This window comes from Paracoccus sphaerophysae, assembly GCF_000763805.1.
Taxonomy (GTDB): domain Bacteria; phylum Pseudomonadota; class Alphaproteobacteria; order Rhodobacterales; family Rhodobacteraceae; genus Paracoccus; species Paracoccus sphaerophysae.
The window spans coordinates 1-53,579 of record NZ_JRKS01000016.1 but is presented as its reverse complement, the minus strand read 5'-3'; the positions used below and the strand labels follow the sequence as shown (position 1 = coordinate 53,579).

At 69.8% G+C, this 53,579-nt stretch carries 58 protein-coding genes, 1 tRNA gene and 1 other RNA gene (1 of these 60 running past the window's edge); 22 read left to right on the top strand and 38 right to left on the bottom strand.

Features of this window, described 5'->3' with window-relative positions:
* Nucleotides 1-351, bottom strand: partial view of an MmcB family DNA repair protein gene (locus IC63_RS07085; RefSeq protein ID WP_036718465.1) — the 5' portion only. Its footprint begins 117 nt before the window's first position; 351 of the gene's 468 nt are visible here — the first part of the coding sequence; the start codon lies at nucleotides 349-351; its stop codon lies off the left edge, out of view.
* A gap of 140 nt (nucleotides 352-491) precedes the next feature.
* Between IC63_RS07085 and ssrS the strand changes: the two genes are divergently transcribed.
* Nucleotides 492-650: non-coding RNA, 6S RNA (gene ssrS, locus IC63_RS19295), on the top strand.
* A 109-nt stretch (nucleotides 651-759) separates the two neighbouring features.
* On the opposite strand, the gene IC63_RS07080 is transcribed toward ssrS, so the two are convergent.
* From IC63_RS07080 to IC63_RS07050, 7 genes are all read right to left on the bottom strand, one after another.
* Nucleotides 760-1,701, bottom strand: a complete 942-nt coding sequence (locus IC63_RS07080; protein ID WP_036718425.1) for a DUF481 domain-containing protein — start codon at nucleotides 1,699-1,701, stop codon at nucleotides 760-762.
* A gap of 440 nt (nucleotides 1,702-2,141) precedes the next feature.
* Nucleotides 2,142-2,453, bottom strand: a complete 312-nt coding sequence (locus tag IC63_RS07075; protein WP_036718424.1) for a hypothetical protein — start codon at nucleotides 2,451-2,453, stop codon at nucleotides 2,142-2,144.
* A gap of 70 nt (nucleotides 2,454-2,523) precedes the next feature.
* A complete protein-coding gene (nusB, locus tag IC63_RS07070; RefSeq protein ID WP_036718422.1) occupies nucleotides 2,524-2,991 on the bottom strand; it encodes a transcription antitermination factor NusB in 468 nt (155 codons plus the stop codon).
* Complete coding sequence (locus tag IC63_RS07065; protein WP_036718419.1) at nucleotides 2,988-3,560, bottom strand: 6,7-dimethyl-8-ribityllumazine synthase; 573 nt, start codon at nucleotides 3,558-3,560, stop codon at nucleotides 2,988-2,990. The genes nusB and IC63_RS07065 overlap by 4 nt, the downstream gene beginning before the upstream one ends.
* 7 nt (nucleotides 3,561-3,567) lie before the next feature.
* A complete protein-coding gene (gene ribB / locus IC63_RS07060; RefSeq protein WP_036718417.1) occupies nucleotides 3,568-4,683 on the bottom strand; it encodes a 3,4-dihydroxy-2-butanone-4-phosphate synthase in 1,116 nt (371 codons plus the stop codon).
* Nucleotides 4,673-5,257 carry a hypothetical protein gene (locus IC63_RS07055; RefSeq protein WP_036718415.1) on the bottom strand — a complete coding sequence of 195 codons (585 nt, stop codon included), beginning with the start codon at nucleotides 5,255-5,257 and terminating at the stop codon, nucleotides 4,673-4,675. Before IC63_RS07055 ends, ribB begins: the two co-directional genes overlap by 11 nt.
* A gap of 174 nt (nucleotides 5,258-5,431) precedes the next feature.
* Complete coding sequence (locus IC63_RS07050) at nucleotides 5,432-6,025, bottom strand: riboflavin synthase (protein ID WP_036718412.1); 594 nt, start codon at nucleotides 6,023-6,025, stop codon at nucleotides 5,432-5,434.
* A gap of 203 nt (nucleotides 6,026-6,228) precedes the next feature.
* Between IC63_RS07050 and IC63_RS07045 the strand changes: the two genes are divergently transcribed.
* The 3 genes from IC63_RS07045 to IC63_RS07035 all read left to right on the top strand — a co-directional run bounded on the left by IC63_RS07045 (nucleotide 6,229) and on the right by IC63_RS07035 (nucleotide 10,829).
* Nucleotides 6,229-7,578: a capsule biosynthesis protein gene (locus tag IC63_RS07045; RefSeq protein ID WP_084115597.1), complete on the top strand. Its 1,350-nt coding sequence runs from the start codon at nucleotides 6,229-6,231 to the stop codon at nucleotides 7,576-7,578.
* 83 nt (nucleotides 7,579-7,661) lie between these two features.
* Nucleotides 7,662-8,816, top strand: a complete 1,155-nt coding sequence (locus IC63_RS07040) for a polysaccharide biosynthesis/export family protein (protein ID WP_052041937.1) — start codon at nucleotides 7,662-7,664, stop codon at nucleotides 8,814-8,816.
* A 12-nt stretch (nucleotides 8,817-8,828) separates the two neighbouring features.
* A complete protein-coding gene (locus IC63_RS07035; RefSeq protein ID WP_036718408.1) occupies nucleotides 8,829-10,829 on the top strand; it encodes a capsular polysaccharide biosynthesis protein in 2,001 nt (666 codons plus the stop codon).
* A 56-nt stretch (nucleotides 10,830-10,885) separates the two neighbouring features.
* On the opposite strand, the gene ribD is transcribed toward IC63_RS07035, so the two are convergent.
* The 4 genes from ribD to rmuC all read right to left on the bottom strand — a co-directional run bounded on the left by ribD (nucleotide 10,886) and on the right by rmuC (nucleotide 14,293).
* Nucleotides 10,886-11,866 (bottom strand): bifunctional diaminohydroxyphosphoribosylaminopyrimidine deaminase/5-amino-6-(5-phosphoribosylamino)uracil reductase RibD, encoded by a 981-nt coding sequence (gene ribD / locus IC63_RS07030; protein ID WP_036718461.1) that lies wholly within the window; start codon nucleotides 11,864-11,866, stop codon nucleotides 10,886-10,888.
* Nucleotides 11,867-11,879: 13 nt separating this feature from the next.
* The gene (gene nrdR / locus IC63_RS07025) at nucleotides 11,880-12,344 is read right to left on the bottom strand and encodes a transcriptional regulator NrdR (RefSeq protein ID WP_036718406.1); all 465 of its coding nucleotides are present in this window, start codon (nucleotides 12,342-12,344) and stop codon (nucleotides 11,880-11,882) included.
* A gap of 110 nt (nucleotides 12,345-12,454) precedes the next feature.
* Nucleotides 12,455-12,877: a secondary thiamine-phosphate synthase enzyme YjbQ gene (locus IC63_RS07020; RefSeq protein ID WP_036718405.1), complete on the bottom strand. Its 423-nt coding sequence runs from the start codon at nucleotides 12,875-12,877 to the stop codon at nucleotides 12,455-12,457.
* A complete protein-coding gene (gene rmuC, locus IC63_RS07015; protein ID WP_084115595.1) occupies nucleotides 12,878-14,293 on the bottom strand; it encodes a DNA recombination protein RmuC in 1,416 nt (471 codons plus the stop codon).
* Between the two features lie 75 nt (nucleotides 14,294-14,368).
* Here rmuC and IC63_RS07010 point away from each other — a divergent pair, with 75 nt between their 5' ends.
* On the top strand, nucleotides 14,369-14,941 hold the full coding sequence (locus IC63_RS07010) for an NADPH-dependent FMN reductase (RefSeq protein ID WP_036718404.1): 573 nt from the start codon (nucleotides 14,369-14,371) through the stop codon (nucleotides 14,939-14,941).
* 9 nt (nucleotides 14,942-14,950) lie between these two features.
* Here IC63_RS07010 and IC63_RS16945 read toward each other — a convergent pair whose 3' ends face one another.
* The 4 genes from IC63_RS16945 to IC63_RS06990 all read right to left on the bottom strand — a co-directional run bounded on the left by IC63_RS16945 (nucleotide 14,951) and on the right by IC63_RS06990 (nucleotide 20,166).
* Nucleotides 14,951-15,370, bottom strand: a complete 420-nt coding sequence (locus IC63_RS16945; protein ID WP_052041936.1) for a BLUF domain-containing protein — start codon at nucleotides 15,368-15,370, stop codon at nucleotides 14,951-14,953.
* Nucleotides 15,371-15,529: 159 nt separating this feature from the next.
* Nucleotides 15,530-17,521 carry an RNA polymerase sigma factor RpoD gene (gene rpoD / locus IC63_RS07000; protein WP_036718401.1) on the bottom strand — a complete coding sequence of 664 codons (1,992 nt, stop codon included), beginning with the start codon at nucleotides 17,519-17,521 and terminating at the stop codon, nucleotides 15,530-15,532.
* A 139-nt stretch (nucleotides 17,522-17,660) separates the two neighbouring features.
* On the bottom strand, nucleotides 17,661-19,574 hold the full coding sequence (dnaG, locus tag IC63_RS06995; RefSeq protein WP_052041935.1) for a DNA primase: 1,914 nt from the start codon (nucleotides 19,572-19,574) through the stop codon (nucleotides 17,661-17,663).
* Between the two features lie 7 nt (nucleotides 19,575-19,581).
* Nucleotides 19,582-20,166, bottom strand: coding sequence for a TetR/AcrR family transcriptional regulator (locus tag IC63_RS06990; RefSeq protein WP_036718399.1), 585 nt, complete (start codon nucleotides 20,164-20,166; stop codon nucleotides 19,582-19,584).
* A 107-nt stretch (nucleotides 20,167-20,273) separates the two neighbouring features.
* Between IC63_RS06990 and IC63_RS16940 the strand changes: the two genes are divergently transcribed.
* The gene (locus IC63_RS16940) at nucleotides 20,274-20,810 is read left to right on the top strand and encodes a hypothetical protein (protein ID WP_156965396.1); all 537 of its coding nucleotides are present in this window, start codon (nucleotides 20,274-20,276) and stop codon (nucleotides 20,808-20,810) included.
* Between the two features lie 12 nt (nucleotides 20,811-20,822).
* A complete protein-coding gene (locus tag IC63_RS06980; protein WP_036718397.1) occupies nucleotides 20,823-21,986 on the top strand; it encodes an alpha-hydroxy acid oxidase in 1,164 nt (387 codons plus the stop codon).
* A 10-nt stretch (nucleotides 21,987-21,996) separates the two neighbouring features.
* Here IC63_RS06980 and IC63_RS06975 read toward each other — a convergent pair whose 3' ends face one another.
* Complete coding sequence (locus tag IC63_RS06975) at nucleotides 21,997-22,821, bottom strand: alpha/beta fold hydrolase (protein ID WP_036718393.1); 825 nt, start codon at nucleotides 22,819-22,821, stop codon at nucleotides 21,997-21,999.
* 167 nt (nucleotides 22,822-22,988) lie between these two features.
* On the opposite strand from IC63_RS06975, the gene IC63_RS06970 reads away from it, so the two are divergent.
* The 3 genes from IC63_RS06970 (at nucleotide 22,989) to gluQRS (ending at nucleotide 25,926) form a co-directional block, all read left to right on the top strand.
* A complete protein-coding gene (locus IC63_RS06970; RefSeq protein WP_036718391.1) occupies nucleotides 22,989-23,657 on the top strand; it encodes a 50S ribosomal protein L25/general stress protein Ctc in 669 nt (222 codons plus the stop codon).
* Between the two features lie 80 nt (nucleotides 23,658-23,737).
* Nucleotides 23,738-25,072: a methylenetetrahydrofolate--tRNA-(uracil(54)-C(5))-methyltransferase (FADH(2)-oxidizing) TrmFO gene (trmFO, locus tag IC63_RS06965; RefSeq protein ID WP_036718390.1), complete on the top strand. Its 1,335-nt coding sequence runs from the start codon at nucleotides 23,738-23,740 to the stop codon at nucleotides 25,070-25,072.
* On the top strand, nucleotides 25,057-25,926 hold the full coding sequence (gluQRS, locus tag IC63_RS06960; protein ID WP_036718388.1) for a tRNA glutamyl-Q(34) synthetase GluQRS: 870 nt from the start codon (nucleotides 25,057-25,059) through the stop codon (nucleotides 25,924-25,926). The genes trmFO and gluQRS overlap by 16 nt, the downstream gene beginning before the upstream one ends.
* Here the strand turns inward: gluQRS and hisI are convergent.
* Entirely contained in the window at nucleotides 25,908-26,264 is a 357-nt protein-coding gene (gene hisI, locus IC63_RS06955) for a phosphoribosyl-AMP cyclohydrolase (protein WP_036718385.1), read from the bottom strand. The genes gluQRS and hisI overlap by 19 nt on opposite strands.
* Before the next feature lie 60 nt (nucleotides 26,265-26,324).
* Here hisI and IC63_RS06950 point away from each other — a divergent pair, with 60 nt between their 5' ends.
* Complete coding sequence (locus IC63_RS06950) at nucleotides 26,325-26,753, top strand: iron-sulfur cluster assembly scaffold protein (protein ID WP_036718384.1); 429 nt, start codon at nucleotides 26,325-26,327, stop codon at nucleotides 26,751-26,753.
* Nucleotides 26,754-27,078: 325 nt separating this feature from the next.
* Here the strand turns inward: IC63_RS06950 and recG are convergent, their stop codons facing one another.
* The 3 genes from recG to IC63_RS06935 form a co-directional block, all read right to left on the bottom strand.
* A complete protein-coding gene (recG, locus tag IC63_RS06945) occupies nucleotides 27,079-29,190 on the bottom strand; it encodes an ATP-dependent DNA helicase RecG (RefSeq protein ID WP_052041933.1) in 2,112 nt (703 codons plus the stop codon).
* 10 nt (nucleotides 29,191-29,200) lie between these two features.
* Nucleotides 29,201-31,429: an NAD-dependent DNA ligase LigA gene (gene ligA, locus IC63_RS06940; RefSeq protein ID WP_036718382.1), complete on the bottom strand. Its 2,229-nt coding sequence runs from the start codon at nucleotides 31,427-31,429 to the stop codon at nucleotides 29,201-29,203.
* A 123-nt stretch (nucleotides 31,430-31,552) separates the two neighbouring features.
* Nucleotides 31,553-32,554, bottom strand: coding sequence for a Fe(3+) ABC transporter substrate-binding protein (locus IC63_RS06935; RefSeq protein ID WP_036718381.1), 1,002 nt, complete (start codon nucleotides 32,552-32,554; stop codon nucleotides 31,553-31,555).
* A 194-nt stretch (nucleotides 32,555-32,748) separates the two neighbouring features.
* On the opposite strand from IC63_RS06935, the gene IC63_RS06930 reads away from it, so the two are divergent.
* From IC63_RS06930 to IC63_RS06910, 5 genes are all read left to right on the top strand, one after another.
* Nucleotides 32,749-34,566, top strand: coding sequence for an ABC-F family ATP-binding cassette domain-containing protein (locus IC63_RS06930; RefSeq protein ID WP_036718377.1), 1,818 nt, complete (start codon nucleotides 32,749-32,751; stop codon nucleotides 34,564-34,566).
* A gap of 64 nt (nucleotides 34,567-34,630) precedes the next feature.
* Nucleotides 34,631-35,311, top strand: coding sequence for a ZinT/AdcA family metal-binding protein (locus IC63_RS06925; RefSeq protein WP_036718376.1), 681 nt, complete (start codon nucleotides 34,631-34,633; stop codon nucleotides 35,309-35,311).
* Between the two features lie 271 nt (nucleotides 35,312-35,582).
* A complete protein-coding gene (gene rplU, locus IC63_RS06920) occupies nucleotides 35,583-36,317 on the top strand; it encodes a 50S ribosomal protein L21 (protein WP_036718374.1) in 735 nt (244 codons plus the stop codon).
* A gap of 3 nt (nucleotides 36,318-36,320) precedes the next feature.
* Nucleotides 36,321-36,590, top strand: coding sequence for a 50S ribosomal protein L27 (rpmA, locus tag IC63_RS06915; protein ID WP_036718372.1), 270 nt, complete (start codon nucleotides 36,321-36,323; stop codon nucleotides 36,588-36,590).
* A 121-nt stretch (nucleotides 36,591-36,711) separates the two neighbouring features.
* Nucleotides 36,712-37,257, top strand: coding sequence for a GNAT family N-acetyltransferase (locus IC63_RS06910; protein WP_156965395.1), 546 nt, complete (start codon nucleotides 36,712-36,714; stop codon nucleotides 37,255-37,257).
* A gap of 22 nt (nucleotides 37,258-37,279) precedes the next feature.
* Here IC63_RS06910 and IC63_RS06905 read toward each other — a convergent pair whose 3' ends face one another.
* Nucleotides 37,280-37,780 (bottom strand): hypothetical protein, encoded by a 501-nt coding sequence (locus tag IC63_RS06905; RefSeq protein WP_052041932.1) that lies wholly within the window; start codon nucleotides 37,778-37,780, stop codon nucleotides 37,280-37,282.
* A gap of 121 nt (nucleotides 37,781-37,901) precedes the next feature.
* On the opposite strand from IC63_RS06905, the gene IC63_RS06900 reads away from it, so the two are divergent.
* Complete coding sequence (locus tag IC63_RS06900) at nucleotides 37,902-38,309, top strand: SufE family protein (protein WP_036718371.1); 408 nt, start codon at nucleotides 37,902-37,904, stop codon at nucleotides 38,307-38,309.
* 13 nt (nucleotides 38,310-38,322) lie between these two features.
* On the opposite strand, the gene gatB is transcribed toward IC63_RS06900, so the two are convergent.
* Nucleotides 38,323-39,837, bottom strand: coding sequence for an Asp-tRNA(Asn)/Glu-tRNA(Gln) amidotransferase subunit GatB (gatB, locus tag IC63_RS06895; RefSeq protein ID WP_036718369.1), 1,515 nt, complete (start codon nucleotides 39,835-39,837; stop codon nucleotides 38,323-38,325).
* A gap of 153 nt (nucleotides 39,838-39,990) precedes the next feature.
* Here gatB and IC63_RS06890 point away from each other — a divergent pair, with 153 nt between their 5' ends.
* Both IC63_RS06890 and IC63_RS06885 read left to right on the top strand, forming a co-directional pair.
* On the top strand, nucleotides 39,991-41,196 hold the full coding sequence (locus tag IC63_RS06890) for a hypothetical protein (RefSeq protein WP_036718368.1): 1,206 nt from the start codon (nucleotides 39,991-39,993) through the stop codon (nucleotides 41,194-41,196).
* 114 nt (nucleotides 41,197-41,310) lie between these two features.
* Nucleotides 41,311-42,669, top strand: a complete 1,359-nt coding sequence (locus IC63_RS06885; protein WP_036718367.1) for a cytochrome P450 — start codon at nucleotides 41,311-41,313, stop codon at nucleotides 42,667-42,669.
* A 12-nt stretch (nucleotides 42,670-42,681) separates the two neighbouring features.
* Here the strand turns inward: IC63_RS06885 and IC63_RS06880 are convergent, their stop codons facing one another.
* The 3 genes from IC63_RS06880 to IC63_RS19225 form a co-directional block, all read right to left on the bottom strand.
* Nucleotides 42,682-42,909, bottom strand: coding sequence for a hypothetical protein (locus tag IC63_RS06880; protein WP_036718366.1), 228 nt, complete (start codon nucleotides 42,907-42,909; stop codon nucleotides 42,682-42,684).
* Nucleotides 42,910-42,998: 89 nt separating this feature from the next.
* Nucleotides 42,999-43,634, bottom strand: coding sequence for a hypothetical protein (locus tag IC63_RS18015; RefSeq protein WP_156965394.1), 636 nt, complete (start codon nucleotides 43,632-43,634; stop codon nucleotides 42,999-43,001).
* Between the two features lie 45 nt (nucleotides 43,635-43,679).
* Complete coding sequence (locus IC63_RS19225) at nucleotides 43,680-44,294, bottom strand: group III truncated hemoglobin (RefSeq protein WP_408633547.1); 615 nt, start codon at nucleotides 44,292-44,294, stop codon at nucleotides 43,680-43,682.
* Nucleotides 44,295-44,731: 437 nt separating this feature from the next.
* Here IC63_RS19225 and IC63_RS06865 point away from each other — a divergent pair.
* Nucleotides 44,732-44,806, top strand: a tRNA-Thr gene (locus IC63_RS06865).
* Nucleotides 44,807-44,853: 47 nt separating this feature from the next.
* Here IC63_RS06865 and IC63_RS06860 read toward each other — a convergent pair.
* The 6 genes from IC63_RS06860 to IC63_RS06840 form a co-directional block, all read right to left on the bottom strand.
* Complete coding sequence (locus tag IC63_RS06860; protein WP_052041931.1) at nucleotides 44,854-45,723, bottom strand: tyrosine-type recombinase/integrase; 870 nt, start codon at nucleotides 45,721-45,723, stop codon at nucleotides 44,854-44,856.
* A 2-nt stretch (nucleotides 45,724-45,725) separates the two neighbouring features.
* Nucleotides 45,726-46,112, bottom strand: coding sequence for a hypothetical protein (locus IC63_RS18445; RefSeq protein WP_036718362.1), 387 nt, complete (start codon nucleotides 46,110-46,112; stop codon nucleotides 45,726-45,728).
* Between the two features lie 3 nt (nucleotides 46,113-46,115).
* Entirely contained in the window at nucleotides 46,116-46,580 is a 465-nt protein-coding gene (locus IC63_RS06850; protein WP_156965393.1) for a hypothetical protein, read from the bottom strand.
* Nucleotides 46,581-46,652: 72 nt separating this feature from the next.
* On the bottom strand, nucleotides 46,653-46,877 hold the full coding sequence (locus IC63_RS06845) for a hypothetical protein (protein WP_156965392.1): 225 nt from the start codon (nucleotides 46,875-46,877) through the stop codon (nucleotides 46,653-46,655).
* A gap of 8 nt (nucleotides 46,878-46,885) precedes the next feature.
* Nucleotides 46,886-47,134 (bottom strand): hypothetical protein, encoded by a 249-nt coding sequence (locus IC63_RS18010; RefSeq protein ID WP_156965391.1) that lies wholly within the window; start codon nucleotides 47,132-47,134, stop codon nucleotides 46,886-46,888.
* A gap of 14 nt (nucleotides 47,135-47,148) precedes the next feature.
* Nucleotides 47,149-47,301: a hypothetical protein gene (locus tag IC63_RS06840; RefSeq protein ID WP_036718357.1), complete on the bottom strand. Its 153-nt coding sequence runs from the start codon at nucleotides 47,299-47,301 to the stop codon at nucleotides 47,149-47,151.
* Between the two features lie 90 nt (nucleotides 47,302-47,391).
* On the opposite strand from IC63_RS06840, the gene IC63_RS06835 reads away from it, so the two are divergent.
* Together IC63_RS06835 and IC63_RS17395 are read left to right on the top strand one after the other, a co-directional pair.
* Complete coding sequence (locus tag IC63_RS06835) at nucleotides 47,392-47,700, top strand: Arc family DNA-binding protein (protein WP_052041930.1); 309 nt, start codon at nucleotides 47,392-47,394, stop codon at nucleotides 47,698-47,700.
* On the top strand, nucleotides 47,700-47,906 hold the full coding sequence (locus IC63_RS17395; RefSeq protein ID WP_036718355.1) for a YodC family protein: 207 nt from the start codon (nucleotides 47,700-47,702) through the stop codon (nucleotides 47,904-47,906). The genes IC63_RS06835 and IC63_RS17395 overlap by 1 nt, the downstream gene beginning before the upstream one ends.
* Nucleotides 47,907-48,166: 260 nt before the next feature.
* On the opposite strand, the gene IC63_RS06825 is transcribed toward IC63_RS17395, so the two are convergent.
* The 6 genes from IC63_RS06825 to IC63_RS16935 are packed head-to-tail and all read right to left on the bottom strand — an operon-like array spanning nucleotide 48,167 to nucleotide 53,480.
* Nucleotides 48,167-49,243, bottom strand: coding sequence for a phage portal protein (locus IC63_RS06825; protein ID WP_036718353.1), 1,077 nt, complete (start codon nucleotides 49,241-49,243; stop codon nucleotides 48,167-48,169).
* Entirely contained in the window at nucleotides 49,243-49,791 is a 549-nt protein-coding gene (locus IC63_RS06820; protein WP_036718349.1) for an HK97 family phage prohead protease, read from the bottom strand. Before IC63_RS06820 ends, IC63_RS06825 begins: the two co-directional genes overlap by 1 nt.
* Nucleotides 49,791-51,035 carry a phage major capsid protein gene (locus IC63_RS06815; protein ID WP_036718347.1) on the bottom strand — a complete coding sequence of 415 codons (1,245 nt, stop codon included), beginning with the start codon at nucleotides 51,033-51,035 and terminating at the stop codon, nucleotides 49,791-49,793. The genes IC63_RS06820 and IC63_RS06815 overlap by 1 nt, the downstream gene beginning before the upstream one ends.
* Complete coding sequence (locus tag IC63_RS06810; protein ID WP_036718345.1) at nucleotides 51,020-51,364, bottom strand: HNH endonuclease; 345 nt, start codon at nucleotides 51,362-51,364, stop codon at nucleotides 51,020-51,022. The genes IC63_RS06815 and IC63_RS06810 overlap by 16 nt, the downstream gene beginning before the upstream one ends.
* A complete protein-coding gene (locus IC63_RS06805) occupies nucleotides 51,355-52,971 on the bottom strand; it encodes a terminase large subunit domain-containing protein (protein ID WP_156965390.1) in 1,617 nt (538 codons plus the stop codon). The genes IC63_RS06810 and IC63_RS06805 overlap by 10 nt, the downstream gene beginning before the upstream one ends.
* Entirely contained in the window at nucleotides 52,968-53,480 is a 513-nt protein-coding gene (locus IC63_RS16935; RefSeq protein ID WP_052041929.1) for a head-tail connector protein, read from the bottom strand. Before IC63_RS16935 ends, IC63_RS06805 begins: the two co-directional genes overlap by 4 nt.
* Nucleotides 53,481-53,579: the final 99 nt, after the last annotated feature.

The following is a 53,579-nucleotide window of genomic DNA, read 5'->3' as shown; positions in this document are numbered from 1 at the left end:
CGCCATGCGGGACAGCTCGGCGCCGTAGGCATCGGCGACGATCAGGCCCGATCCCTCGGGCAGCAGCTCGACCGGGAAATCGCAGTCGGTGGCCCAGAAGAAGCGGTCGCACCAGTCGAGATAGCCCTGCCACTTGCGGTCGCCGGTGAAATCGGCCCGGCAGCTCTTGCATTCGACGATCCAGATTTCCCCCGACGGCGCGACCGAGATCACGTCGACCCGCAGCCCGCCAGAGGGGACGAATTCGCACAGCGGGGCGTGGCCCATGCCGATCAGCATCCGCGCGACGCCACGGGCGAGCCGGAAGCCCGGCTGCGCCGGCATCATCTCGTGAGGCTGTGCGTCATCCATGCCCGCCACCATGAACGAACGGGAAACATCCCGCAAGGGGCGGCGGGGCTGGACAGGGGCTTTCCCCTTGCATGCCGTGGCGCACACCCGACCGCGCCGCCTTGAAACCCCGCCCGTCGCACCCTAGCTTGGGCTCCGGCGGGTTTCTGCTCTTCCCGTGATCGGCCATCTTTTCCACTGGCCTATAATTTCTCGATGGGGGCTGGCTCTGTCGTGGCCCTGGTCACGTTACCCGGCGCCCACCTGGTACTCCAGGCTTTCGGGAAAACCTGCGCCGGCACGGTCGCTGCGGTTCCCGCCACATGGACAAGGCCGCCCCTCCCGGGCGGCCTTTCTTCGTGCCCGCAAAGCGAAAAGGGCGGCCCGAGGACCGCCCTTCCCAGAGAGACATCTGACCGAGGGAAGCGATCAGAAGCCGTAAACCAGCGACACGCCTAGCGTGTTGTCAGTGCGGATCTCGCGGTCCGAAACGTATTCGGTCTTGTAGGACACGCGGGTCGCGAAGGCGTCCGACATCTTGAAGTTCAGACCCAGTTCGTTCGTCGCCACGTCGTTGGCATCCGACGTCAGATAGTCGGTGTCGTTGGTCAGGAAGAACTGGTCGTTGAACTTGTGGTAGAAGCGCGACGACACGATGTAGCCGGTCGAAGTATCCGACACGGTCTGGTCTTCGCTAACCAGGACCGGGGTGGCCACGCCGTTCACGTCGTCCCAAGTGTTGACGGTCTTGGTGTAACGGATACCAACACCGGCTTGCACGCGCCACGCGGTGGTGTCGTTGTTGATGATCCGGTAGCCGGGACCAAAGCCAAGGAACGCATCGCGCATCACGCGGCCGTCACGCTCCAGGAATTCTTCGTTGGTCAGGCCGTCGAAGTCGTCAGCGATACCGTCGGTCGCCAGGCGGCCCAGGGCGAACGCATAGAAGCGGTCGTTGAAGTAGTAGTTGCCGTCATAGATGACCGAGGTCTTTTCGGTATCGGTGTCGCCGTCGTCATCTTCGCCGTACTCGAGCAGGATGCCGACCGACTGCTGGAACTGGCCGACATTGTGCGACAGGCGACCGGCCAGGCTGAAGTCCTGGTTCTCGGTATTGCCGGTGCGGCCGGTATAGGTCAGCGCGACCGAACCGAAGGTGCCGGTGCGGCGGTCCGCCGGGCCGAAGCGCGCAGCGTCCTCGGAGCGGGCGAAATCGTCCTCGACGGCGTCCTGCACGTCGTCCAGACGCTCGTTGACGCCCGACACGCCGGTGACGTTGGCGCCGGTCGCGATTTCGGTCTGCGCGAAGGCAGGGGCGCCCAGCAGGACGGCCAGAGCGGACGCGCTGGTCAGAAGAGCAAACTTGTTCATCGTGATCCTCTCGATCCAAATTTCAGGGCCGGTTGGGTCTCGGCCGCTTACGAGACGGATTTAGGCCGCCCCCTGGTCAGGGTGAAGGGTTGGGAGGGCCAAGGGTACGGGTCACGGGTTCGTTACAGTTCGTGAGGGAACCAAGCGGAAACGATCCGGCGAAAACGCCGCGCGTCGCGTGAGCCATGCAAAAATCGCGCGAAACCACGCACTTGCGACGGGTTCTGCGGCCGCCGGATTTCGCCCTGTCAGGTCGCAGACTTACACAATCGCGACGCATGTGCGCCGAACGTGTTGCAAAACTCGCACAATCCGGACGCAATTCCGGCGCTTGCCCCTTCCCGTCCCGTCCGCTCACCGCGGGGGACACAAGGGTCGACTCGGACCAGGGGCCGGGCTGTCGTTGCCCGGCCCCCTGGCCCTCGATCCGAAGTGACGGTTCAGCGGCGGCGCGACGCGGCGCCTGCCTTGACGGTGACGGCCTCGCCCGTCACCACCGGGGCGCGATAGCCCCCGCGCGGCCGGTCCTCGGGTTCGGCCAGCCGCATCACGGCGATGGCGAACTGCACCCCGGCAAAGACGATGGTGTTGAAGACCACGAGCATAAGGATCGCGAGCCAGCCGCCGGTGGTTTCCAGCGTCAGGTGCCGCAGGTTGGCGACGTCGAAGCCGATCAGCAGCGCGGTGAAGCAGACCGCCAGCAGCAGCCCCAGCAGCACGTTGCGAATATACAGTCTGACCAGCTCGGGCATGGCACCATCCTTGTGGCGATAACCCCAATCTAGGGAACTGAAGGGCGTCTGTCACCGGTCTTGTGGCGCGTCAGAACGACTCGGGGTGGGCCTCGCGCGCCATGTGGTCCAGCACGGCGTTGACGAAGCGGGTCTCGCGCCCGTCGGGAAAGAAGGCGTCCGCGACGCCCACATATTCCGAGATCACCACCCGCGGCGGGGTCGTCCCCGCGACCAGCTCTGCCCCCGCGGCGCGGAAGACCGCGCGCAGCACCGGGTCGATCCGGGCGATCGGCCATTTCGCCACCAGCGCCCGGTCGGTCATCTGGTCGATCCGGGCCTGCCGGTCGACCACGCCGTCGAGGATGCCGGCGAACAGCGCCGCGTCGGCCTCGGGCGTGGTGCCCTCCTCGTAGTCGACGCCGATGCGCCAGTCCTGGAACTCGCGCGCGACGCGGTCGGCAGACTGGTCGGCGGCCTCCATCTGGAACAGCGCCTGCACGGCATAGATGCGGGCGGCCCCGCTGAGCGCGCGGCGATCGGGTTTCGCGGCGCTCATGCGGTGCGGTCCCCGCAGGAGCTGATCCCGTCCAGCTCGCCGGCCAGCCGGATCACGTCGCGCGGCTCGTCGCGGCCGAAGCCGACCGGGCGGCGGGCGCCGGCCCAGCGGCGGTGCAGCGCCACCAGGTGCAGCGCCGCCGCGGCCGCGCCGCCGCCCTTGTCCTGGCCGTTCGGATCGGCGCGGACCTCGGCCTGGTCCATGTTCTCGACCGTCAGGATGCCGTTGCCGATGCACAGCCCCTGCAGCCCCAGCAGGGTCAGCCCGCGCGAGCTGTCGTTGCACACCGTCTCGTAATGCGTCGTCTCGCCGCGGATCACGCAGCCGAGCGCGACATAGGCATCGTAATTCGCCAGCCGCCCGGCCATGCCGATGGCGGTGGGGATTTCCAGCGCGCCCGGCACCTCGACCAGATCGACCGCGGCGCCCGCGGCCTCGGCCGTGGCCCGCGCGCCGGCGATCAGCCCGTCGGCGATGGCGCGGTAATAGGGCGCCACCACGATCAGCAGCCGCACCGGCGCGTCGAAGGCCGGCAGCGGCAGGATGGTATGTTCGGTCAGCGCGGCCATCGTCGTCCTAGTCCTGCGGGATCGGTCGGGTGGAATGGATGGAAAGCCCGTAGGCGTCAAGCCCCACCACCTTGACCGGGGCCGAGTTGGTCAGCAGCACCAGCTCGCGCAGCCCCAGCGCCGACAGGATCTGCGCGCCAAGGCCGTATTGCCGCAGCGTGTGCGGCGAGGCCTCGCCCGCGCGCGGCAGCAGCGGTGACAGGTCGCGCAGCAGCACGACGACGCCGCGGCCCTCGTCGGCGATCATCCGCATCGCGGTGGGCAGGTCTCCGGCGCGCTCGCGGCTGACGCCGAGCACATCATGCAGCGGGTCCAGCGCGTGCATCCGCACCATGACCGGACCGGGCGCGGTCAGGTCGCCTTGGGTCAGCACGATATGCTCGGCGCCCTGGGTCTCGTCGGCAAAGACTCGCATCGTCCATTCGCCGCCATGCGCGGTAACGGTGCGCTGGTCGCGTTCGGCGATCAAGTTGTCGTGGCGGCGGCGATAGGCGATCAGGTCGCTGATGGTGCCGATCTTGAGCCCGTGCTTCTGCGCGAAGGCCACCAGGTCGGGCAGCCGCGCCATGCTGCCATCCTCGTTCATGATCTCGCAGATCACCCCGGCCGGGTTCAGCCCGGCCAGCCGGGCGATGTCCACAGCGGCCTCGGTATGGCCGGCGCGCACCAGCACGCCGCCGTCGCGGGCGCGCAGCGGAAAGACGTGGCCCGGCGTCGCGATGTCGGCGGCGCCCTTGGTCGGGTCGATCGCGACCGAAATGGTCCGCGCCCGGTCATGGGCGGAAATCCCGGTCGTCACCCCCTCGCGCGCCTCGATCGACAGGGTGAAGGCGGTTTCGTGCCGGCTGGAGTTCTTCGGGCTCATCAGCGGCAGCCCAAGGGCGTCGATGCGCGCGGCGGGCAGCGCCAGGCAGATCAGCCCGCGCCCGTGCATCGCCATGAAGTTGATCGCATCCGGCGTTGCCATCTGCGCGGGGATCACCAGGTCGCCCTCGTTCTCGCGGTCCTCGTGATCGACCAGCACGAACATCCGGCCGTTGCGGGCGTCCTCGATGATCTCCTCGATGCCGGAGATGGCGTCCGACCAGTCGCGCTCGACGGGTCCGGGCTGTTCATACTGCATGGGTCTGTCCGTTGAAGTAGGTCTGTCCGGCAAGAAACCCGGCCAGCCCCGCGGCGGCCATGATCTCACGTTCGTGGTCGGTCTCGCCGATCATCAGCACGGCGTCGCCGGGCAGGCCCTGAGCCCGCAGCCAGCGCTTCATCCCGTCGCGCATCGCGCCCCAGCTGGCGCCGAACGCGGGCAGCGCGATGGCCGATTGCGCGGCGATGACGGCGCCCAGCGCCGCCGGGTCAAGGCCGGGCGAGGCCGCCAGATGCGGCCGGGCGGCGCTGGCGGCGATGCGTGCGACGACCGGCGCCGCGGGCGCGCGCCCGTCGCGGAACACGCCCAGCGCGTTCGAGGAATACAGGAACGCCACCAGATCGCGCCCGGTGGTCGCCCGCACCCCGGCATAGGTCTTGTAATCCAGCCCCAGCGCCCTAGCCCGCGCGACCTGCGACCGCACGACCTCGATCGGCAGCCGCGGGCCCAGCAGCTCGGCCCGCGCCACGCGCCAGCAATGCGCACGGAACCCCGCCCCGTCGCTGGACGGGCTGCGGTTATGGCCGATGCCGGGGGTGGTCTGGTTCAGCATGATCCGGGCTTAGCGCAGGAACCGGCGCTGCGAAAGAGACGCCGCGACGACACGCATTCGGGCGGTCGCAAATATCCCACGGGGGTCCGGGGGTGTGAAACCCCCGGTCCGGGGCACTGCCCTGCCCGCCTGCCTGCGCCCGCCCGCATGCCTGCGCCTGCCTGCCCCGCCGGCCTATCCCGCCTCGGCCAGCCGCGCGACATAGCGCGCCAGGGTGTCGATCTCGAGGTTCACCGCGTCGCCCTCGCGCGCCTCGCCCCAGGTCGTCACGGCCTGGGTGTGCGGGATCAGGTTGATGCCGAAGCGGTCGCCGTCGACCTCGTTCACGGTCAGCGAGGTGCCGTTCAGCGCCACCGACCCCTTGGGCGCGATGAAGCGCGCCAGATGCGCCGGCGCCTGTAGCACCAGCCGCAGGCTGTCGCCCTCGCGCACCGCCGACACGATCGGCGCCACGCCGTCGACATGGCCCGACACGATATGCCCGCCCAGTTCGTCGCCCACGCGCAGCGCCCGTTCCAGGTTGATCCGCTGGCCGACCGACCAGCCATTCGCGCCGATATTCGTCTTGCTCAGCGTCTCGGCCGAGATGTCCACGTCGAACCAGTCGGCGCCCTTGTCCACGACCGTCAGGCAGACCCCGTCGCAGGCGATCGAGGCGCCCAGCTCCACCCCCGCCATGTCGTAACTGCAGGCGATCCGGGCCCGCATGTCGCCGCGCATCTCGACCGCCGTGACGCGGCCGATATCGGTGATGATTCCGGTGAACATGCGCCTGACCCTCTCGCCGTTCCTTTTCTGCCCGCGCGAAACCATGACGGCAGCGCGGCGAACACGCAAGCACCGCGCCGCGGCGGCACATCGTCATGCGGGACTCGCCCGGATGGCCGCATTCGCGTATGCGCATATGGGAACTGAACGATTCGCGGGCAGCCGGCCCCCCGGACCCCGCACGACCGACGGACCCTTGGCGCATGAACGCTCGCGACCCACGACCCGACGCAGCGCCCCTGTCGCCGGTCCCGCCCGCCGCGAGCCTCTCCGCGGATCGCCGCGTGTTCCTGCTGCTGCAGGGGCCGCACGGTCCGTTCTTCGACCGGCTGGGCCGGCTGTTGCACGATGCCGGCGCCGAGGTCTGGCGGGTCGGCTTCAACGCCGGAGATGCCTGGTTCTGGAGCCTGCCTGACCGCTTCCTGCCCCATCCCGGCCCGGCCGCGGACTGGCCCGCCCATCTCGACCGGATCATCACCGAAAAGGGCGTCACCGACATCGTGCTGTATGGCGACGTCCGCCCGATCCACGCCGCGGCGCGGGCGGCGGCCGCCGAACGCGGGCTGGTGCTGCATGTCTTCGAGGAAGGCTATCTGCGCCCCTTCTGGATCACCTATGAACGCGGCGGCTCGAACGGCTTTTCGGCGCTGATGGACATCAGCCTCGATCACATGCGCGCGGCGCAGCGGGAATTCGGCGACGAGATCAACCGGCCCCCCGCGCATTGGGGCGACATGCGCCAGCACAAGTTCTATGGGGCATTGTATCATTTCCTCGTCCTGACCTCGAACCGCCGCTATCCCGGCTTCACCTCGCATCGCGACATCACCCTGTGGCGGGAATTCAGGCTGAACCTGCGCCGCTTCCTGCTCTCGCCCCTGGATGCCGCGCGGCGCTGGCGGCAGGGGCAGCGGATCCGGTCGGCCGGGTTTCCCTATGTGCTGGTGCTGATGCAGCTGGAACACGATTCGAGCTTTCTCGCCCACTCGCCCTATCGCCGCATGTCCGAGTTCACCGCCGAGGTGCTGGACGCCTTTGCCCGGTCGGCGCCGCGCCATCACCACATCGTCTTCAAGGCCCACCCGCTGGAGGATGGGCGCGCGGCGCTGCAACAGACGATCCGCGAACAGGCCCGCGCCCGCGGGGTCGAAAAGCGCGTCCACCTGGTGCAGGGCGGCAAGCTGGCGGCGCTGCTGTCGCAGGCGCGGGCGGTCGTCACGATCAATTCCACCTCGGCCCAGCAGGCGCTGTGGCGCGGGCTGCCGGTCAAGGCGATGGGACGGTCGGTCTTTGCCAAGCCGGGGCTGGTGTCGGACCAGAGCCTGAACGAGTTTCTCGTCCGCCCGGATCCGCCCGACACCCGGCGCTATCGCGACTATCGCAACTATTTGCTGGATACCTGCCAGGTCCCGGGCGGGTTCTACGCCGCCCGGTCGCGGGCGCATGCGTTGCGGCTGGTGGTGGACATGATGCTGGACCCCGACGACCCCTATGCGGCGCTGGAAGGCGGCCGGGCAACGAATCGGCAACAGATGGAACCGGACCCGCGCTGATGCATGGAAATGACGATCCTGACCCGATAAGGTCGGGCACAATGACGAGGCAACGCAGATTCGCCCGGAGCGGACAGGAGTAAATGGACGTGGTTGATTTTTCCCTCATTCCGGCGGGCGTTTCGGCGCGGCGCAGCCTGCGGTTCGCCGCACTCGCCTCGGTCGTCCTGCTTGCCGCCTGCGCGCTGCCCCGGTCGGGGCCGAACAAGAACGAGATTTTCCAGGGCGCCGTCGAACGCGGCGGCAACACCCACATCATCTATGTGAACGACCACGTCGCCCGGGCGGCGTCGTTTGCGCCGTCCTACGGCTTCGGCTCGGACTTCACCTCGGCCGGATCGGTGGGCGCGGATGAAATCCGGCCCGGCGACGTGCTGGGGCTGACGATCTGGGAAAACGTCGATGACGGGCTGCTGGCCTCCCTGGGCCAATCGAACACCAACCTGCAGGAGCTGCAGGTGGACAGCGCCGGCTATATCTTCGTGCCCTACGCGGGTCGGGTGAAGGCGGCCGGCAATTCCCCGGACGAATTGCGCCGCCTCATCACCTCGCGCCTGTCGGCCCAGACCCCGGACCCGCAGGTAACGGTGACCCGGATCGCCGGCGACGGCGCGACCGTGTCGGTGATGGGCAAGGTCAACGGCCAGGGCGTGTTCCCGATCGAGCGGCCGACGCGCACCCTGTCGGCGATGCTGGCCAAGGCCGGCGGCGTGTCGATCGACCCCGAGGTCGCGGTGGTGACGGTCAAGCGCGGCGGCAATACCGGGCGCGTCTGGCTCAAGGACCTGTATGCGAACCCGCGCTTTGACGTGGCGCTGCGCCCCGGCGACGTAATCCTGGTGGAAGAGGACCAGCGCAGCTTCACCGCGCTGGGCGCGCTGGGCGGTCAGACCAAGGTGCCGCTGGGGTCCGAACAGATCAACGCCATCGAGGCGATCGCGATGGTCGGCGGGCTCAGTTCAAACCTCGCCGACCCGACCGGCGTGTTCGTGCTGCGCGACGAGCCGATGTCGGTCGCCCGCAACGTGCTGGGGCAGGACGTCTATGGCGACCAGCGCATGGCCTATGTGCTGGACCTGACCCGGCCGAACGGGCTGTTCCTGGCCCGCGACTTCATGATCCGCGACGGCGACACGGTCTATGTGACCGAGGCGCCCTATGTGCAGTGGCAAAAGACGCTGGGCGCGATCACCGGCGCCGCGGGCACGGCCAACGCGCTGAACAACACCGTGAACTGACGGGCCGGTCGGTTGCCTGACGACCTCGCCGCCGGGACCAGCGCCCGGCGGCTTTTCGTTCTGAATGGCGGGTTCCTGACCCGACCCCGGCTGCGCCGCATCCTGACGCTCGCCGGCTGGCGGCTGGCGGTTGGCCGGCCCGGTCCCGGCGACGCGGTGGGCATCTGGGGCGCGAGCCCGACCGCCGGGCGCGGCCGCGCCCTGGCCGCCCGTACCGGCGCGCCGGTGGTGACGGTCGAGGATGCGTTCCTCCGCTCGGTCCTGCCCGGCCGCGACCGCTCGGCCATCGGCCGGCGCGGACCGGTGGGGCTGATGATCGACCCGCTGGGGCTGCATTTCGATCCGTCGCAGCCGTCGCTGATCGAGACGCTGGCGGCCTCGCCTGAGGCCGCGGCGATGCGCGACGCAGCGCAAGCGGCGCTGGCCCGGCTGCGCGCCGCCGATCTGTCGAAATACAATGCCCATCGTCCCGATGCCGCGGCCCCGCCGCCGGGCTATGTGCTGGTCGTGGACCAGACCCGCGGCGACGCCTCGCTGCGGGGCGCGGGACGCGCGGAATTCCTGCGGATGCTGCAGGCCGCGCGGGACGAACACCCGGGCGTTCCGCTGGTCATCCGCAGCCATCCCGAAACCGCCGCCGGCCATCGCGCCGGCCATTTCACCCGCGCCGACCTGCGGCCGGGCGAGGTCTTTTGCGACACGCCCGTCTCGCCCTGGCGGCTGGTCGATAACGCCGCAGCGGTCTACGCTGTCAGCTCGCAGCTGGGCTACGAGGCGCTGCTGGCGGGGCACCGGCCGCGGCTGTTCGGCCAGCCCTTCTATGCCGGCTGGGGGCTGACCGAGGACGCAACCCCGATCCCGCGCCGCGCCGGCCGGGCCACCGTCCAGGCCCTGTTCGCCGCGTCGCACCTGATGGCGCCGGTCTGGTACGATCCCTGCCTGAACCGGCTGACGGATTTCGATGGCGCCCTGCGCCAGATCGAAGCCGAGACGCGCGCCTTCCGCGAGGACCGCGACGGGCATCTCGCGCTGGGGATGCGACTGTGGAAACGCCGCGCCATCGCCGCGACCTTCGGCAACGGCGCGGGGGTGCGGTTCACCGACCGGCCCTCGCCGCAGGTGACGCTCGCCTGGGCGAACCGCGCGGCGGACGCCTGCCAGGCGGCGCGGGTCGAGGACGGGTTCCTGCGCTCGCGCGGGCTGGGCGCGCAGCTGGTGCCGCCGCTGTCGCTGGTCGCCGACGACCTGGGCATCTACTACGACCCGACCCGCGAGAGCCGGCTGGAACGGCTGATCGCAGCGCCCCTGCCGCCCGGGGGACGGGCGCGGGCCGAGGCGCTGATCGCCCGGCTGCGCGCCGAGGCGGTGACGAAATACAACCTGGCCGGGACGCTGCCTGCCATCCCGCGTGACGGGCGGCGGGTCATCCTCGTGCCGGGGCAGGTCGAGGACGACGCCTCGATCCGCCTGGGCGCGGGGGAGGAGCGGAGCAACCTCGCACTGCTGCGCCGGGTCCGGGCCGAGAACCCCGGCGCGCTGATCGTCTGGAAGCCGCACCCCGATGTCGAGGCCGGGCTGCGTCCCGGCGCGGTCGCGGCGTCCGACCTGGCCGGTCTGGCCGATCTGACGGCGACGGCGGCGCCGGCGGCAGCGCTGATCGACGCGGTGGATGAAATCTGGACGATCACCTCGACGCTGGGCTTCGAGGCGCTGATCCGCGGCAAGCCCGTGGTGACGCTGGGCGCGCCCTTCTATGCCGGCTGGGGCCTGACCCGCGACCTTGGGCCGATCCCCGGCCGGCGCCTCGCCCGGCCCGATCTGGCGGGGCTGGTCCATGCGGCGCTGGTCGCCTATCCGCGCTATCGCGATCCGGTCAGCGGCCTGCCCTGCCCGGTCGAGACGGCGCTGGCGCGGCTGGCCGACCCGACGCTGCGGCTGGGGCCGCCGGCGCTGCGCTGGCTGGCCAAGCTGCAGGGGGCGCTGGCCGGGCAGGCCTGGATCTGGCGGCGCTGAGGCCGGGGGTTTTCCACCCCCGGACCCCCGGAGGATATTTGCAACCGCCCGAAGCGCTACGCGTGCCGGACCCAGCGGTGGAACAGATCGCCGCCGAGCGGGCGGGCTTCGGCGAGGCGAAAGCGCGGCGCATCAGAGAGGTGCTGCAGCCCCAGCGGGCCGACCGCGGCGCGGCCGTCCCCGCCCAGCAGGACGCCGGCCGTGTAGCCGACCAGCTCGTCCACCAGCCCCGCGCCCAGCAGCCCGGCCGCGAGCTGCCCGCCGCCCTCGCATAGCACGCGCGTCAGCCCGCGCCGGCCGAGTTCCGCCAGCGCCTCGGGCAGCGGGCCGGGCAGCACCCACAGCGGGCCGTGCGCGGCGTCCTCGGGCGGCAGATCGGGCATCGGGGCGTTGGCGATCACCAGCCTCACCGGCTGGCGGACCGCGCCGAAGCCGCGGATGTTCAGCGCCGGCAGGTCGGCGCGGGCGGTGCCGCCGCCGACCATCACCGCGTCGTGGGTCAGCCGCAGCGCATGCACATGGCGGCGCGCCGCCTCGCCGGTGATCCAGCGGCTTTCCCCCGAGCCGGTGGCGATCCGCCCGTCGAAGCTGGTCGCGAGCTTCAGCGTAACCATCGGTCGCCCCAAGGTGACGCGTGTCAGAAACCCGCGCTGCAGCGCCGCCGCCGCATCGGCCCGCACGCTCTCGGTCACCGCGATGCCCGCCGCGCGCAGCATCGCATGGCCGCGCCCGGTGACCCGCGGATCGGGGTCGGTCAAGGCGCTGACCACGCGGGTGACGCCGGCGGCGATCAGCGCCTCGGCGCAGGGCGGGGTGCGACCGTGATGGGCGCAGGGTTCCAGCGTGACATAGGCCGTCGCCCCTCGCGACGCCGCGCCGGCCGCGTCCAGCGCCATCCGTTCCGCATGGGGCCGGCCGCCCGGCTGGGTCCAGCCGCGGCCGACGATGCGACCCTCGCGGACCAGCACGCAGCCGACCGCAGGGTTCGGCCACACATTCCCCAGGCCGCGCCGCGCCAGCCGCAGCGCGTGGTCCATGTGCGCTGCGTCGTCAGCCGTCACTGTCGGCCGGGCGCAGTTCCGACACGAAGCGGTCAAAATCGTCTGCCGCCTGGAAGTTCTTGTAAACGCTGGCAAACCGCACATAGCCCACGGTGTCGATGCGGGCCAGCGTCTCCATCACGATCTCGCCGATGACCTTGGAGGAGATGTCGGTCTCGCCCATGCTTTCCAGCCGCCGCACGATGCCCGAGATCATCTGGTCCAGCCGCTCGGGCTCCACCGGGCGCTTCTGCATGGCGATGCGGATCGAGCGGGCCAGCTTGTCGCGGTCGAAATCCTCGCGCCGGCCGCTGGACTTGATGACCACCAGGTCGCGCAGTTGCACCCGTTCATAGGTGGTGAAGCGCCCGCCGCAGGCCGGGCAGAAGCGACGGCGGCGGATGGCGACGTTGTCTTCGGCCGGGCGCGAGTCCTTGACCTGCGTATCGACATTTCCGCAGAACGGACAGCGCATGGATTGACCCCGGATCAGCCTTGGACACCGGGACTATACATCACCCGAAGGCTTTGGGTAGCCGGCCTCACGCGCCACCAGATGCAGCGTGGCGGCCTGTGGCGCGAAAGCTATAGCGCCGCGGAGGTCAGCGCGACCTGGCGCCGGTGCGGCGCGGTGCGATGTTCCACCAGATAGACCCCCTGCCACCGTCCCAGCCGCATCCGCCCGGCCTCGACCGGGATCGTCAGGCTGACCGGCAGGATCGCCGCCTTGAGATGCGCCGGCATGTCGTCCGGCCCTTCGTCGCGATGTCGCAGATAGCCCATCGCGGGATGGTCCGCCGGCGGCGCGATCCGGTCGAGCCACGCCAGCAGGTCGTGCTGGACGTCCGGGTCGGCGTTTTCCTGCACCAGCAGACTGCACGAGGTGTGCTGGACGAACGCCATCAGCACCCCGTCGCGGGCGCCGATGTCCCGCAGCCAGGCCGCCATCTGCCCGGTGATCTCGTGACAGGCCGGGCCGTGGGTGGAAAGGGTCAGCCGGCCCTGCATCTATTCGCCCGCGTCAAGCTGCCGCGGCGCATCCTCGGCGTCGTGGTCCAGCGCCAGCCGCCGGGTGGTGCGGGCGCCGAGCGTGCGCAGCATCTCGACCTGCCGGATCACGTTGCCCTGCCCGCGGGTCAGCCGGTCCATCGCCTGGCCATGCGCCTTCTGCGCGTCGCCCAGCGCCTTGCCGACGCCCTCGATCGATTCCACGAAACCCGCAAGCTTGTCATACAGCGCCCCCGCCCGCTGGGCGATCTCGACGGCGTTCGTCTCGCGCCGCTGGACGGTCCAGATATGGTCCACCGTGCGCAGCGTCAGCATCAGCGTGGTGGGGGTGGTCAGCCCGACCCGCCGGTCCAGCGCAAAGGCGGCGAGCTCGGGATCGACGCGCATCGCCTCGGAGAACGCGCCCTCGACGGGGATGAACATCAGCACGTAATCGACTGAGGCTGCATCGACGGCGTGATAGCCCTTGCCGGACAGGGTCTGGATATGGCTGCGGATCGCGGCGACGTGGCGGCGCAGGGCCGCGTCGCGGTCGGCGGCGTCCTCGGCATTGACCGCCCGTTCATAGTCGTTCAGCGAGACCTTGCTGTCGATCACCAGCACCTTGTCCTGCGGCAGCCGCACCAGCACGTCGGGGCGCCACTGCCGCCCGTCCTCGTCGCGGAAGCTGGCCTGCACCTGGTAATGCGTGCCGCGTTCCAGCCCCGAGCCTTCCAGAACCCGTTCGAGGATCATCTCGCCCCAGGCGCCCTGGCGCTGCTTCTCGCCCTTCAGCGCCCGGGTCAGCGCGACCGCGTCGCGGCCGATTTCCTCGGACCGGCGGTGCAGCCCCTCGATCTGTTCGCGCAGCGCCGCGCGTTCCTCGTCGGTGGATTTGCTGCGCTGGGCCAGTTCGGTTTCGAACCGCTGCACCTGTTCGCGGAACGGCGTCAGCAGCGCCGCGAGCCGTTCGGAGTGGGTCTTTTCCAGATCCGCCCCCTGCCGGCGCAGGGATTCGTCGGCCATCACCCGGAACTGCCCCGTCATCTCGTCCCGCAGCTCGCGCAGCAGCGCCAGCTCACGGGCCGCCGCCTCGCGTTCCTTTTCCGCCGCGGCGTGGCTGGCGGCGAGATCGCGCCGCACTGCCTCGACCGTCTCGCGCGAGATATGCAGCGCGTCGCGCAATTCGTCGCGTTCGTCGGACATCAGCTCCAGCCGGTCGGCCTGGGCCTGGATGCGGGCGCGCGATTCCGTCTCGCGCAGGGCGGCTTCGTGGCTGTCGCGGGCAAAGGCGGCGCGGTCGCGCCTGAGGCTGCGGCCGCGCGCGATGCTTAGCGCCAGCGCGATCAGGAAGGCCAGCACCAGCAGCAGCGCCCCGGCCTGCACCGTGGCGAGATCCGCCCAGGCGGCTTGCGCTTTTCCGATCAGCGGCTGCATAGTTGTCCCTCGAATTTGGGCCAATGTTCGTGATTTGGTCTGGTTTTGCAACCGCGTTCAGGTCAGGAATCTCTCATGCCCAGCTCTTTCCCTCGCGTCGCCGTTCTCGTGGGGTCCCTGCGCGCCGGGTCGGTCAACCGCCGGCTGGCCCGGGCGCTGGCCGCGCTGGCCGCCGACCGGCTGGCGTTCGCGTTCGTCGAGATCGGGGACCTGCCGCTCTATAACGACGATCTGTGGACCGACGCGGGGGGGCCGGCGCCGGTCGAGCGGTTCAAGGCGCAGGTCGCTGCCGCCGATGCCGTGCTGCTGGTGACGCCGGAATACAACCGCGCCGTGCCCGGGCTGCTGGGCAATGCGCTGGACTGGGGCAGCCGGCCCCAGGGGAAATCCAGCTGGGCCGGCAAGGCCGCCGCCTGCATCGGCGCCTCGCCCGGGGCGATCGGCACGGCCGCGGCGCAGGTCCATCTGAAGGCGCAGATGGTGACGCTGGGAATGATCGTGATGGGCCATCCGGAGTTCTACCTGTCCTTCAAGCCCGAGGATTTCGGCCCTGACGGGACGGTGGTGAACGACCAGACGGCCGCGTTCATGAACGCCTATGCCGACGCCTTCGCCCGCCACGTGGCGCGGCTGTCGTCCGGCAAGTGAGGGTGGGGCCTACCGGCCCCGCGCGGCCTCGTTGCGACGCTGCAGGAAGGCCAGCACCGACGAGGCATAGGCGCGCTTTTCCCGCTGGGCGACCGGGTTCTGCGCCAGCCAGGTCATGATCGAATCGTCGTCGTGGGTCGAATAGCCCATCCGCCATTCCCCGAACTGCCGGTCATCGGCTGCGCCGCGCCACAGGAACGTCATGTAGCGGTGGCGCGGATCGCGCTGGATCATCATCGCGACCTCTTCCAGCGGCGCTGCCGGGCCTTCCAGCCATTGGAAGAAGAAGTTTTCCTCGTGATGGAGAAAGCCGGTCAGGTCGTTGGCGGCGTTCCGCGCCTCGGCCTCGCTGAGGATCTGGCGCGCCATCGGCGATCCCGGTGCCACGTCGGTTTCGCTTCGATAGAGGATGAAGGAGATGTCGAACATCGGCCGGGATACTGAAGGGAGACTCGCGCGCCCGGGGCGGTTTTTTCGTGGCGCGCCCTAGGTTTAGGCGCGCGCCACTGGCCCGCGCAACACATCAAAAGTTGACCGCGCGGGTTGACGCTGGGGCAAGTTGCCGGCCCTAAGGGGCCGGCCCAGTCTTTACTGATCCAGGAACGACCGCAGCTTGCGCGACCGCGACGGGTGTTTCAGCTTGCGCAGCGCCTTGGCCTCGATCTGGCGGATGCGCTCGCGGGTCACGCTGAACTGCTGGCCGACCTCTTCCAGCGTGTGGTCGGTGTTCATGCCGATGCCAAAGCGCATCCGCAGCACCCGCTCCTCGCGCGGGGTCAGGCTGGCCAGCACCCGCGTCGTGGTTTCCTTCAGGTTCTCCTGAATGGCGGAATCCAGCGGCAGGACCGCGTTCTTGTCCTCGATGAAATCGCCGAGCTGGCTGTCCTCCTCGTCCCCGATCGGGGTCTCGAGGCTGATCGGCTCCTTGGCGATCTTCATCACCTTGCGGACCTTCTCCAGCGGCATCTGCAGCTTTTCGGCCAGTTCCTCGGGCGTGGGTTCCCGGCCGATCTCGTGCAGCATCTGGCGGCCGGTGCGGACCAGCTTGTTGATCGTCTCGATCATGTGGACGGGGATGCGGATCGTGCGGGCCTGGTCGGCGATGGACCGGGTGATCGCCTGCCGGATCCACCAGGTCGCATAGGTCGAGAACTTGTAGCCGCGGCGGTATTCGAACTTGTCCACCGCCTTCATCAGGCCGATGTTCCCTTCCTGAATGAGATCAAGGAACTGCAGCCCGCGGTTGGTGTATTTCTTGGCGATCGAGATGACCAGCCGCAGGTTCGCCTCGACCATCTCCTTCTTGGCCTGGCGCGCCTCTTTCTCGCCACGCTGGACCTGGTTCACGATGCGGCGGAACTCCTCGATGTCGACGCCGACATGCTGGCCGACCATCGCCATTTCCGACCGCAGGCTGTCCACCTGGTCGCGCGAGCGTTCGAACAGTGCCTGCCAGCCGCGGCCCTTGTTCTGGCCCATGCGGTCGGTCCAGGACGGGTCCAGTTCGGCGCCGCGATAGGCGTCGATGAATTCGCGCCGGTTGATCCGCGCCGCGTCGGCCAGCTTCACCATGCCGGAATCAATCGTCACGATGCGGCGGTTGATGCCATAGATCTGGTCGACCAGCGCCTCGATGCGGTTGTTGTGCAGGTGCAGTTCGTTGACCAGCGCGACGATCTCGCTGCGCAGCTTCTGATAGGCGGCCTCGTCCTTGGCCGAAAAGCTGGCATCCTCGTTCAGGGTCGCGGACATGCGCTGGTCCTGCATGTCGGCCAGCTGTTCATAGTCGCGGGCGATGGCTTCCAGCGTTTCCAGCACCCGCGGCTTGAGGCTCGCCTCCATCGCCGCCAGCGACAGGTTCTGGCCGTCATCCTCGTCGTCGTCGCTGTCCTCGCGGCGCATCGGGTTGCCGTCGGCGTCGACCTCTTCGCCGCCGCCCCATTCCGCCGTTCGCTCAGCCGCCGCGGTCTCGCCCAGCGGCAGGTCGGCCGGCAGGTCTTCCTCGCCCTCTTCCTCCTCGCCCATCGAGCGGCCGAAGGTGGTTTCCAGGTCGATGACGTCGCGCAGCAGGATGTCTTCGTTCAGCAGTTCCTGGCGCCACATGGTGATCGCCTTGAAGGTCAGCGGGCTTTCGCACAGCCCTGCGATCATCGTGTTGCGGCCGGCCTCGATCCGCTTGGCGATGGCGATCTCGCCCTCGCGCGACAGCAGTTCGACCGAGCCCATCTCGCGCAGATACATCCGCACCGGGTCGTCGGTGCGGTCGAGCTTTTCGGTTTCGGTGGTGGCCACCGCCACCTCGCGCGAGGTCGAGGTCGGGACAACCGCCCCGCCCTGCTCGGCCTCCTCGGCCTCTTCGTCCTCGATGACGTTGATGCCCATTTCGGACAGCATCGACATGACGTCCTCGATCTGTTCCGAGGACACCTGGTCGGGTGGCAGGACCGTGTTCAGCTGGTCATAGGTGATATAACCGCGCTCGCGCGCGTCGGCGATCATGCGCTTGACGGCGGCCTGGCTCATGTCCAGCGGGTGGTCGTCATCCTTGGCTTCCGGCTTGTCGTCGTCGTCCTTGGCCATGGGCGTGTCCTTCTTGCGAGTGATTCGGTCGGGCGACTGATTCGCCCCGAATCGAGCCGGATTATCGGCGATTTCTATTAGAATCGGGCGCCCCGGTCAAAGCGACAGGGGGTTACCGATTCGTTAACTGATACGCCGCTCAGCGGCGGCGGTCACGGATCAGCGCTTCGGCCTGGGCGCGGGCGGCGGCGAACTGGTCGGCCAGCGACCGCTGATCCCCCACCACGCCGCTGTCGCCGCCCAGGTCCGGGTGGTCGGCCTGCTGGCGCGCGCGCGTCGACTGCGTCACCCGCCAGGTCAGCCCCTCGTCGGCCAGCCCCTCGATCTCGGCCTCGGCGCGGGCGACTTCCTCGCGCGCGGAACGGTGCGCCTCGATCCGGTCCAGGGCGTTCAGCAGCATCGGCTCGGCCGCGTCCCCGGCCGAGACCGGGTGGGCGATGGCCGGAGCCGAGCGGACATGGGGATCGCCCATGATCGCGTCAAGGGCGGCCCGCCCCTGGGCGCTGGAAACCCCCGCCAGCAGGTCGTGGACCAGCGCCGCGCGGCCCGGATCGGCGGGGTCGAGCCGTTCCAGCCGCGATTCCACCCGCGGGATCAGGTCGGGATGGGTGGCGCAGAGAGCGAGGATCACCGCCTCGATCAGCGCCTCGCCCGGATCGGCCGCGACCAGCGTCGAGGCGCGGGTCTGCGGCACGGGCGGCGGCGGCTCGCCGCGGCGGGCAAAGCGGCCGCGTTCGGTCCGGGCGGGGGCAAACAACGCCCAGCGCTGGCGCTTGAGTTCCGCGGCATAGTGGTCGCGGGTGGCGGTATCCGGGATGCGGGCGATGGCGTCGGCCAGCGTCTTGTCCAGCGCCGCCTTGCGTTCGGGGCTGTCAAAGCTGCGGCCCTCGGTTTCGCGCCGCCACAGCAGGTCGACCAGCGGTTGGGCCTGGTCCAGCACCGCCCGAATCGCCCCGGGGCCGCCGGCGCGGATCAGATCGTCCGGGTCCTGCCCCGGCGGCAGCAGCGCAAAGCGCAGCGCCTGCCCCGGCCCGGTCAGCGGCAGCGCCAGGTCGATCAGCCGCATCGCCGCCCGCAGGCCCGCCGCATCGCCATCCAGCGCGATGACGGGTTCGGGCGAGACCCGCCACATGAGCCGCAGCTGATCCTCGGTGATCGCGGTGCCCAGCGGCGCGACGGCGCCCTCGATCCCCGCGCGGACCAGCGCGATGACGTCCATATAGCCCTCGGCCACGATCAGGGGCTGGCCCTTGGCCACCGCCGCCCGGGCCGGCCCGAGGTTGTAGAGATTGCGCCCCTTGTCGAACAGCGCCGTTTCGGGGCCGTTGAGGTACTTGGCCCGCGCGTTCGGGTCCATCGCCCGGCCGCCGAACGAGATGCAGCGGCCGCGCCCGTCGCGGATCGGAAAGATGATCCGGCCGCGAAAGCGGTCATAGGGTGCGCCTCCATCGCGCCCCGCGCGTCCCCCGTCGGCATCCGGCTTGATCGCCAGACCGGCCTCGACCGCCATCGCCTCGGGGATGCCGGCCTCGGTCAGGTGCCGGATCAGCCCCTGCCGCAGGTCCGGGGCAAAGCCGATCTCGAAGCGGTCCAGCGCCGCGCCGTCCAGCCCGCGCCCCGCGAGATAGTCGCGGGCGGCGGCCCCCGCCCCGGTCTGCAGCTGCAGCCGGAACCAACGCACGGCGCGGTCCATCACCGCGGTCAGTTCGGTGCGGCGGTCGGTCTGCGCCTGTTCGCGCGGGCTGCGTTCCGGCATCGGCACGCCGGCTTCGGCGGCCATGACGGCGACGGCGTCCAGAAAGCCCATCCCCTCGGCCTCGCGAAGGAACCCCAGCGCGTCGCCCTTGGCGTGGCAGCCGAAGCAGTAATAGAACCCCTTTTGGTCATCGACGTGGAACGAAGCGGTCTTCTCCGAATGGAACGGACAGGGCGCCCACCAGTCGCCCTTGGCCTGGTTCGATTTCCGCAGGTCCCACGTCACCCGCCGCCCGACGATCCGGCTGATCGGGACGCGGGCGCGCAGGTCGTCGAGAAATCCGGGCGGCAGACTCATGTCCCGATCATCCCGCGCCGACCGCCCCGCGGGCAAGCGTCCAGTAATGGTCGGCCACTGCCGCGCGGTCCAGCCGCCCACCCTCGCGAAACCAGTTGGTGACGCCGGTCAGCATCGCGATCAGCGCCATCGCCGCCAGCCGCGCATCGGCGACGCGCATCACGCCCGCCTCGGCGCCGGCGCGCAGGATGTCGGCCAGCGCGGTTTCATAGCGCCCGCGCAGGGCGGCGATGGCGGCGTGGTTGTCGGGGGTGAGGTTCCGCAGTTCCATGTAGCTGAGGAACACCTCGTCGGGGTGGTCCAGCGAATAGCCGATGTGAAAGCGCACGAACCGTTCCAGCCGCGCCAGCGGATCGCCACCCTCATCCTCCCAGGCGGCGAGCAGCAGCTCCATATGGTCGCGCAGCAGATCGGCCAGCAGCGCCTGCTTGTCGGGCGTATAGGCATAGAGCGCGCCCGCCTGAACCCCGACGGCCGCCGCGATCTGGCGCATCGAAACGGCGGCATAGCCGTGGCGCGCGAACAGCCGCCGCGCGGCCTGACGGACGAGCGGGCCGGTGATCTCGGCGCGGGAACCTTGGGTGCGGGCCATCGGGCGTTTCTAGGCCAACGGCGGCCGCGGGGAAAGCGCGGCGTCAGGGCTCGCTCCCCGCCGTCGCTGCGGGTTGCCGCTGAGGCACCGGATGCTATCGTGACGCGATGTCGCGACGCCCCGCCCGTATCGCCCTGCTTGCCATGATGGCGCTGACCGCCTGCGCCCAGCCGGACGAGGCCGACTATCCGCGCCTGCTGCCGCTGTCGGAACTGAACCAGCCGCCGGCAATCCCGGACCATGCCGGCGACGCCGCCGCCGATCCCGAGGCGGTGGGCGCCGCGCTCGACGCCCGCCGCGCCGCGGCCGAGGCCCGGGCCCAGGCCGCCCGCCGTACGGTCAGCGACGCCCCCGCGCTGGGGGATCGCGCCACCGACCTGCAGCGCCGCGCCGACGCTCTCGCGCGGACCGAGCTGCCCGCGGCCCAGCCGCCGCGTACCGACACCGGCACCGCGGCCCCCTCCGCTGGCCCCACCGCTGGCCGCGCGGACACCACCGACCCCGCCACCGCCGCCCGCATCCGCGCCCTGCGCGACCGCGCCCGCGCGCTGGGGGACGAGCCGGTCGGCGCCACGATGCCCCGGCCCGACTGCCCGCCCGGCACCGCCGATCCGGCCGCCGTCCCCTGCAAACCCCAACCCTGACCGGAGCGCCCCATGCCCGTGATCACCTGCATCGACGACCTCAAGCGGATGCACAAGGCGCGCACCCCGCGCATGTTCTACGACTATGCGGAATCGGGCAGCTACACCGAACAGACCTTCCGCGAGAACACGTCGGACTTCCAGAAGGTCCGCCTGCGCCAGAAGGTTGCGGTGGACATGTCGAACCGCAACATCGCCTCGGACATGATCGGGATGCCGGTCACCATGCCGGTGGGGCTCGCCCCGGTCGGGCTGACCGGGATGCAGCGCGCCGACGGCGAGATCAAGGCCGCCCGCGCGGCCGAGAAGTTCGGCGTCCCGTTCTGCCTGTCCACCATGTCGATCTGTTCGATCGAGGACGTGGCCGCGCTCACGACCAAACCGTTCATGTTCCAGCTTTACGTGATGAAGGACCAGGAATTCCTGGAAAACATCATCGGCCGGGCCAAGGCCGCGGGCTGTTCGGCGCTGGTGCTGACGCTGGACCTGCAGATCCTGGGCCAGCGCCACAAGGACCTGAAGAACGGGCTGAGCGCGCCGCCCAAGCTGACCCCCTCGTCGATCGCCGACCTCGCCACCCGCTGGCGCTGGGGGATGGAGATGCTGCGGACCAAAAGGCGGTTCTTCGGCAACATCGTCGGTCACGCCAAGGGGGTGACGGACACCGCCAACCTCGCCAGCTGGACGGCCGAGCAGTTCGACCCGCAGCTTGACTGGCAGAAGATCGCCCGCATCCGCGACATGTGGGGCGGCAAGCTGGTCCTGAAAGGCATCCTCGACGCCGACGACGCCCGGATCGCCGCCGATTTCGGCGCCGACGCCATCGTCGTGTCGAACCACGGCGGCCGGCAGCTGGACGGGGCGCTGTCCTCGATCCGGGTGCTGCCCGAGATCGTCGAGGCGGTGGGCGACCGGATCGAGATCCACCTCGATTCGGGCATCCGCTCGGGCCAGGACGTGCTGAAGGCGCTGGCGCTGGGAGCGCACGCGACCTGGATCGGCCGCGCCTTCGTCCACGGCCTGGGCGCGATGGGCGAGGCCGGGGTGACCGCGGCGCTCGAGGTGATCCGCAAGGAGCTGGACATCTCGATGGCGCTGTGCGGCGAACGCGACATCCACAATGTCGGCCGCCACAATGTCTTCGTGCCGGCGGCGTGGCAGGACGAATACGCCTGACCTGCCGGGCCTAGCGCTGCCCCAGGAAATCAAGCAGCGCCGCGTTCACCTCGGCGGCGTGGGTTTCGAGGATGCCGTGCGGCGCGCCCGGCAGCTCCACATAGCGCGCCCGCGGCAGCATCCGCGACAGCCGCAGCCCCGTCGCCGTGTGGGGGGCAGGCCCGTCGGCGGTGCCGTGCATGATCAGCACCGGACAGCCGATCTGGGCGATGTCTGGGGTGAAGTCGGTCATCCCGAAGGCATCGACGCAAGCCGTCGTCGCCAGCGGGCTCGCCTGCAGCGCGATCCCCCAGTTCCAGTCCAGCACCGCCTGGCTCACCGGGCTGCGGAACGCGCCGACGCCGTAGAAGAGCTTGAGGAAACTTTGCAGGAAGGCGGGCCGGTCCTGGACGATGCCCTCCTTGATCTGGTCGATCATCTGCGGCGTCGCCCCGTCGGGGTTGTCCTCGCATTGCAAGAGCCCCGGCACGACCGAGGACAGGAACGCCACCCGCTCCACCCCCTTGCCGGCGTGGCGGGACATGCAGCGGGCGATCTCTCCGCCGCCCATCGAAAAGCCGACCAGCGCGGCGCCGTCCAGTTCCAGCGCGTCCATGACCGCGGAAAGGTCGTCGGCCAGCGTGTCATAGTCATAACCGCCCAGCGGCTGGTCCGACCGGCCAAAGCCGCGCCGGTCATAGCTCACCACCCGATAGCCCGCCTGGACCAGCGCGCGGGCCTGATGTTGCCACGAATCCGCCGACAGCGGCCAGCCGTGGATCAGGACGACGGGCCTGCCCTCGCCCCAGTCCTTGGTGTAAACCCCCACGCCGTCGTCGGTTTCGATCCAGGACATGGGATGCTCCGTTCTGCCTGCGATTGCAGGTCCCGAACGTGACGGCAACCACAGCGGTTCCCCGGCCGGAATGGCGCTTTCCATCCCGGCGCGGCTGCGCTATAGGCGCGGCTTCCGGCCAAGACACCCTTGGAGGCGGCCGGATGAAACCTGAAAGGAACATAGCAATGGCCAAAGAGATCCCTGATCTGGTGGCCGAGGCACGCACGGGGACAGGCAAGGGGGCCGCCCGTCAAGCTCGCCGCAATGGCAAGGTGCCCGGTATCGTTTACGGCAACGGCAAGGACCCGACGCCGATCCAGCTCGACTTCAACCCCCTGCTGACCAAGCTGCGCGCGGGACGCTTCATGTCCACGCTGTGGAACCTCAAGGTCGAGGGCCAGGACGACGTCCGCGTCATCTGCCGCGGCGTCCAGCGCGACGTGGTCAAGGACCTGCCGACCCATATCGACCTGATGCGCCTGCACCGGAACACGCGGGTGAACCTGTTCATCCACGTCGATTTCATCAACCACGAGGAAGCGCCGGGCCTCAAGCGCGGCGGCACGTTGGTGGTTGTGCGCCCCGAGGTCGAGTTGGTGGTGACCGCGTCCGACATCCCGGACCACATCACCGTTGACCTCAAGGGCAAGAAGATCGGTGACGTGATCCACATCAGCGACATCGAGCTGCCGGCCGGCGCCAAGCCGACCATCGACCGCAACTTCGTCATCGCCAACATCGCTGCGCCCTCGGGCCTGCGGTCCGAGGACAACGCCGACGGCGGCGAGGGCGAGGGCGAGGTCGTCGAGACGACCGAGATGGACCCCGACGTCGCGCCGACCGACGCCGAGTGACCGACCCTGTCCGAACTTTCAGGGGCGGCGCCGCGGCGCCGCCCCTTTTGCATGACCGCCGCCGCTGATAGGTCCGTGCCATGACCGACCCCATCCACATCGTCGGCGCCGGCATGGCCGGGTCCGAGGCCGCCTGGCAGATCGCCCGCGCCGGCCTGCCCGTGGTGCTGCACGAGATGCGCCCTGCCCTCGGCACATTCGCCCATCGCACCGGCGACTGCGCCGAGATGGTGTGTTCCAACAGCTTCCGGTCGGACGACGACGTGATGAACGCGGTGGGCCAGCTGCACTGGGAAATGCGCGCGGCCGAGGGGCTCATCATGGCGATGGCCGACCGCCACAAGCTGCCCGCGGGCGGGGCGCTGGCGGTGGACCGCGACGCCTTTTCGGCCTCGGTCACTGCCGCGCTGCGGGCCGAACCGCTGGTCACGATCCAGCCGGGCGAGATTACCGACCTGCCCCGCGAGGGCCGGTGGATCATCGCCACCGGACCGCTGACCTCTCCGGCGCTGGGGGCGGCGATCCAGGCCGAAACCGGGGCCGATGCGCTGGCCTTTTTTGACGCCATCGCGCCGATCGTCCATGCCGACACCATCGACATGGGGGTGGCGTGGCGGCAGTCGCGCTATGACAAGGGCGAGACCGAGGACGAGCGCACTGCCTATCTCAACTGCCCGATGACCCGCGACGACTACGAGGCGTTCATCGACGCGCTGCTGGCCGCCGACAAGACCGAGTTCCACGAGGGCGAGACCGCCGGCTATTTCGACGGCTGCCTGCCCATCGAGGTGATGGCCGAGCGGGGCCGCGAGACGTTGCGCCACGGGCCGATGAAGCCGGTCGGGCTGACCAACGCCCACAAGCCGGCCGAGAAACCCTATGCAGTCGTCCAGTTGCGGCGCGATAACGCTTTGGGGACGCTGTATAATATCGTCGGCTTCCAGACCAAGATGAAATACGGCGCGCAGACCGAGGTGTTCCGCATGATCCCGGGCCTGCAGAACGCAAGCTTTGCGCGGCTGGGCGGCATCCACCGCAACACCTTCCTCAATTCCCCGACCCTGATCGACGACCGGCTGCGGCTGCGCGCGCGGCCGAACCTGCGCTTTGCGGGCCAGGTCACGGGGGTCGAGGGCTATGTCGAAAGCGCCGCGATGGGGCTGCTGGCCGGCCGCATGGCCGCGGCCGAGGCACTGGGGCGCGACCTCGGCCCGCCGCTGCAGACGACGGCGATGGGGGCGCTGGTCCACCACATCACCGGCGGGGCCGAGGCAAAAACCTTCCAGCCGATGAACGTCAATTTCGGGCTTTTCCCGCCGGTCGAGGGGCGGGGCGGGCGGCGCGGGCGCAAGGATCGCTATCCGGCCTATACCGAACGCGCCAAGGCGGATTTCGCGGCATGGCTGGCGGGCTGACCCCGACGCCGACGCGAACGCGGTTCGCCCCCTCGCCAACCGGGCCGCTGCATCTCGGCCACGCCTTCGCGGCGCTGACCGCGGCGCGGCTGGCCGATCCGGGACAGTTCCTCATCCGCATCGAGGATATCGACCGCGCCCGCTGCCGCCCGGAATGGGAGACCGCGATCTTCGATGACCTGCGCTGGCTGGGGCTCCACTGGCCGCAGCCGGTGATGCGGCAGTCCGACCGCCTGCCCGCCTATGCCGCGGCGCTCGACCGGCTGGCGGCGATGGGCCTGACCTATCCCTGCCGCTGCCGCCGCGCCGATATCGCCGGGGCGCTGTCGGCCCCGCAAGAGGGCGCCGCGCCGCTACTGGGCCCCGACGGCCCGGTCTATCCCGGCACCTGCCGCGGCCGCGTCATGCGCGACGCCGGCCCCGACGATGCGATCCGGCTGGATGTCCGCCGCGCCTTCGCGGCGCTGGGCGACGACGGCATCGCGTTTCACGACCAGCGCATCCTGCCCGGACAGGCGCATCGGCTGGCGGCGGCGGATTTCATCGACGGGATCGGCGACGTGGTGCTGGCCCGCCGGGGGATGGGGACCAGCTATCACCTGTCTGTGGCGGTGGACGACGCGGCGCAGGGGATCACGCTGGTGACGCGGGGCAAGGACCTGTTCGATTCGACCCATATCCACGTCCTGCTGCAGCGGCTGCTGGGCCTGCCCACCCCCGCCTATCACCACCACCGGCTGATCCGCGACGATGCCGGAAAGCGGCTCGCCAAGCGCGACGATGCCCGCGCCATCGCCAGCTATCGCGCGGCCGGGCTGACGCCGCAGGACGTGCGTCAGCTGATCGGGCTGTGAAGCTCGATCTCGGCCCCGTCGCGGATCGCGGTATAGAAGCACGACCGGCGGTTGGTGTGGCAGGCCGGGCCGGTCTGTTCCACCAGCAGCAGCAGGCAGTCTCGGTCGCAATCGACCCGCATCTCGACCAGACGCTGGGTGTGCCCCGATGTCTCGCCCTTGGTCCAGAACGACTGACGCGAGCGTGACCAATAGGTTACGCGACCTTCCTCGAGCGTCTTCCGAACAGCCTCGACGTTCATCCAGGCCAGCATCAGCACCTCGCCCGAGGCATGATCCTGCGCGATGGCCGGGATCAGGCCGTTGCCGTCAAAGCGAAGCGTGGCGGGGTCGAACATCTGGTTTTCCTTTCCGGGCCGCGCGCCTATCTATCCCCGGACTGTGCGCGGGGAAAGCCGATGGCCGACGACGATCTGATGGCACTATATTCGCGTCGCCTGCTGGCGCTGGCGGCTGACATCCCGCATCTGGGCCGCCTGCCCGCCCCGACCGGCAGCGCGACCTTCCGCTCGCCGCAATGCGGATCGACGGTGACGGCGCATGTCTTGCTGGCCGACGGCCGGGTGGCCGAGTTCGCGCAAGAGGTGCGGGCCTGCGCCCTGGGCCAGGCCTCGGCCGCGGTGCTGGGGGGCGCGGTGATCGGCCGCACCCCGGCCGAGCTGGCCGCCGCCCGCGACGCGCTTCGCGCCATGCTGACCCAGGGAGGCCCGGCACCCGCCGGCGCCTTCGCCGGGGCCAAGGCCTTGTCGCCGGCGCGGGATTTCCCCAACCGCCACGCCTCGATCCTGCTGGCCTGGCAGGCGGCGGCCGAGGCGGCGGGGGCATGAAAAAGGCCGGCCCCTGCCAGGGCCGGCCAGTTGCGCGTTGACCAGAGCCGGGGGACGGCGGCGGCGATCGGACAGTGATCGCACAGGCTACGCGGGGCAGAGGAAACGGGACGAAGCTGACGGCAGCTTGCAGTCAGCCGGCGATCAGCGCCGGCAGCCACAGCATGGCGACGGTCGCGACGATGATCGCGGCCAGCCCAACGGTGTCGGACAGCGTATCCTGAGTGATGGAAAGCGAGCGGTTCATCGCGGCAACTCCGTTCTGGGTTGCTGTTTTGTTCCCATACCAGTCCGGGTTTGTAAAGAACATTTTAAGAACTTTTAATCAGCCGGCGGACATGAGCCCGATCGCGCGATCCTGTTCCATCAGCCACAGCAGGGTGCGCACGGCTTGGCCCCGCGGCCCGGTCAGCTCGGGGTCCTGGTCCAGCAGCAGCCGCGCGTCCTGCCGGGCCAGCGCCAGCAGCTCGGCCTGGCGTTCCAGATCGGCGATGCGGAACCGCGGCAGGCCGGACTGGGCGGTGCCGATCACGTCGCCGGCGCCGCGCATCGCCAGGTCCTCCTCGGCGATGCGGAACCCGTCCTCGGTCTCGCGCAGGATCTGCAGGCGGCGGCGGCCCGATTCGCTCAGCGGCTCGTGATACAGCAGCAGGCAACTCGAGGCGCCGGTCCCCCGCCCGACCCGCCCGCGCAGCTGGTGCAACTGCGCCAATCCGAACGATTCGGCACGCTCGATGACCATGATCGTCGCCTCGGGGACGTTCACGCCCACCTCGATGACGGTCGTGGCGACCAGCAGCTGCGCGCGGCCGGCGGCAAAATCGGCCATCGCGGCATCGCGCGATTCGGGCGGCATCTGGCCGTGGACCAGGCGCACCGTGTCGCCGAAGCGGGCGCGCAGCATCCGGAACCGATCCTCGGCCGCGATCAGGTCCACCGATTCGCTTTCCTCGACCAGCGGGCAGACCCAATAGGCACGGACGCCGCGCGCCATCGCCTCGGCCAGCCGCGCCACCACCGCCTCGAGCCGCGTGTCGGGCACCGCGGTGGTCACGATCGGCAGCCGGCCGGGCGGCTTTTCGTCCAGCACCGACAGGTCCATGTCGCCATATTGTGCCAGCGCGAGGCTGCGCGGGATCGGTGTCGCGGTCATCACCAGCATGTCGGGGCGCTGGCCCTTTGCGCCCAGTTCCAGCCGCTGCGCCACGCCAAAGCGGTGCTGTTCGTCGATCACAGCCAGCCGCAGGTCGTCGAAGACCACGCCGGGCTGGAACACCGCATGGGTGCCGACGAGGATATGGACCAGCCCCGCGGCCAGATCGGCCAGCACCTGCCCCCGCCCCTCGCCCTTGTCGCGGCCGGTCAGCAGCGCGATGCGCACCCCCGCGGCCTCAGCCAGCGGCAGCAGCGCGGCAAGATGCTGGCGGGCGAGGATCTCGGTCGGCGCCATCAGCACCCCCTGCCCGCCGGCCTCGACCGCGCTGAGCAGCGCCAGCAGCGCGACCAGAGTCTTGCCGGACCCGACATCGCCCTGCAACAGCCGGTTCATGCGATGCGGGCTGGCCATGTCGGCGGCGATCTCGGCCACCGCGCGGGTCTGCGCCCCGGTCGGCGGCCAGGGCAGCGCGGCCAGCACCCGGTCCACCAGCCGGCCGTCGCCGCGGGTGACGCGGCCCGCCACCCGGCGGCGGTCGCGGCGGACCAGCGCCAGCGTCATCTGATGCGCGAGCAGCTCGTCATAGGCCAGCCGCGCGCGCGCCGGGGCGGCGGCCGACAGGTCCTCCATCCGCGCGGGCGCGTGGGCCTGCGCCAGCGCCGCCTGCCAGTCGGGCCAGCCCTCGCGCGCCTTCAGGGACGGCTCGATCCATTCCGGCAGCGGCGGGACGCGGTCCAGCGCCGCGGCCACCGCCTTGGCGAGGTTGCGCTGGGTCAGCCCTCCGGCCAGCGGCCAGACCGGCTCGAACGCCGCGGGAGGCGGGTCCGAGGGGCGCAGCACGTGGTCGGGATGGACCATCTGCGCGAGCCCGTCGAACAGCTCGACCTTGCCTGACACGACCCGGGTTTCGCCCAGCGGCAGCTGGCTTTCGACCCAGGCCTGCCGGGCGTGAAAGAAGACCAGCGTCAGGTCGTTGGTGCCGTCGGTGCAGACCACCCGCCACGGCCGCCCGCGCGCCGAGGGCGGGGCGTGGCGCTGGACCCGCACCGTCACGGTGGCGATTTCCGGCGGCCGCAGGTCGGCCAGCCGGGCGACGCTGCGCCGGGGGATGCCGGCCGAGGGCAGGTGGAACAGCAGGTCGCGGGGCCGGGTGATGGCCAGCGTCGCCAGCGCCTCGGCGGCCTTGGGGCCGATGCCGGGCAGCGTGTCGACACCGGCGAACAGCGGAAACAGGATCGGCGGCCGCCCCTTGGGCGCCGGCCGCGGGGGATCGTCGGTCACGCCTGCCCCCTCATGCCTGCGCGATGGCCAGCCATTCGTCCTCGTCGATGACGCGGATGCCCAACTCGGCGGCCTTCGCGGCCTTGGACCCCGCGCCCGGCCCCGCCACCAGCAGGTCGGTCCTGGCCGAAACCGAGCCCGCGACCTTGGCCCCCAGCGCCTCGGCCCGGGCCTTGGCCTCGGCCCGGGTCATCCGTTCCAGCGTGCCGGTGAAGACGAGGGTCAGCCCGGCGATGGCACTGTCCGCGGCGGCGATCGGCGCGGCCGGTTCCACGGTAAGATGCGCCAGCAGCCGGTCGATGGCGCCGCGCTCGGCCGGCTGGGTGAAGCTCGCGGCCAGCGCTTCGGCCAAGACGGCGCCGATGCCCTCGATGCCGGTCAGCTCGTCCCAGGCCGCGCGGGCGCCGTCGGGCAGAGGCTCGGCCGCCCAGACGGCGTTGCGGACCGAGGTCACCGCCGCGCGCCGCCCCTCGGATGCGGCGGCGGAGCGTTCGGCGGCGACGGCCTCCTCGGCGGCACGGTGGCGGGCGGCGGCGGGGGCGGCGGCATCCACGGCATCGCGGAACGCCGCCCAGGTGCCGTAATGGCGGGCCAGGGTCGCCGCCGCGACCTCGCCCACATGCCGGATGCCGAGCGAAAAGATCAGCCGCGCCAGGGGGATGTTGCGGCGATCCTCGATGGCGCGGAACAGGTTTTCGGCCGAGCGAGGGCCCCAGCCCTCGCGCGCCTGCAGCCGGCCCTCGTTGCGGTCGGACAGCGTGAAGATGTCGGCCGGTTCGCGGATCGGCAGTTCGGGGTCGGCATAGAACGCCTCGACCTGCTTCGCGCCCAGCCCCTCGATGTCGAAGGCCGCGCGGGACACGAAATGGCGCAGCTTCTCGATCGCCTGCGCCGGGCACACGAGCCCGCCGGTGCAGCGGCGCACGGAATCCCCCGGCTCGCGGATAGCGACGCTGCCGCAATCGGGGCAGGTTTCGGGAAACACATAGGGCGCCGGGTTGGTGCGCCGCGACAGGTCCACGTCGGCCACCTTGGGGATCACGTCGCCGGCGCGATAGACCTGCACCCAGTCGCCGACCCGGATGTCACGGCCGTCGCGGATCGGCTGGCCGCGGGAATCGCGCCCGGCGATATAGTCCTCGTTATGCAGCGTCGCGTTCGAGACGACGACGCCGCCGACCGTCACCGGCGCCAGCCGCGCGACCGGGGACAGCGCGCCGGTGCGCCCGACCTGGATGTCGATGCCTTCGAGCCGCGTCCAGGCCAGCTCGGCCGGGAACTTGTGCGCCAGCGCCCAGCGCGGCGTGGTCGCGCGGAACCCCAGCCGGCGCTGCAGCGCAAGGTCGTCGACCTTGTAGACCACGCCGTCGATGTCGTGGCCCAGCGTGGCGCGGGCTTGTCCGGTCTCGGCCCAATAGCCGATCAGTTCCTCGACCGTCCGGCACAGCCGCGGCCGGGTGGTCTGGAACCCCAGCGCCTCCAGCCGGGCGATGGCGCCGGACTGGGTGTCGGCCAGCGGCGCCGACAACTCACCCCAGCCATAGGCAAAGAAGCGCAGCGGCCGGCGCGCGGTGATCGTGGGGTCCAACTGGCGCAGCGAGCCGGCAGCCGCGTTGCGGGGGTTGGCAAAGATACGCTCGGCGCCCTCGGCATTCAGCGCCGCGAAGGCTTCATGGCTCATGTAGACCTCGCCCCGCACCTCGAGCAGGTCGGGCGCGCCCTCCAGCCGCTGCGGGATGTCGGCGATGGTCAGGGCGTTGGCGGTGACGTTCTCGCCGGTGGTGCCGTCGCCGCGGGTCGCGGCCTGCACCAGCCGGCCGCTTTCATAGCGCAGCGACAGCGACAGCCCGTCGATCTTGGGCTCGGCGGTCATCGCCAGCGCGGCGTCGGCGGGCAGGTTCAGAAAGCTGCGGATGCGGGCGACGAACTCGGCGACCTCGGCGGCCGAAAAGGCGTTTTCCAGCGACATCATCCGCTGGGCGTGGCGGACCTTGGCGAATTTTTCCGACGGCGCGGCGCCGACCTGCCGGGTCGGGCTGTCATCGGTCGCAAGCTCGGGATGGGCGGCCTCGATCTCGGCCAGGCGGCGTTTCAGCGCGTCGTAATCCGCGTCGGTCATCAGCGGCGCGTCGTCGGTGTGATAGGCGAGGTTCGCCTCGGCCAGGCGGGCGCGCAGGTCGGCCGCCTCGGCCGCGAGGTCCGGGGCAGCGCCCGGTGATGCGTCGTGCCGTGCTGCCATCTCGGTCCCCTTTCGGCGCTGCCCGAAGGTCTTACCGATCCGGCCCGCGCATTGTCCAGCGCCGCAGACGAAACGGCCCGCGCCGGGATCCGGCGCGGGCCGCACGGGTCCATGGAGGGCCGGTCAGCCGTCCACGTCGACCTGCTGGATCAGCTTCAGCGCGTCGGGGCGCAGGCGGCTGATCTCGGTCAGGTCCACGCTGTCGGGGGTGAACTCGCCCCAGCCCTTGACCAGTTCGGACCGCTCGACCCCGGCCTTGATCGGGAATTCATGGTTGGTCTCGGCATAGATCTTCTGAGCGGTGTCGCTGGCCAGGAACTCCATCAGCTTCAGCGCCGCGTCCTTGTTCGGCGCCGACTTGGTCATCGCCACGCCCGAGACGTTCACATGCGTCCCGCCACCCTCGAATTTCGGGAACACGATGCGGACCGATTCCGCCCAGGGCTTCTGTTCCGCATCCTCGAGCATCTTGCCCATGTAATAGGTGTTGCCCAGCGAGATGTCGCATTCCTTGGCCCAGATCGACTTGACCTGCGCCCGGTCGCTGCCCTCGGGCTTTTTCGCCAGGTTGGCCTTGATCCCTTCCAGCCATTTCACCGTGTCCGCCTCGCCGTGATGGGCGAGGAAGGCTGCGACCAGCGCGACGTTATAGTCGTCGGTGAACGGCCGGGTGCAGATGCGGCCCTTCCATTTCGGATCGGCGAGATCCTCGTAGGTCGTCACCTCGCCGTCCTGCACGCGCTCCTTGCTGGCATAGACGATGCGGGCGCGGGTGGTCAGCCCGTACCACTGGTGGTCCTTGTCGCGCAGGTTTTCCGGGATCGCCGCGTCCAGCGCCGCGTCCTCGACCGGCTGGGTGATGCCGGCATCCTTGACCTCGCCCAGCCGCGCCACGTCCACGGTCAGGATCAGGTCTGCGGGCGAGCGGTCGCCCTCGGCCTTGAGCTTCTCGACCATGCCCTTGTCCACGAAGGCCACGTTGACCGGGATGCCGGTCTCGGCCGTGAAGGCGTCCAGCAGCGGCTGGATCAGCTCGGGCTGGCGGTGCGAGTAGATGTTCACTTCCTCGGCCAGCGCCGGGATCGCGGTCGAGCCGATCAGGGCGGCAAGCAGCAGTCGGGTCATTGCAGGTTCCTTCCGTCAGGTGACTGGGCGCAGGGATGCGCAAAGACGTGGGGGCCGTCAATACCTGAGCTCTTTTATCGGACACATTTCCGCGACGCCCCGGGGCAGCGGCGCCGATGACCTGCCAGCGGCGGACCCGGCGCATCACCCGCTTCGTTGACGCCCCGCGGCGGGCGCGGTAACCGCCCCGCATCATGGCGCGCGCACCCCTTCTGCAACTCTCCGGCATCTCGCTGACCTTCGGCGGCAACCCGGTCTTCGATGACCTGTCCCTGACCGTGCAGGAGGGCGACCGCGTGGCGCTGGTCGGCCGCAACGGGTCCGGCAAATCCACGCTGATGAAGGTCATGGCGGGCCTCGTCGAACCCGACCGCGGCGAGGTGATCGTGCCCGCCGGCACTCGTGTCGGCTACATGGAGCAGGACCCGGACCTGTCGGCCTTCGCCACGCTGGGCGATTTCGCGGCCGCCGGGGTGGGCGAGGCCGAGGCGTGGCGCGTCGCCGCCGCGGCCGAGGGGCTCAAGTTCGACCCGGCCCGGCCTGTCGCCACCGCTTCGGGCGGGGAACGCCGCCGGGCGGCGCTGGCGCGGCTGCTGGCCGAGGCGCCCGACCTGATGCTGCTGGACGAGCCGACCAACCACCTGGACATTCAGGCGATCGGCTGGCTGGAAAGCACCCTGTCGGAAAGCCGCGCGGCCTTCGTGCTGATCTCGCACGACCGCGCCTTCCTGCGCCGGCTGACCCGCGCGACGCTGTGGATCGACCGCGGCGAGATGCGCCGCCAGGACAAGGGCTTCGACGCCTTCGAGGACTGGCGCGAGACCGTCTGGGCGGCCGAGGACGAGGCCCGCCACAAGCTCGACCGCAAGATCAAGGCCGAGGCCCGCTGGGCGGTGGAAGGCATCAGCGCCCGGCGCAAGCGCAACCAGGGCCGGGTCCGCGCCCTGGCCGCGCTGCGCGCCGAACGCGCCGGCCAGATCCGCCGCCAGGGCACCGCGGCGCTGGCGCTGGACAGCGCCACCCAGTCGGGGCGGCGGGTGATCGACGCCAGGGGCATCGCCAAGTCCTTCGGGGACCGGGTGATCCTGCGCCCCTTCGACCTGCGGGTGATGCGCGGCGACCGGGTCGCCTTCGTCGGCCCGAACGGGGCCGGCAAGACGACGCTCATCAAGATGCTGACCGGCGAGATCGCCCCCGACAGCGGCTCGGTGACGCACGGCACCAACCTGGACATCGCGGTCTTCGACCAGGCCCGCGCGGCGCTGGACGAGACCGCCTCGCTGTGGGATTCGCTGACCAACGATCCGCAGATGCGGGTCTCGGGGCGGTCGGACCAGGTCATGGTGCGCGGCCAGCCGCGGCATGTCGTGGCCTATCTCAAGGACTTCCTGTTCGACGACGCGCAGGCCCGCGCCCCGGTCGGCAGCCTGTCGGGCGGCGAAAAGGCGCGGCTGCTGCTGGCGCGGATCATGGCCCAGCCCTCGAACCTGCTGGTGCTGGACGAACCGACCAACGACCTGGACATCGAGACGCTGGACCTGCTGCAGGACGTGCTGGGCGATTATGATGGCACGGTGCTGCTGGTCAGCCACGACCGCGACTTCATCGACCGGGTGGCCGATACCACCGTGGCGATGGAGGGGGACGGTCGCGCGGTGATCTATGCCGGCGGGTGGAGCGACTATCAGGCGCAGCGCGGCGAGGATGCCCCCGAGCCGGCCCCTGCCGCGCCCCGGCCGGGGGGGCCGTGGGACGGGGCGCCGGCGCCGGCGGAACCGGCACGGGTTGGCCTCAGCTTCACCGAGCGGCACCGGCTCGAGTCCCTGCCCGCCGTGATCGAACGGCTCGAGGCCGAGATCGGCAAGCTGACCGAGTTCCTTTCGAACCCCGACCTGTTCCAGACCGCGCCCGCCAAGTTCGCCAAGGCGTCCGAGGGTCTGGCCGAACGCCAGCAGGCGCTGGCCGCGGCCGAGGAGGAATGGCTGGACCTGGCCGAGCGGGCCGAGGGGTAATCAACCGGACAAGCGGGGACCGACGATCCGGGGTTGCGCGCCAAAATGATGATATACCGCGCTGATGGCCTCGGCCCCCGCTGCAGGGCACGCCGCCCGTCCCGCCGAGACCTCCGCTTCGGCGCAGGCCGCCGAACACAGCCACGACCATGCCCACGACCACAGCCACGACCACGCCGCAGCCCTGACCGACGGCAAGACCGTCGCACAGGGCTATTTCGACGACGCCCAGGTCCAGGCGCGTCCGCTGTCCGACTGGCAGGGCGACCGGCAGTCGGTCTATCCGCATCTGATGGCCGGCACGCTCGACCCGGGGACGAAGGCCAAGGCGGAAAAGGGTGACAAGACCCATGCCGAATACCGCGCCTATTACGAAACCGGCTACGAAACCGACGTGGACCGCATCGAGATCGACGGCGACAAGGTGACGTTCCACCGCGCCACGGGGGCGGTCACGGGCCAGTATGCCGATGGCGGGCACGAGGTGCTGACCTTTGACAAGGGCAATCGCGGCGTGCGCTACAGCTTCCGCAAGGTCGACGGCGATGCGGCGGCGCCGGGCGATATCCGGTTCGGCGATCACAAGATCGCGCCGGAAAAGGCCGATCACTATCATCTCTACTGGAGCCATCTCTACTGGGGCGACGACCGCGCCGCCGTGCTGGCCGAACCGACCAAGTGGCCGACCTACTACCCCTGGCGGATGGACGCGGCCGCGGTGCTGGCCGAGATGCTGGCCCACTAGGCCGCCTCGGTCCCGCCACAGCCGACCCCGGCCGGACTTGCCGGGGTCGGCAGCACGCCTTATTGACTCGGGCTTCATCGACTTGGCCCTCATTGACTTGAGCCGCCGAATCCTTCATATACCCGCGACCGGCCGGGCACCTGCCTTGGGCCGGACATTCATTTTCAACGATCACCCGTCCAGGGGTGCGCTGTCCGAGGCAAGGGGGAGACCCCGCCGAACGCCGGGAAAACCGGGGCCACAGGGCGCGGCAAGGAAGAAAGACGATACGATGTTCGCAGTCCTCAAGACGGGCGGCAAGCAGTACCGGGTTCAGTCCGGCGACGTGCTGCGCGTCGAGAAGCTGGCCGCCGAAGCCGGCGACAAGGTGCAGTTCAACGACATCCTGATGATCGGGTCCACCATCGGTTCGCCGCTGGTCACCGGCGCCGGCGTCGTGGCCGAGGTCATCGACACCATCAAGGCCGACAAGGTCGTCACCTACCACAAGCGCCGCCGCAAGCACTCGTCGCAGCGGACCCGCGGCCACCGCCAGCAGCTGACCCTGCTGCGCGTCACCGACCTGCTGGAATCGGGCGCCGACCGGTCGGATGTCAAGGCAGCCGTTGGCGCGCGCTCGGGCAATGGCCCGCGCGTCAAGGGCGATGATCGCTATGCGATGAACAAGACCGACCAAGCCGAGATGGCGCGCCGCGTCCAGTCCGGCGAGGCTGCGGAAAAATCGGCTGAAGCCGACGACAAGGCCGCGCCGTCGCCCGTCCAGCCCAAGAACCTGATGCAGTCGGCCCGTGACGGCCGGGCCGACGATCTCAAGCTGATCAGTGGTATTGACGCTACGACAGAATCGCTGCTCAACGAAAACGGCGTTTATCACATCGACCAGATCGCTTCGTGGAACGGCCGCGAGATCGCCTATATGGACGACAAGCTGTCGCTGGGCGGCCGCATCCAGAGCGAAAAGTGGAAACAGCAGGCGAAAAAGCTCGCCGCGGAAAAGGAGGCCTGAGCCATGGCACACAAGAAAGCAGGCGGCTCGTCCCGTAACGGCCGCGATTCCGCCGGCCGGCGCCTTGGCGTCAAGCTGTTCGGCGGCCAGTCGGTCATTCCCGGCAACATCATCGTCCGCCAGCGCGGCACCCAGTGGTGGCCGGGCAGCAATGTCGGCATGGGCCGCGACCACACCCTGTTCGCCCTGACCGAAGGCACGGTGACGTTCCGCAAGGGGCTGAAAGGCCGAACCTACATCTCGGTCCAGCCCGCCGCCGGCGCGGCCGAATAAGCCGATCGACAGCGAAAGAGCTGCAAGGGGGATCGGCAGGGCCGGTCCCCCTTCCCCGTTCGGCATGCGTCATCCCTGTTGCCGGCCGGTCCGGCAGCACACGTTTTCCGAAGGCATCGCAATGGACGACACCACTTTGACGCTGAGCAGCCAGCCCGAGATCCGGACCGATCGTTTCCTGCTGCGCCCGCTGCGGAACTCGGATGCCGGGCTGATCCAGCATTACACCTCGGACCGCCGCGTGGCCGAGGGCACCCGCGCCATCCCCCACCCCCTGCCCCCCGGTGCCGCCGAACAATATGTCGCGCGCGCCATCGCCGCGGGCCGGCACGAGGATGTGTGGGCGATCGACGCGACCGGGTCGGGCCTGGGCGAACTGCTGGGTGTCGTGTCGCTGACCCGGGTCGAACCCGAACAGTCGGAACTGGGGTTCTGGATCGGCTCGGGCTTCTGGAACACCGGCCTCGCCACCGAGGCGGTGCAGGCGCTGGTCGCGGCCAACCCGCACGGCTCGCGCACCCTGTTCGCCGAGGCGTTCCAGGACAACCCCGGCTCGGCCAAGGTGCTGACAAATTCCGGTTTTTCCTATCTGGGCGACGCGGAAAGCTGGTCGGTCGCGCGCAATGCGCGGGTCCCGACCTGGACCTATCTGCGCAAGATGGCCTGAGCCGGCCCGGCGGCCGGCGCGCTCATACCTTCAGCGCGATGCCGTTGTTGCCGGCGCTGACCGCCACCGAGTCGATCCGCTCCAGCGCCGCGGCGCTGATCGGGAAGGCTACGGTGATCGTGTCCGGACCCGGTTGCGCCGGCAGCCGGGCCGAGCGGTCATCGGACAGCGGCGGCGATCCGACCAGCCGCAGCCGCAGCACCCCATTAGCATCGGGGCGGACCCGCCCCTCGGGCTGGGGCGTCTCGGTCACCAGCGCCACGTCCCACCAGCCCTTGGTCGGCGCAATGGCGGTCACGACCAGCAGCCGACCCTCGACCGTCGGTTCCCAGCGGGCCGACAGCACCTGCGGCACGGCAAGGCGCTGGTCGGTGCGGGCATAGCCGCCCTTGGGCTCCAGCGTCTGCGGGCCGCGCTGGCCGCCACCGCCGAACCAGCCCAGCGGGTTCCAGCCGCTGCCGCCGCCGCCGCCGCACCCGGCCAGCAGCGCACAGATCGAAACCAGGCAGAGGGAACGGAGCATGGATCACGGCCTTTCGTTCAGCGTCGCCCAACTGATAGGCGATCGCCCGGCCTGCCGGAAGGGGTCGCTTTGACCTCGGCGCGCCCGCGCGCTATCGACCGGGCAAGCGAAAGGACGGATCATGGCCACCGCAGCCTTTGAAGAGATCGCCGAGACCTTCGAGTTCCTGGACGACTGGGAGGATCGCTATCGCCACGTCATCGAGCTGGGCAAGGCGATGCCGGCGATGGACCCGGCGCTGCAGGTCCCGGCGACCAAGGTCGAGGGCTGCGCGAGCCAGGTCTGGATCCTGCCGCAGATCGCCGGGGGCCGGTTCGATTTCCAGGGCGACAGCGACGCGCTGATCGTGCGCGGCCTGATCGCGGTGCTGCATGCGCTGTATGCCGGGCTGCCGGTTGCCGAGGTCGGCGCCGTGGACGCGCCGGCCGAGCTGGCGCGGCTGGGGCTGGACGCGCATCTGTCGGCGCAGCGGTCGAACGGCCTGCGGGCGATGGTGGCCCGCATCCGCGATAGCGCCGCGGCGGCGTAAGGCCCCCGCGGCCCTACAGCCCCAGCTTCTGCGCCACCAGCTCGTTGACCGCCGCGGGGTTGGCCTTGCCGCCGGTCGCCTTCAGCACCTGCCCGGTGAACCAGCCCGCGAGCTTTGGGTTGGCCTTGGCCTTTTCAACCTGTGCCGGGTTGGCGGCGATGATCTCGTCCACCGCGGCCTCGATCGCGCCAAGGTCGGTGACCTGCTTCATCCCGCGCGCGGCTGCGATCTCGGCCGGATCGCCGCCCTCGGTCCAGACGATCTCGAACAGGTCCTTGGCCATCTTGCCGGAAATCTCGCCCGAGGCGATCAGGTCCAGCACCCCGCCCAGCTGCACGGCCGACACCGGGCTGTCGCCGATCCCCAGACCTTCCTTGTTCAGCCGGCCGAACAGTTCGTTGATGACCCAGTTGGCGGCCTGCTTGCCGTCGCGGCCCTGCGCCACGGCCTCGTAGAAATCGGCGTTCTCGACCTCGGCGGTCAGCACGCCGGCGTCATATTCCGACATCCCCAGTGCCTGCACGAAGCGCGCCTTCTTCTCATCCGGCAGCTCCGGCATCGAGGCCGCGATGTCGTCCACCCAAGCCTGCTCGATTTCCAGCGGCAGCAGGTCGGGGTCGGGGAAATAGCGATAGTCGTGCGCCTCTTCCTTGGACCGCATCGACCGCGTCTCGCCCTTGTCGGGGTCATACAGGCGGGTTTCCTGCACGATGATGCCGCCATCCTCGAGAATGGCGATCTGGCGGCGGGCCTCGTACTCGATGGCGGCCTGGATGAAGCGCAGCGAGTTCATGTTCTTGATCTCGCAGCGGGTGCCCAGATGGCTGAAATCCTGGGTCTCCTGATAGCGCTCGTAATCACCCGGCTTGCAGACCGAAACGTTCACGTCGGCGCGCAGGTTGCCGTTCTGCATGTTGCCGTCGCAGGTGCCGAGATAGCGCATGATCTGGCGCAGCTTGGCGACATAGGCGGCGGCTTCCTCGGGGCCGCGGATGTCGGGACGGCTGACGATCTCCATCAGCGCGACGCCGGTGCGGTTGAGGTCCACGAAGGACAGCGCCGGGTCCATGTCGTGGATCGACTTGCCGGCGTCCTGTTCCAGGTGGATGCGCTCGATCCTGACCCGGCGGGCGACGCCGGGGGCCATGTCGACGATGATCTCGCCCTCGCCGACGATGGGGTGGTAAAGCTGCGAAATCTGATAGCCCTGCGGCAAGTCGGGATAGAAATAGTTCTTGCGGTCGAAGGCGCTGACCAGGTTGATCGCCGCCTTTAGCCCCAGCCCGGTGCGCACCGCCTGCGCCACGCAGAATTCGTTGATGACCGGCAGCATCCCCGGCATCGCTGCATCCACGAAGCTCACATTGCTGTTCGGCTCGGCGCCGAACTCGGTCGAGGCGCCCGAGAACAGCTTGGCGTTCGAGGCGACCTGCGCGTGGACTTCCAACCCGATCACCAGTTCCCAGTCGCCCTTGGCCCCGGCAATGACCTTGGGTTCGGGGGCGGTATAGCTGAGGTGGTCGAGCATGATCGGGGTCCTTTGGGCTGATCCCCGGGTTTTAGGGCCGCCGCGCGAAGGGGGCAAGGTCGGGTTGGCGCGCCGGCCGCCCAGGTCATCGCGGCGCTTTCCGCGCCGCAGCGCAGCGGTTAGGATGCCCGCGACAACCGCCGGGACCGCCGCATGACCCGACCCTTCCGCCGCCGGGTGCTGTATCTGCCCGGCTATGACCCGATCCCACCGCGGCGCTACCGCGAGCTGTACCGCCGCGAGGGGGCCGCGCAGGCGACGATCTCGGGCTATCGTCTGGACTTCGGGGCGCGCCGCGACCGGACCGGTTTTGGCTGGGGCGTGACCGGAGCGTTCCCGCAGGGCGAGGCGCAGGCGGATATCGAGGTGCTGGTCTGGGCCGACGTGGTGGCGGGCTCGATGGGCCGGTCGATCCCGGCGACCTACGGCCAGCTGGTGCGCACCGCCTGGGCCTATATCGGCTCGGGCGCGCTGTGCCGGCTGATGCGGCTGCGGCGCGGGCCGGTAATCGCGGCGCTGTATCCCATCGCCGTGCTGCTGGCGCAGCTGGCGGCGGCGCTGGCGCTTGCCGGGCTGCTGTGGTGGGCGGGCGCGGTCTGGCTGCACTGGCTGCCGGGGCTTGCCGCGGGGCTCGCCGCCGCGGCCGCGCTGCTGTGGTGGTTCCGGCGCATCGACGGCCGGATCTTTGCCTATTACCTGATGCACGATTATGCCTTCACCGCCCAGGACGGCGGCGCCTATCCGCCGGCGCTCGAGGCCCGGATCGCCGCCTTCGCCGACCGCGTGGCCGAGGTGCTGGCCGGCGACTGGGACGAGGTGCTGGTCGTCGGCCACTCTTCGGGCGCTTATCTGGCGGTGTCGGTGCTGGCCGACCTGATCCGCTCGGGCCGCGCGCCGGAGGATGGGCGGCTTGCGCTGCTGACGCTGGGCCATGTGGTGCCGATGGCGTCCTTCCTGCCCAACGCCGGCCGGCTGCGCGACGACCTGCGGTACCTGTCCGCGCGGCCCGAGGTCGCTTGGGTCGATGTCAGCGCGCCGGGCGACGCCTGCTGCTTTGGCCTCTGCGACCCGGTGTCGGTGTCGGTGGGCGAGCCTGCCGGCCGGCGCGGCCCGCTGGTCCTGTCCGGCGCCTTCACGCAGACCCTGTCGCCCGCGGCACAGCGCGCCCTGCGCGGGCGCTGGTTCCGGCTGCATTTCCAGTATCTGTGCGCCTTCGACCGGCCGGGCGATTATGACTACTTCGCCATCACCGCCGGCCCGCTGCGGCTGGCCGACCGATTTGCCGGCCGCGCCCATTCCCCCGGCCGCATCGCCCGCGCCGTGAACGACTGGCCGGGACGAAAGGACGGTACGCCGTGAAGCCGTCGCGCCTCCCGGGGGTTTCACACCCCCGGACCCGCGGCGCCTCCCGGGGGTTTCACACCCCCGGACCCCCGTGGGATATTTCCGCAAAGAAGAAGCGAGTGAGCGCCGGTGATTCCGCCCAAGCCTGAGGCCGCCGAGGGGCGCGGCACGGTGCTGCGCTATGCGCGGCGGTTCCGGCGCGACCTGCTCTCGGCGCTGCCGGCGCGGCTGTATCGCGCCTGGATGGCCGATTTCCGCAGTCCGCTGCTGCGGAGCGTGCTGTGCAACGACCCGGCGCTGGTGCGGCTGGTGCTGCAGGATCGGCCCGCGGATTTCCCGAAATCCGACCGGTTGCGCGAGGGGCTCGCGCCGCTGCTGGGGCAGTCGGTCTTCGTCACCAACGGCGCGCTGTGGGAACGCCAGCGCCGGATCATCGACCCCGCCTTCGAGGGCGGCCGCCTGCGCGAGACCTTCCCGGCGATCCGGGCCGCCGCGCTCGCCGCCGCACGCCGGATGGCGGCGCAGGCCGGCGCCGAGATCGACGTCGAGCCCGAGACCAGCCATGCCGCCGCCGACGCGATCTTCCGCACGCTGTTCTCGATCCCCATCGAGCACGACACCGCCGCCCGCGTGTTCGCCGCCTTCCGCGCCCACCAGGACGCCCAGCCGATCGTCAACCTGGCGGCGCTGGTGCCCCTGCCCCGCTGGCTGCCGCGCTTTCACGGCCGCCGCACCCGCCGCACCGCGGCCGAGATCCGGGGCCTGATCGCCGGGCTGGTCCGGGACCGCGCGGCCGAGATCGCCGCCGGGACCGCGCCCGACGATCTGGCGACCAAGATCATGACCACCCGCGACCCGGTGACGGGCCAGCGGTTCAGCCCGGCCGAGATGGTCGACCAGGTGGCGATCTTTTTCCTCGCGGGGCACGAGACCTCGGCCAGCGCGCTGGCCTGGGCGCTGTGGCTGCTGGCCGCCGCCCCCGACTGGCAGGACCGCGTCGCGGCCGAGGCGCGCGCGGTGCTGACCGACGACCAGCCCGACTTTGCCGCCGTCTCGCGGTTGCGGACCGCCCGCGCCGTCTTTCGCGAGGCGATGCGGCTCTATCCTCCGGTCCCGATGATGGTGCGCGAGACGACGCGGCCCGAACATTTCCGCGACCGCGACCTGCCCCGCGGCACCCAGGTGGTGCTGTCGCCCTGGCACCTGCACCGGCACGAGCGGCTGTGGGACGATCCCGACGGGTTCGATCCGGGCCGCTGGGACACCGACAACGGCCGGGCCTGTGCGCGCAGCGCCTATATCCCCTTCAGCGCCGGGCAGCGGGTCTGTCCGGGGGCGGGCTTTGCGATGGTCGAAGGGCCGCTGATGCTGGCGCTGATCTGCCGCGACCTGCGGCTGGCGCCGGGCGCGACGGTCCCGGTGCCGGTGGCGCGGCTGACCGTGCGCGGGCAGGACGGGATCATGCTGCGTCTGGACCGGCGTTCTTAGGCGGCCGGCGGCCTAGCGCTCGCGCCAGCGGCGATACAGCCAGACCAGCGCGACGGCCCCGGCGATGGCGCCAAGCGCGCCGGCGAACATGCCCAGCAGCCGGATGACGACCCAGAAGCCGATGCCGCCGACCACGCCGCCGACGGCGCCGATCACCGCGGCCTGCAACGCAGGCTCGCCGTCCCGGTCCGACAGGATCCAGCCGGCGACCGCGCCGATGAAGGCAAAGATGAGGATCATTCCGCGACTATCTGCAGCGCCTCCGGTGCCGTCAAGCGGGGTGCGGAGCGGCCCTGACCGCTTCGGGGGTCGGACCCTCTGCACGCGGGTCATAGCCGAACCGGCCAAAATCCTCGGCATAGAACCGGGCCACGACGTCCCGGACCGCCGCGCGCCTCGCCACGCGCATCTGCCCGCGGGGCAGAGAGACGTTTTTCCGCCCCAGCGGCGTCCGGTCCAGCCCCCAGTCCCGCTGCAGGTCGGCCAAGTCGGCGGCGACGGATTCGAGCCGTAGCACCCGCACCCGGTCCGCCGAGGCCGTCCCTGCCAGATGGTCCGCCTGCGGGCCGCAGATGCAGCGCGAGGTCGGGCAGGCGCCGATGCCGGCGTTCGGCCAACCGCATCAGCAGCCCGGCCCGCAACCGGCCGCGGATTGGCGACAGCCGCGCCGGCGGCAGCTTGCGCGAGGCCCATGCGCCGAGGAACCGCCGTTCGGGATGCCGGACCACGGTGAAGATGCGGAAATCATCGGGCACCGGCCCGCCGAACACCAGATCCTCAATCTGCGCCAGCGTGCAGTGCTGGTTCGCCCGCGCCAGCAGGCTGTGAGCGGGGTTCGAGAAGCTCCCCAGCGCCCCGCGTTCGTCCCAGCCGAGCCTGAAGCCGCGCGGGAGCCATCGTTCGATGAACGCGCCGCCGGTCTTGGGGATATGGACGAAGACGTTTCGGCGCGACAGGTCGATCATTCGCCCTGCCTGGCAGCCCCGCCTTGACGCCCGGTGAATCGCCGCTCAGTCGAGGATAGGCGGGCCGCCGGGCTCGCGCAGATCGCGCACCCCCATCCTCAGCCCGGCACCGATCCGGTGGGCCAGCGCCGACCACGCCCGCGCCGTCTCGCGCGGCAGCACCCGGATCAGCGTCGCGTCGAACAGCATCAGCCAGTCGTCGAAATGCTCGGGCCGTACGTCGCCCGCCTGCATGTGGACCCGCATCGGATTGCCGTCATAGCCGCGCTCGTACATGATCGCGTTGCGCCAGAAGGCGGCGATCCGCGCCTCGTGCGCGGGCCAGTCGGCGACGTGGCGGGCAAAGACCGGGCCCAGCACCTCGTGCCGGCGCACGGCGGCATAGAAGGTGGCGACGACGCGGTCGATCTGCTCGGGCGTGACGGGAAAGCGGGGCGGGATCATGGGATGGATGTGGCGCGACGGGGCGGCCGGGGCAAGGTGGCAGAACCGCGCATGAGCGTCACCGTCCGGCCCGACCCCGACCTGCCCGCGGTGCTCGACCTGCTGGCGCGCGCCTTCCCGGGCGAGGATCTGCGCCCGCTCGTCTTGGCACTGGCCACCCGCGCAGATCAGGTCGTGTCGCTTGGCGCGGTCCTTGACGGCGCGCTGGTCGGCCATGTGATGCTCACCCGCTGCGCCACGCCGGGCGACCCGGCCGGGGCGCTGCCCGGGCCGCTGTCGGTCGACGCCGAGGTCCTGGGGTGCGGCATCGGCCCGCCTCTCGTGACACCGGGCTGGCCCGGCTGGCTGAGGCCGCGGTGCGGCAGGTCTTTGTCCTCGGCGATCCGCGCCTCTGCGGCCGCCTCGGCTTTGCCGCGGAATCGCAGGTCCTGCCGCCCTGCCCCCTGCCGGTCGCATGGCGTGACGCCTGGCAATCCGGATCATCGCCGGCCACCCGCTGACCCCCGGCCGCCTGACCCTGCCCGCGCCGTGGCACGACCCCGCGCTGTGGAATGACGCCGGCTGACGCCCGGTTTTTCTTTGCTCAAGCCCCCTTGCGCCCCCGCGGCCTTGCCGCTACATCGCCCCGCACGGTCAAAAACCGACCGGCCGGCGCTGTGGTAGCTCAGTGGTAGAGCACTCCCTTGGTAAGGGAGAGGTCGAGAGTTCAATCCTCTCTCACAGCACCATAACTTAGCGGCTTCCGTGGCCTCTGGGCGCACAGTTATCTGCACAGTTATTTCCTCCGTTCGATGATTTCGACCGCCCGCTCCTGATGGTGCGGGCTGTGGTGCCAGTAGTGCTTGCGGATCGTCTCGGCCGAGGTGTCGAAGTATTCGGCCGCATCCTCGACCTGCATCCCGTCCTTGATCGCCCAGGTGATAGCCGTGTGTTTCAGAACGTGCGGCGTGACCCCTTCCAGCCCCGCCCGCGCTGCGGCCTTGGCGATGCCGGTCTTGACGCTGGCGACGGCCTTGCCCCGGAACATCACGACATGCGTCCCGCGCCCGCCTGCCCAGCGGCGCATGTGCCCCTTGAGCTGCCGAGGCAGGCGGACCCGCCCGCGCCGCTTGTTGGTCTCGGATTGACCATCGGCGCGGAACCGAATCGTGCCGCCGACCAGATCGACCCTCGTCCAGATCAGCTCCAGCACCGCCGACGCCCGGCGTCCGGTGTAGATCGACATGATGATGAACCGGCGAATGTGCGGCTCCGCGTGACGGATCAGGCAGGCAACCTCGTCCCGCGTCAGCCAATGGTCACGCGGCTGGCCTGCCTCGGGCAGGGTGACGGAAATAGGGTGGATCAGCAGCCCTTCGTCATGGGCATAGTTCAGGGCGGCTTGCAGAACACCCAGATCGCGCCGGACGGTCGAAGGCCCGGCCGACCGCAGCCGGGTAAACTCCTTGCCCGTCCTGGTCGTGGTCGTCACCGGGCGCGGCTTGGCCCGCTCCTTGGCATAGAGGCGGCAGGTGGAGCCTTTGACGGCATCACAAGTCAGGTCGCCCCAGAACGGCGCGAGGGCCTGCACCGAATAGACCAGCGTCCCGACAGAGCGGATCGCGCTCGACTTGTCGTCAACATAGCGGGCCAGCACCTCCCCCACCGTCAGTTCCCCCGGAAGTGCCGGACCTCGGCGCTCGGGCGGCTTTCGGGCCGCGAGGTAGTGCGCGAGAGCTGTTTCAGCCTCTCCACGCTGTTCAAAGCCAAAGCCTGTCCGCTGTTGGGCGTTGCCGTCGCGGATAACCCATTGCCGCTCGTCCTTGCGGAAGTAGAGGCGGGCAGGCTTTCGGTGTCGGGGCATTGCAGAAACTCCATGATCGCCGGCCAGGTCGTGAAATACCGCTTGCCTATCTTCTTGGCCCAAAGCTGCCCCGCGACCCGCGCCCGGCGCAGGGACGAAACCGTCACCGCGCTGTGCAGCTGCGCCGCCGCCTCCTCGAAGGTCAGCAGCGCAGGCCCGGTCTCGCTGGCAATGCTCGGGCGGGCGGTCATGGATCAGTCCTCGGCGTCGTCGGGGTGGACGTAGGTCGCTGCCAGCTTCTTGAACTGGTGGGCGATGTTCTTGTGCATCTGGCGCAGGTCCAGGGTCTCGACGCCGATCGGCTCCGACTTGCCCAAGCGGAACTCGATCAGCGATTGCAGATCAGACGGCGCGCAGACATGGCGGCGGCGGAAAGCATCGCGGACCAGCAAGACCTCTTGCAGGTCGGGATAATGGCGCATCACGCTGACCAGCTCGCAGGCCAGCTCGCCAGCCTTGGCCGGCGGGATGCCTTCGTCGGTCAGGTGCCCATACAGCCACAGGCCGAACACGTCGCGGGCGGTAAAGACACGGGCGCGGCCATAGACGGGCGGGGCGCAGGGATAGTCGCCGCGGGCGACCGCTTCATTGAAACGCTGCTTGTTCACGAACGCCACTTCGCAGGCGTAGGTGCTGGACATGGTGGGTTCGATATTCATGGCATTCTCCATCTGTTGCAACGACAATAACACGGAACGATTGCCGCCGCAACAGATTGTTTCGGCCATTAATCAGCCCGCCGCCCTCCACGCCGCCTCGTAAGCATCGCCAAGCTTCCGGCATTGCCATTTGAGCGCGTCCCGCAGTCCGATCAGCCCGTTGCGAGCGTCCGTCTCATCGCCGGACAGGCGGTCGGCGCTCATCGTGCAGAACGGCTCCGCGACCACGGCCAGCGCACACAGAAGGTTGTCCAAGTCGTTCAAGGCTTCCTCCACCTCGAACAGCGCGTCTTTCATGCTGGGCATCACGCGGCTTCCCCTTTCGGCAGATTCACCACATCCAGTGCTTTTTCGAGAACGGCGATCATGCCGATCAAGACGGCGAGCAGCTCGCCGGTCGCCTTTTCTTTGGCTAGGCCATTGCTCACCAGCATCTCGACCGCCTCGGCCACAGCTACCGCTTGCACAGCGCCCGCGTGGCAGTCTGATAGGTGGCGCTCCAAGACGTCAGGCAAGCCGGGGCCGTTGGCGCAGGCGCGTTGATTCGTCGTCATTGTCAGGGTCTCCGTCAGGTCTGGGGTTGGGTTTCGCGGTCCATCCGCTCGCGCACGGCGCGGATCACTTCGCTGTTCTGGCTCGACTGGTTCAGCGCCGACTGCGCCGCGATCCATGCTTTCAGGTCAGCGGGCAGGCGAAGCTGCATCGGTTTGCGGTCGGTCATAGCGGCCTCATTATGGCAACTTGCCATGCTCTAACATGTGGCAGGTTGCCAGCATTGCGTCAAGAGAAAATATAGTGGCAGGTCGCCAGTATGAACGCTGCTCCCTCACAGTCCCAAGATAAGTTCATCGTTCGCCTGCCCGATGGCATGCGGGAACGGATCAAGGCGGCTGCGGATGCAAACAAGCGGTCGATGAACGCCGAGATTGTGGCGCGACTTGAGGAAACGTTCGCGCCGCCGATCGACCTTCCGCCAGAAGAAATCCAGCTCGACGATGAAGAGCTTGTGCGAATGGACCGAATCATGCGTGAATTTGCAGAGCTGTTGGCCAATCGACGGTCGCGCGGGTTGGATGAACCGATGCGCTTACCCCCTAAGAACAAACTAGAGAGGGACTAATGGCAGAGCATGATTTCAAAGTCGGCGATCTTGTGCGCCTCAAGTCCGGAGGGCCGCTGATGACATATAGTGGCGATGCCCAGTTCGGCGGTGCGCTTTGCGTGTGGTTTGAAGGCAACAAAAAGTTTGCTGAACAGTTCGACCACGCCATCATTGAGAAGTCGTCGAAGCCGCCGGTCGGGGTTGTTGGGGTTCGACGTAGTTAACAGAAAAGCCGGCCGCAACATCCCGCTGCGACCGGCCCTTTGCCCTGACGCGGGCGGCGCTTACACGCGCCAATCCCGGCCTCTCCGCCGGGTGTGTGCTGGCCCCGCTTCGGACGTGCCAGCCTGCGCCGCGCCCCCGTAGGAGGAAGAGGCCGCGCCATGACGGGGTTTTCGGCCATGTCGAAGCCGGGCACTCACCGTCTTGTCCCAGGTGCTTCGCGGGCCTCTCAATCCGCAGGGCGCACCTCGGCCCTGTCTCGTCATTCCTGCCAGTCGATGAAGGTCATGGCGTCTTGCAGGCTTGCGCCGTCCAGACCCGCCTCCTTCGCGGTCGCATAGGCTTGCAGCATCGCCCCGAACGCCCGCGCCTTGCCGCCGTGGTCGAAGGCTTGCATGGGCCGCACCACGTCCAGCTTCACCGTCTGGCCTAGCTTGGCGGTCGCCTCGTCCGCGACCAACAGGGCGATCGGTTGCAGCACGAGCTGCGCCAGATGCCGCTGCGCCTCGCGCACCAGCGGCCCCGTGGTCGCCGGGTTCACCAGGGCGGGCAACACTCCGTAGGCCATCAGGATCGCGCCACGGGCCGCCTCCAGCGTCTCCGCTGGCATCGCCCGTTGCAGGTCCGGGGTCAGCCCCTCGACCTTCTTCTCAAGCTGCGGGTTCATCCCCGCCGCCGTCGCCTGCGCCACGCCCTCGACCACCAGCGACTGCCCGCGCGCACCACGGAATGACCGCCGCAGCGCCGCCATGTCCTCGCTGGACGAATCGGGCAGCGGGATGATCTGCGACCCGATAGGTGCATCCCGCCACACGTCGCGCAATGCGCCTTCGACCTGTTGCAGAAGCTCGGCCGACAGGCTGGCCCGGTGCAGGGGCGAGGTGCCCGCCCAGGGCGTCACGGGCGAGCTGCCGATGCGGACGTGCAGCACCTCGGCCGCCAGCACCGTCTGCGACCGGCCCCCGCCGACCTCGGACACGCTGACCCGGTAGGCGGTAGGCTCGCCGTCGCGGGTTTTCATGTCCCAGTCGGTGACGGGCAACAGCCTGTCCCGGATCAGGAACACCGCCTCGCCACGCAGCGCCAGCGACCGCGCCAGCATCGCCAGCGACCGCCGGTCCAGCAAGTCGGTCCCGGTCACGTCCGCCAGGGTGAAGCCGCTTTCCCACAGCGACACGCAGCTCTGCACCGTGGCCGTCAGCTCGGCCGTGCAGGATCGACCCGACAGCCATTCGGCGCGGGCCGCGACCAGATCGGCGGTGTAGCCCATCGCCACGGCGCGGGTTTCGCTCTCCCCAGATTTGGGGACTCCCCGCCGGAACAAATCCATGATGCCCATCACAGCCTCCAACGGTTCAGCGCGTTGACAGCTCGCGCGGTGTGTTCACAGACGGGCGACCAGTTGCGGGCCTCGACCTGCGCCTCGGGATAGGCCGGGCGGGTCACGACGCTGACCTCGAACAGGTCCGCCCCGGTGATGGTCCGCAGGATGCCGCCGCTGCGCTGTTCGATCCGCTCGCCCCCACGCGGGACGCGGAAGCCCGGCGACAGCCCCCGGATCAGCCCGGCCGCGTTCGCTGCCAGGAAGTCCCGTGCCCAGGACGTGCCCCCGTCGATGGTCGCCTCGATCGTCACCGCGTCGTCGGCGTCGGTGATGGTCAGGTTGCCCGCCGACCGGCTCGCCAGCGGCCGGTCATAGCTGTGACCGGCCAACAGGTGGATTTCGTCGCCGCCGTCGATCCGGCCAGCGAAGGCGCGGGGGGCGATCCGCTCGAACCGCCCCGGCGCGATCTCCGTCTCCCGGTCATAGGGGAAACGGGCCGTCAGGCGGGTTGCCCCGCCCTCCGACCGCAGCTCAAGGCTGCCGTTGAACGCCCCCCACAGCATCAGCCGGCCAGCCCCGTCAGGATGGCAATCTGCGACCCGCGCGCCACCGTCACGTCCGCCGTCATCAGCGCGGTCAGGCGCAGGGTGCCGGATTGGGCATCGCTGAAACGATCAGAAATCACGTCCAGCCCGCCCCAGATGCCGACATAGAACGGGGCGACGCCGCCGGTGTTGGTCGTCATAACCGCCGTGCCATCCGGCAGGGTGGGCGCCAGCGCGATCTGCGAAGCCGGGATGTGCTTGGTGAGCCGGTCCCATTGGCTCACCGCCGTGCCGGCGATCAGGTCATCGTCCAGGTCCGCCCAGATGGCCGGATCGAAGGCCACCCGGATGTCCCCCGGCGACTTGACCAGGTTGCCGTTCATGAAGGCCACCGACGCGGTGCGGAACCCCGCCCAGCTCGCCGCCCCGGCGGGCGTGCTGGCAATGCCGTAGGTGCTGGCTCCGGTGATGATGCCGAGCGGCTGCCCGTTCGTCCCGCTGCCCATCAGAATCGCCCGGTCCAGCTCGGTCTGCACCGCCGCGTTCATGTCGCGCCGGATCGCAGCCTCCAGCCCGTCGCCGGCCTGCTTGAGAGCCTTGCGGGTGATCCGCATGTGAACGCCCAGGGTATGGTCTGGCTCCAGCATCCGCTCCGCGAAGTCGAACGGCTGCGGGCCGGGAACGTCCGCACCCTCGGTCGGTGCCCATCCCGCAATCGCGCCCGCCGTGGCAACCGGGATCGCCACCGCGCCGGACGTGATGTTGATGACCTCGCCGCCCAGCCGGGACGCCACCGAAGCGGGGAAGATGCGGTCGATCAGCGGCCGGATCGTGACGGGTTTCGGCACGTCCGCGCTGGTCGTGGTGCCCGCCACCAGCTCGCGCTGTTCCAGCGCCCCCAGCGGCACGGGGATGCCCCGATAGCCGCCGTGCGAGCGCATTTCCTCGACCACATCGGCCGTCTTGCCCGACAGGCTCCGGCCTTCCTCGATCGCGGCGACCACTTGGCGCAGCTCGAAGCCGGCCACCAGGTCCGACCACTCGCGGCCCGAGCGGGTCTCCAGATCGGCCCCGGCCTCACGCCGCTCGGTGTCCTCGGCGGTCAGGGCCGCGCGATAGCGGGTTTCGTTGGTCCGATACTCGGCGTCAAGCGCCTCCATCGAACGGGTTTCCTCGTCGTTCGGGGTGTCCTTCCCGACCAGGGTTGCAAGCTGCTGCCGGATTTCCGACTGGCGGCGCGCGATCTTTACAGAGTCCAGCATGATTTACCTCTTTGCTCGACAGGTTGATTGTCGGCCATCAGTTGGTTGACAGCCTTCCGCCATCCGTGGCGGTCATATGCGGGGGGCTTGCGGCCCACCTCGGCATGGGTTTTCCCGGCATGGCAGGACGGGCAGAGCGCCTGACAATTCGCGGGGTCGTAGGCCAGATCAGGGCGTTTCCTGACCGGCTCGATGTGGTCGATCTCAAGGCGGCCCCGGTTCTTGCCGCAGAACCGGCACTTGAAGCCGTCACGCTCCAGCACCGCCATCCGCAGCGATTTCCAGCGCGGGCCGCGAGTGATGTGCTTGCTGTGGCGGATCAGGCCCATGCGACCCTCGCTTTTCGCTCGGGCTGCGCCAGCATCCGCTGTCCCTGCGCCACGGCCAGCACCGTTGCCGCCGCCGCGTCGATGCGGCCCAGGCTGCGCGCCTTCGCCAGCTTGGCGTTGCCAGCCGGGTCGTTCAGCACGATCGCGTCGGACATGGCGGACCGCAGCAGCAGCGACGGCGCGCCCTTGATCTCGCCGTCAAACAGCGCCCGGCGGAACCGCTCGATATCCTCGCTGCCGTCCTTCCAGCCGAAGCCGCGATAGATGAACGGGACGCGGCCCACCCCGGCCTTGTCCATTGCCTCGGTGAACTCTGCATGGCGGAAGCGGTCGCCAACGATGCAGGCCGGGGTGACTCCCTCGATCCGCCGCACCACCTCGGCCAGCCACGGGCCGGGCGGGACGGTCGCCTCGCCCATCACCGACAGCTCGCCCCGCTCGTTCATCTGCACATACCGGTCGGACACGCCATCAGCGGCCCCACGATCCGCAAGGCCGGGGGTGCCGGGGAAGGTGCCCAGAGCCTCAAGACGCCCCGTCTGCGGCCAGTAGAACGCCGCTGCGCTCATGCTGCGGCTGCCGCCAAGGTCCACGCCCAGGATCCACGGCCCCTCACGCGGCGGCAGGGCGTCGGGATCGACCTCGGATGCCAGCCACTCGTCCACCGTGACCAGCAGGCTGCGGTCCTCGGTGCTGACCCGCTCGTTGCGGTTGAGGTTGCGGAAGCTCGATAGGGCCGACCCGCCCCGCGCAATCGCCCGCTTGGCCTGCGCCACCAGCCATTCCGGCGTTGACCCGATGCCCTCGACCGCGCCGGGGTTTGCCTCCAGCAGCGACGGCAGATCGTCGGCGGGCAGGCCGAAGGCGGGCCGATGTTCCTGCACATAGGTCCCAGGCGGCGGCTCATCCAACCAGCGGCTGAAGGTGTTGGCGTCGTCGGCCGCGCTGGTCGAGATGATGAGCGCCCGCCCGTCCCGCTTCCCGAGGCCCGACAGGATCGCGTTCTCCAGGTTGTCGCCCTTTTCGCGTTCCCACGCGGCCCGCTCGTCCATGATCGCCAGCGTCGGCGCACCGCCCAGGATCGACTTGCCGTCCGCCGCGATGCAGCGCGCCAGCCCGCCGCCGTTGCCCTCGAACTCGACCTCCAGCTTTGACCCGCGGCGGATGACGAACTGTTCGCGCTGGTCCTCGTCCAGTCCCTCGATGAAGCCGACCAGGAAGCCGAAGGCGACCTTCGCTTGGTCCCGGTTCCGGGCCGCCATGATGATCTCGCGCTTGGGCTGGTCATCCCACGCCCCGACCAAGTGCCCCAGCGCCAGCCCCGCCGACACAGCGGTTTTTGCGTTCCCGCGCCCGATCGACAGGACGCCGACCATGACGCCCTCGGCCAGCGCCCCGCGCACGAACTTGCGCTGGAACTCGGCCAGCTTGAGCGGCTGCCCGGCCAGTTTCCCCTCCGGGATTTTCAGCCCTTGCAGAAACCGGATCGCGTCCTCGGCCAGTTTCGACCCCGTGAGAGAGAGCGGAACAGGTGGACGGCGGTATCTTGATACCGCAGAAGTCTCCGGATTGGGACCAGCCTTGCGCGGGCGCTTAGGCGTCGTCATGCGCGCACCCGGCGATAGCGGGCCGCTATGCGGGCGGCGGCTGGGGTCAGGCCGGGCTTGGCCTCCACGTCGCCCCTGTGGTCATAGGCGAAGGCGGCTTGCTCCAGCACGGCCAGTTGCAGGTCGTCGGGGACAGCGGCCGAGGTGTCACCGAAGCCCGCGTCATAGGTGACGTGCAGCGCGCCTGTGTAGGGCGTCGGCAGGGCGATCCGGGGCCAGCGTCCGCCCTCCAGCGCCCCCAGCGCCTCGAAGCCGTTGACAGTCACCACGCTGTCGGGTGCGAGCGGGCCGACCGGCAGGTGAAAGGCGGTTGCGTCCTCGACCTCGGCCCATGCCGCGATGGTCTGCCGGGTCAGGGCGATCTCGCAGTATGCCTCGATCTCTCGGGCTGCGGCCATCACCAGACGTTGGATCAGCATGTCCTCGTCGTCGTGCATGACGCGCAGATGGTCCTTGGCGTCGGCCAGCGAGACGGGCGCGGCGAGGGTAGGGGTGCGGGTGTAGGTCATCACCACATCTCCGATTCATACGCTTCAGGATCGGCGTGCACCCCGCCGCCGAGGGCGGGTGCAACGCCAGGGGTATTAGGGGAGAGTGTCGCCCCCCCG

Bases quoted from the DNA above. Each gene is read 5' to 3' on its own strand.
- IC63_RS07080 (WP_036718425.1), bottom strand. From the start codon at position 1,701: ATGAACAAGTTTGCTCTTCTGACCAGCGCGTCCGCTCTGGCCGTCCTG.
- IC63_RS07075 (WP_036718424.1), bottom strand. From the start codon at position 2,453: ATGCCCGAGCTGGTCAGACTGTATATTCGCAACGTGCTGCTGGGGCTG.
- nusB (WP_036718422.1), bottom strand. From the start codon at position 2,991: ATGAGCGCCGCGAAACCCGATCGCCGCGCGCTCAGCGGGGCCGCCCGC.
- IC63_RS07065 (WP_036718419.1), bottom strand. From the start codon at position 3,560: ATGGCCGCGCTGACCGAACATACCATCCTGCCGCTGCCGGCCTTCGAC.
- ribB (WP_036718417.1), bottom strand. From the start codon at position 4,683: ATGCAGTATGAACAGCCCGGACCCGTCGAGCGCGACTGGTCGGACGCC.
- IC63_RS07055 (WP_036718415.1), bottom strand. From the start codon at position 5,257: ATGCTGAACCAGACCACCCCCGGCATCGGCCATAACCGCAGCCCGTCC.
- IC63_RS07050 (WP_036718412.1), bottom strand. From the start codon at position 6,025: ATGTTCACCGGAATCATCACCGATATCGGCCGCGTCACGGCGGTCGAG.
- IC63_RS07045 (WP_084115597.1), top strand. From the start codon at position 6,229: ATGAACGCTCGCGACCCACGACCCGACGCAGCGCCCCTGTCGCCGGTC.
- IC63_RS07040 (WP_052041937.1), top strand. From the start codon at position 7,662: ATGGACGTGGTTGATTTTTCCCTCATTCCGGCGGGCGTTTCGGCGCGG.
- ribD (WP_036718461.1), bottom strand. From the start codon at position 11,866: ATGGACCACGCGCTGCGGCTGGCGCGGCGCGGCCTGGGGAATGTGTGG.
- nrdR (WP_036718406.1), bottom strand. From the start codon at position 12,344: ATGCGCTGTCCGTTCTGCGGAAATGTCGATACGCAGGTCAAGGACTCG.
- IC63_RS07020 (WP_036718405.1), bottom strand. From the start codon at position 12,877: ATGCAGGGCCGGCTGACCCTTTCCACCCACGGCCCGGCCTGTCACGAG.
- rmuC (WP_084115595.1), bottom strand. From the start codon at position 14,293: ATGCAGCCGCTGATCGGAAAAGCGCAAGCCGCCTGGGCGGATCTCGCC.
- IC63_RS07010 (WP_036718404.1), top strand. From the start codon at position 14,369: ATGCCCAGCTCTTTCCCTCGCGTCGCCGTTCTCGTGGGGTCCCTGCGC.
- IC63_RS16945 (WP_052041936.1), bottom strand. From the start codon at position 15,370: ATGTTCGACATCTCCTTCATCCTCTATCGAAGCGAAACCGACGTGGCA.
- rpoD (WP_036718401.1), bottom strand. From the start codon at position 17,521: ATGGCCAAGGACGACGACGACAAGCCGGAAGCCAAGGATGACGACCAC.
- dnaG (WP_052041935.1), bottom strand. From the start codon at position 19,574: ATGAGTCTGCCGCCCGGATTTCTCGACGACCTGCGCGCCCGCGTCCCG.
- IC63_RS06990 (WP_036718399.1), bottom strand. From the start codon at position 20,166: ATGGCCCGCACCCAAGGTTCCCGCGCCGAGATCACCGGCCCGCTCGTC.
- IC63_RS16940 (WP_156965396.1), top strand. From the start codon at position 20,274: ATGTCGCGACGCCCCGCCCGTATCGCCCTGCTTGCCATGATGGCGCTG.
- IC63_RS06980 (WP_036718397.1), top strand. From the start codon at position 20,823: ATGCCCGTGATCACCTGCATCGACGACCTCAAGCGGATGCACAAGGCG.
- IC63_RS06975 (WP_036718393.1), bottom strand. From the start codon at position 22,821: ATGTCCTGGATCGAAACCGACGACGGCGTGGGGGTTTACACCAAGGAC.
- IC63_RS06970 (WP_036718391.1), top strand. From the start codon at position 22,989: ATGGCCAAAGAGATCCCTGATCTGGTGGCCGAGGCACGCACGGGGACA.
- trmFO (WP_036718390.1), top strand. From the start codon at position 23,738: ATGACCGACCCCATCCACATCGTCGGCGCCGGCATGGCCGGGTCCGAG.
- gluQRS (WP_036718388.1), top strand. From the start codon at position 25,057: ATGGCTGGCGGGCTGACCCCGACGCCGACGCGAACGCGGTTCGCCCCC.
- hisI (WP_036718385.1), bottom strand. From the start codon at position 26,264: ATGTTCGACCCCGCCACGCTTCGCTTTGACGGCAACGGCCTGATCCCG.
- IC63_RS06950 (WP_036718384.1), top strand. From the start codon at position 26,325: ATGGCCGACGACGATCTGATGGCACTATATTCGCGTCGCCTGCTGGCG.
- ligA (WP_036718382.1), bottom strand. From the start codon at position 31,429: ATGGCAGCACGGCACGACGCATCACCGGGCGCTGCCCCGGACCTCGCG.
- IC63_RS06935 (WP_036718381.1), bottom strand. From the start codon at position 32,554: ATGACCCGACTGCTGCTTGCCGCCCTGATCGGCTCGACCGCGATCCCG.
- IC63_RS06930 (WP_036718377.1), top strand. From the start codon at position 32,749: ATGGCGCGCGCACCCCTTCTGCAACTCTCCGGCATCTCGCTGACCTTC.
- IC63_RS06925 (WP_036718376.1), top strand. From the start codon at position 34,631: ATGGCCTCGGCCCCCGCTGCAGGGCACGCCGCCCGTCCCGCCGAGACC.
- rplU (WP_036718374.1), top strand. From the start codon at position 35,583: ATGTTCGCAGTCCTCAAGACGGGCGGCAAGCAGTACCGGGTTCAGTCC.
- rpmA (WP_036718372.1), top strand. From the start codon at position 36,321: ATGGCACACAAGAAAGCAGGCGGCTCGTCCCGTAACGGCCGCGATTCC.
- IC63_RS06910 (WP_156965395.1), top strand. From the start codon at position 36,712: ATGGACGACACCACTTTGACGCTGAGCAGCCAGCCCGAGATCCGGACC.
- IC63_RS06905 (WP_052041932.1), bottom strand. From the start codon at position 37,780: ATGCTCCGTTCCCTCTGCCTGGTTTCGATCTGTGCGCTGCTGGCCGGG.
- IC63_RS06900 (WP_036718371.1), top strand. From the start codon at position 37,902: ATGGCCACCGCAGCCTTTGAAGAGATCGCCGAGACCTTCGAGTTCCTG.
- gatB (WP_036718369.1), bottom strand. From the start codon at position 39,837: ATGCTCGACCACCTCAGCTATACCGCCCCCGAACCCAAGGTCATTGCC.
- IC63_RS06890 (WP_036718368.1), top strand. From the start codon at position 39,991: ATGACCCGACCCTTCCGCCGCCGGGTGCTGTATCTGCCCGGCTATGAC.
- IC63_RS06880 (WP_036718366.1), bottom strand. From the start codon at position 42,909: ATGATCCTCATCTTTGCCTTCATCGGCGCGGTCGCCGGCTGGATCCTG.
- IC63_RS18015 (WP_156965394.1), bottom strand. From the start codon at position 43,634: ATGATCGACCTGTCGCGCCGAAACGTCTTCGTCCATATCCCCAAGACC.
- IC63_RS19225 (WP_408633547.1), bottom strand. From the start codon at position 44,294: ATGGCCGACCAGCGCGCCGTCAAGGACCGCGCCAAGCGACACGACCTG.
- IC63_RS18445 (WP_036718362.1), bottom strand. From the start codon at position 46,112: ATGACCGCCCGCCCGAGCATTGCCAGCGAGACCGGGCCTGCGCTGCTG.
- IC63_RS06850 (WP_156965393.1), bottom strand. From the start codon at position 46,580: ATGAATATCGAACCCACCATGTCCAGCACCTACGCCTGCGAAGTGGCG.
- IC63_RS06845 (WP_156965392.1), bottom strand. From the start codon at position 46,877: ATGAAAGACGCGCTGTTCGAGGTGGAGGAAGCCTTGAACGACTTGGAC.
- IC63_RS18010 (WP_156965391.1), bottom strand. From the start codon at position 47,134: ATGACGACGAATCAACGCGCCTGCGCCAACGGCCCCGGCTTGCCTGAC.
- IC63_RS06840 (WP_036718357.1), bottom strand. From the start codon at position 47,301: ATGACCGACCGCAAACCGATGCAGCTTCGCCTGCCCGCTGACCTGAAA.
- IC63_RS06835 (WP_052041930.1), top strand. From the start codon at position 47,392: ATGAACGCTGCTCCCTCACAGTCCCAAGATAAGTTCATCGTTCGCCTG.
- IC63_RS17395 (WP_036718355.1), top strand. From the start codon at position 47,700: ATGGCAGAGCATGATTTCAAAGTCGGCGATCTTGTGCGCCTCAAGTCC.
- IC63_RS06825 (WP_036718353.1), bottom strand. From the start codon at position 49,243: ATGGGCATCATGGATTTGTTCCGGCGGGGAGTCCCCAAATCTGGGGAG.
- IC63_RS06820 (WP_036718349.1), bottom strand. From the start codon at position 49,791: ATGCTGTGGGGGGCGTTCAACGGCAGCCTTGAGCTGCGGTCGGAGGGC.
- IC63_RS06815 (WP_036718347.1), bottom strand. From the start codon at position 51,035: ATGCTGGACTCTGTAAAGATCGCGCGCCGCCAGTCGGAAATCCGGCAG.
- IC63_RS06810 (WP_036718345.1), bottom strand. From the start codon at position 51,364: ATGGGCCTGATCCGCCACAGCAAGCACATCACTCGCGGCCCGCGCTGG.
- IC63_RS06805 (WP_156965390.1), bottom strand. From the start codon at position 52,971: ATGACGACGCCTAAGCGCCCGCGCAAGGCTGGTCCCAATCCGGAGACT.
- IC63_RS16935 (WP_052041929.1), bottom strand. From the start codon at position 53,480: ATGACCTACACCCGCACCCCTACCCTCGCCGCGCCCGTCTCGCTGGCC.